This window comes from Pseudarcicella hirudinis (genome assembly GCF_900115665.1).
In the GTDB taxonomy this organism is placed as follows: Bacteria; Bacteroidota; Bacteroidia; order Cytophagales; family Spirosomataceae; genus Pseudarcicella; species Pseudarcicella hirudinis.
Genome location: NZ_FOXH01000006.1, coordinates 346,027 through 388,495, shown reverse-complemented (window position 1 = coordinate 388,495; position 42,469 = coordinate 346,027). Strand labels below are relative to the sequence as shown.

Annotated in this window: 28 protein-coding genes (1 of these 28 cut by a window edge); 18 read left to right on the top strand and 10 right to left on the bottom strand. The window is 39.0% G+C overall.

The genetic code is table 11. The features are described from left to right. The first annotated feature begins 861 nt into the window (after positions 1-861). Together BM179_RS13300 and BM179_RS13295 are read left to right on the top strand one after the other, a co-directional pair. A complete protein-coding gene (locus tag BM179_RS13300) occupies positions 862-4,176 on the top strand; it encodes a SusC/RagA family TonB-linked outer membrane protein (RefSeq protein ID WP_092017622.1) in 3,315 nt (1,104 codons plus the stop codon). Between the two features lie 105 nt (positions 4,177-4,281). Then, positions 4,282-5,865, top strand: coding sequence for a SusD/RagB family nutrient-binding outer membrane lipoprotein (locus BM179_RS13295; RefSeq protein ID WP_092017581.1), 1,584 nt, complete (start codon positions 4,282-4,284; stop codon positions 5,863-5,865). A gap of 106 nt (positions 5,866-5,971) precedes the next feature. On the opposite strand, the gene BM179_RS13290 is transcribed toward BM179_RS13295, so the two are convergent. Next, positions 5,972-6,700, bottom strand: a complete 729-nt coding sequence (locus tag BM179_RS13290) for a DJ-1/PfpI family protein (RefSeq protein ID WP_092017579.1) — start codon at positions 6,698-6,700, stop codon at positions 5,972-5,974. 26 nt (positions 6,701-6,726) lie between these two features. Continuing rightward, positions 6,727-8,223 (bottom strand): hypothetical protein, encoded by a 1,497-nt coding sequence (locus tag BM179_RS13285; RefSeq protein WP_092017577.1) that lies wholly within the window; start codon positions 8,221-8,223, stop codon positions 6,727-6,729. Between the two features lie 344 nt (positions 8,224-8,567). Between BM179_RS13285 and BM179_RS13280 the strand changes: the two genes are divergently transcribed. The 4 genes from BM179_RS13280 to BM179_RS13265 all read left to right on the top strand — a co-directional run bounded on the left by BM179_RS13280 (position 8,568) and on the right by BM179_RS13265 (position 13,720). Next, positions 8,568-10,793 carry an alpha-galactosidase gene (locus BM179_RS13280; protein WP_092017575.1) on the top strand — a complete coding sequence of 742 codons (2,226 nt, stop codon included), beginning with the start codon at positions 8,568-8,570 and terminating at the stop codon, positions 10,791-10,793. Positions 10,794-11,095: 302 nt separating this feature from the next. Next, on the top strand, positions 11,096-12,088 hold the full coding sequence (locus tag BM179_RS13275; RefSeq protein WP_092017573.1) for a sterol desaturase family protein: 993 nt from the start codon (positions 11,096-11,098) through the stop codon (positions 12,086-12,088). A gap of 153 nt (positions 12,089-12,241) precedes the next feature. Continuing rightward, on the top strand, positions 12,242-13,294 hold the full coding sequence (locus BM179_RS13270) for a c-type cytochrome (RefSeq protein WP_092017571.1): 1,053 nt from the start codon (positions 12,242-12,244) through the stop codon (positions 13,292-13,294). Positions 13,295-13,297: 3 nt separating this feature from the next. Next, positions 13,298-13,720 (top strand): DsrE family protein, encoded by a 423-nt coding sequence (locus BM179_RS13265; RefSeq protein WP_092017569.1) that lies wholly within the window; start codon positions 13,298-13,300, stop codon positions 13,718-13,720. A 48-nt stretch (positions 13,721-13,768) separates the two neighbouring features. On the opposite strand, the gene BM179_RS13260 is transcribed toward BM179_RS13265, so the two are convergent. Continuing rightward, positions 13,769-14,359, bottom strand: coding sequence for an RNA polymerase sigma factor (locus BM179_RS13260; RefSeq protein ID WP_092017567.1), 591 nt, complete (start codon positions 14,357-14,359; stop codon positions 13,769-13,771). A gap of 461 nt (positions 14,360-14,820) precedes the next feature. Between BM179_RS13260 and fsa the strand changes: the two genes are divergently transcribed. After that, a complete protein-coding gene (fsa, locus tag BM179_RS13255; RefSeq protein ID WP_092017565.1) occupies positions 14,821-15,474 on the top strand; it encodes a fructose-6-phosphate aldolase in 654 nt (217 codons plus the stop codon). A 72-nt stretch (positions 15,475-15,546) separates the two neighbouring features. Continuing rightward, positions 15,547-17,202, top strand: a complete 1,656-nt coding sequence (locus BM179_RS13250; protein ID WP_092017563.1) for a sodium/sugar symporter — start codon at positions 15,547-15,549, stop codon at positions 17,200-17,202. A 103-nt stretch (positions 17,203-17,305) separates the two neighbouring features. On the opposite strand, the gene BM179_RS13245 is transcribed toward BM179_RS13250, so the two are convergent. From BM179_RS13245 to BM179_RS13230, 3 genes are all read right to left on the bottom strand, one after another. Next, entirely contained in the window at positions 17,306-18,352 is a 1,047-nt protein-coding gene (locus BM179_RS13245) for an NAD(P)-dependent alcohol dehydrogenase (protein ID WP_092017561.1), read from the bottom strand. An 87-nt stretch (positions 18,353-18,439) separates the two neighbouring features. Further along, positions 18,440-19,333 carry an AraC family transcriptional regulator gene (locus BM179_RS13240; RefSeq protein WP_092017559.1) on the bottom strand — a complete coding sequence of 298 codons (894 nt, stop codon included), beginning with the start codon at positions 19,331-19,333 and terminating at the stop codon, positions 18,440-18,442. A 236-nt stretch (positions 19,334-19,569) separates the two neighbouring features. Beyond that, positions 19,570-20,847 carry an ROK family protein gene (locus BM179_RS13230; RefSeq protein WP_092017555.1) on the bottom strand — a complete coding sequence of 426 codons (1,278 nt, stop codon included), beginning with the start codon at positions 20,845-20,847 and terminating at the stop codon, positions 19,570-19,572. A gap of 644 nt (positions 20,848-21,491) precedes the next feature. On the opposite strand from BM179_RS13230, the gene BM179_RS13225 reads away from it, so the two are divergent. The 3 genes from BM179_RS13225 to BM179_RS13215 all read left to right on the top strand — a co-directional run bounded on the left by BM179_RS13225 (position 21,492) and on the right by BM179_RS13215 (position 28,407). Continuing rightward, positions 21,492-24,839, top strand: coding sequence for a SusC/RagA family TonB-linked outer membrane protein (locus BM179_RS13225; RefSeq protein WP_177219398.1), 3,348 nt, complete (start codon positions 21,492-21,494; stop codon positions 24,837-24,839). An 11-nt stretch (positions 24,840-24,850) separates the two neighbouring features. After that, positions 24,851-26,839: a SusD/RagB family nutrient-binding outer membrane lipoprotein gene (locus BM179_RS13220; protein ID WP_177219397.1), complete on the top strand. Its 1,989-nt coding sequence runs from the start codon at positions 24,851-24,853 to the stop codon at positions 26,837-26,839. Between the two features lie 239 nt (positions 26,840-27,078). Continuing rightward, positions 27,079-28,407 carry an alpha-L-fucosidase gene (locus BM179_RS13215; RefSeq protein WP_092017549.1) on the top strand — a complete coding sequence of 443 codons (1,329 nt, stop codon included), beginning with the start codon at positions 27,079-27,081 and terminating at the stop codon, positions 28,405-28,407. 130 nt (positions 28,408-28,537) lie between these two features. On the opposite strand, the gene BM179_RS13210 is transcribed toward BM179_RS13215, so the two are convergent. Then, complete coding sequence (locus tag BM179_RS13210; protein WP_092017547.1) at positions 28,538-29,995, bottom strand: alpha/beta fold hydrolase; 1,458 nt, start codon at positions 29,993-29,995, stop codon at positions 28,538-28,540. A 67-nt stretch (positions 29,996-30,062) separates the two neighbouring features. Beyond that, a complete protein-coding gene (locus tag BM179_RS13205) occupies positions 30,063-30,872 on the bottom strand; it encodes an AraC family transcriptional regulator (protein WP_092017545.1) in 810 nt (269 codons plus the stop codon). Between the two features lie 410 nt (positions 30,873-31,282). On the opposite strand from BM179_RS13205, the gene BM179_RS13200 reads away from it, so the two are divergent. The 7 genes from BM179_RS13200 to BM179_RS13170 all read left to right on the top strand — a co-directional run bounded on the left by BM179_RS13200 (position 31,283) and on the right by BM179_RS13170 (position 39,987). After that, positions 31,283-32,533: an efflux RND transporter periplasmic adaptor subunit gene (locus BM179_RS13200; protein ID WP_092017543.1), complete on the top strand. Its 1,251-nt coding sequence runs from the start codon at positions 31,283-31,285 to the stop codon at positions 32,531-32,533. 10 nt (positions 32,534-32,543) lie between these two features. After that, positions 32,544-34,001 (top strand): TolC family protein, encoded by a 1,458-nt coding sequence (locus BM179_RS13195; protein WP_092017541.1) that lies wholly within the window; start codon positions 32,544-32,546, stop codon positions 33,999-34,001. An 87-nt stretch (positions 34,002-34,088) separates the two neighbouring features. Next, positions 34,089-34,754, top strand: coding sequence for an ABC transporter ATP-binding protein (locus BM179_RS13190; RefSeq protein WP_092017539.1), 666 nt, complete (start codon positions 34,089-34,091; stop codon positions 34,752-34,754). A 12-nt stretch (positions 34,755-34,766) separates the two neighbouring features. Further along, entirely contained in the window at positions 34,767-36,023 is a 1,257-nt protein-coding gene (locus BM179_RS13185) for an ABC transporter permease (RefSeq protein WP_092017537.1), read from the top strand. 29 nt (positions 36,024-36,052) lie between these two features. Beyond that, positions 36,053-37,210, top strand: coding sequence for an ABC transporter permease (locus BM179_RS13180; protein ID WP_092017535.1), 1,158 nt, complete (start codon positions 36,053-36,055; stop codon positions 37,208-37,210). Positions 37,211-37,328: 118 nt separating this feature from the next. After that, positions 37,329-38,705: a sigma-54-dependent transcriptional regulator gene (locus tag BM179_RS13175; protein WP_092017533.1), complete on the top strand. Its 1,377-nt coding sequence runs from the start codon at positions 37,329-37,331 to the stop codon at positions 38,703-38,705. A 34-nt stretch (positions 38,706-38,739) separates the two neighbouring features. Further along, positions 38,740-39,987 carry a sensor histidine kinase gene (locus tag BM179_RS13170; RefSeq protein WP_229632949.1) on the top strand — a complete coding sequence of 416 codons (1,248 nt, stop codon included), beginning with the start codon at positions 38,740-38,742 and terminating at the stop codon, positions 39,985-39,987. Between the two features lie 46 nt (positions 39,988-40,033). On the opposite strand, the gene BM179_RS13165 is transcribed toward BM179_RS13170, so the two are convergent. Together BM179_RS13165 and BM179_RS13160 are read right to left on the bottom strand one after the other, a co-directional pair. After that, the gene (locus BM179_RS13165; protein ID WP_092017618.1) at positions 40,034-41,008 is read right to left on the bottom strand and encodes an arabinan endo-1,5-alpha-L-arabinosidase; all 975 of its coding nucleotides are present in this window, start codon (positions 41,006-41,008) and stop codon (positions 40,034-40,036) included. Positions 41,009-41,084: 76 nt separating this feature from the next. Further along, positions 41,085-42,469 carry the 3' portion of an alpha-L-arabinofuranosidase family protein gene (locus BM179_RS13160; RefSeq protein WP_092017532.1) on the bottom strand. 607 nt of this gene lie beyond the right edge of the window, so the window shows 1,385 of its 1,992 coding nt (coding positions 608-1,992); its start codon lies beyond the right edge, outside the window; its stop codon occupies positions 41,085-41,087.

The window sequence follows — 42,469 nt, the reverse complement described above, 5'->3', positions numbered from 1 at the left end:
ACCGTAACAGAAGGCACACTGGTATGGAGCTCACGGGTAAGTTGAGCGATGGTTCTGTTGCCTCTTACATACAAGTCCTGTAAAAGGCTTTTTTTCAATCTGCTTTTTTTAATATCAACGATTGATTCTTTATCTAAGACCTCTGCATCAGAGGTGTTTTTTGAAGTAAGAGACATAGGTTCTGGTAAATAATTTAGAGACAAACGCAGATTCAAATATTGGTGGAAAGTGTGCTTTCTTTTTACATATGTAACGATAGACCACTGAAAAATTATACAAATGAAAGTAAAATTTATATTCTCTACAACAGGGTTTATAGGCTTCCTGAAAATACCGCAGCGCAAGAAATTTTGTGAGATTTATATTATTAAAATATTTTAATAATTAGGGTTGTTATCATTTCTGAACCCTATTTGTGTAGGATTGACAAATTTTAAATTTTCATGTTCAAAATAGCATAAAATAGGCTATATGGTTAAAAATTATTGAAAAAAATGAAATATCGTCGCTTTTTAAAGGGCATTTATCTAGGCTTTTATACTCATTCTGCTAATGTTTTGTATTTTTATTATTTTAAATTATTTTAAAATTAAATATATTTATTTTAATTTGTTTTAAAATTATAAATATACGACATATCAAATAGTTAAATATTTCATAAAAACAGACAATCAGAACAAATAGATATCTTATAAAAATTATAAATATCTCCAATCAGGAATTAAGCAATAAAGTACCTGTATCAGTAAACCACCATAAAATTTAAACATGAAAAAAAGGAACCTCAATCCCCCTTGATTAAAAACAGATTGATCACTTCGTAACAATTAAGATTTTTCTCTCAACGTAATCCAAATGAAAATGAAAAGTAAATTTACTATGTTCATTATTTCGTTACTATTTCTTTCATGGCAGCAGGTTTATGCCCAGCAGCATGTCATCAAAGGAAAAGTAAGCGATAATAATCAATCAGGGCTGCCTGGTGTTAATATTCTGGTGAAGGGTACTACAAAAGGTACAACTTCAGATGCTGATGGAAATTACTCTATCAGTGCTTCGAAAGGTGCGGTTTTAGTGTTCAGTTCCGTGGGTTATTCAAACAAGGAAGTAGCTGTAAAAGATCAGTCAGTTATCAATATTACCTTAGATCCCAGCGATCAGGCTTTAGATGAGGTAGTTGTAACTGCCTTGGGGATTAAAAAAGAAACAAAAGCACTTGGTTATGCAGTAAGTACAGTGTCGGCAAAGGATATTACCGCTTCAGGAAATACCAACTTTGCTTCTGCCTTGTACGGAAAAGCAGCAGGGGTAAAAATTACCACTGCTCCGGGTGGTGCAACCAGTGGCGTAAACGTTCAGGTTCGAGGAATTAACTCTTTAAATTACAATACCCAGCCTCTTTATGTAGTTGACGGGATTGTAATCCGTGATTTTAACCAGGCAGGAGCAGGGGGATTAAATAACGGAGGATACTGGAGCGACCAGAAAATTCGCGGAAATGGTATTCTTGATATTAACCCGGCAGATATTTCAAGCCTTACTGTATTGAAAGGTGCCAGTGCTACTGCTCTTTACGGTTCTGAAGCAGCTAACGGGGTAATCGTAATCACCACAAAAACGGGGGTGAAAGGCAAAGGTTTAGGGGTAGAAGTTAACTATACTTACAACGAGGAAAGAGTTGCTTTTACGCCTCAGTATCAGAACGTATATGGTCCGGGATATGACAGAGCAACCAATTTACAGGTAGGTGCCAACGAAGATGGATTTATCATCGGAAGTGATGGTTCTAAAAGAGTAAACTATCGTGCTTACGGACAATTTGGTCCTAAGATGGATGGACAAATGTTGTCCTGGTGGGATGGAACCAAGCAGGCATACACTGCTAAACCTGATAACTATAACCAGTTTTATCAGACCGGATACAATTCTACTATGAATGCTGCTTTCTCAAATGCTACTGACAAAGCTTCATACCGTTTCTCATATACCGGAACTGACTATCAGGGTATTATGAGAGGAAGTTCGTTGAAACGTAATACTTTCAATTTAAACACTTCTCTTAAATTAAGTGATCGTGTGACTGCCGACATTATTGTTAGCTACGTGAACAGTACTGTTCATAACCGTCCTGAGCAGATTAACCGTGTTACTGCTAACTACGGAGGTTTCTTCAGCCGTGCAGAAGATATGAATAATTTCCTTAACAGATATCAGACTTCGAAAGGATACAAATACGTGATGCTTGCTGATAAGCAGAGAAATCCGGATGAGGCTTTCAAGTATAATATCAGAGGTGGAGATTTAATGGATCTTCTCTGGAACGGACTTAAGAACAGTGAAGATGAAGTACAGGATCGTCTCCTGAGCAGTGTTACCCTGAACTATAAAATCTCAAAGGAATTCTCTTTAAGAGGACGTATGGGTAATGACTTTACAAGTCTTGGTGTTGAAACCAAGAAATATAACGAATACCCTATTCTGTTCAACGGATCAAATAGTACAGGAGAGTACAGATTACAGAGCGGCCGTTATTCTATCGTATATGGTGATGCGATGTTGACTTATAACAAAAGCCTGAATAAAGATCTGGATTTAACGGCCAGTGGTGGTATGCAGGGGCGCCAGGAAAAATACTATGATCAGTCTATCGGAACAAACGGAGGTTTGGTTATCGAAAACTGGTTTAGTATGAACAACTCAACTAATCTTCTTTCAAGTAGTGCGAACAGAAAAGAGTTGTTAAAATATGCTTATATCGGAACAGCTAACCTTGCTTATAAAAACATGTTGTTTTTTGAAGGTACAGCCAGAAAAGAATTCTCTTCAACCTTGCCGGCAAAGAATAATAATTACTTCTATTATTCATTCAACTCTGGTTTTGTTTTCTCTGATGCCTTCCAGATGCCTTCTTTCCTGAATTATGGTAAAGTACGTGCTTCTTATGGTGTAGTAGGTAACGCACCTCCATTGTATGTAGCGAACACTACTTATTCTCAGACTATTTTACAAACCGGTAATGGTGCTGTGCCGGCTTTAAGTGCAAACAGCAGTTATGGTAATGATTATATCAGACCGGAACAAAAGTATGAATCTGAATTCGGTTTGGAAACGAAATTGTTTAACAACAAATTAGGTTTCGATCTTACGTATTATACCAGCCGTATTGAAGATCAGATTTTGCAGACTGACGTTCCGACGAGTATCGGTGCTGCTTCTGTGCTGACTAACGTTGGAGAGCTTGGCTCAAGAGGCTGGGAAGTTTCATTGTACTCAACTCCGGTAAGAACCAAGGATTTCAGCTGGAATACCCGTATCAATATTGCCAATAACAGAACAACTGTTCATAAACTGGCTGCCGGAATTAACCAGTTAGTAGCTTATAATGCAGATGGTGGTGCGTTGAAAATTGTATCAGATGAAGGAGATTTATTAGGTAATATTTATACTCATACCAGAGCAACTGACAAGAATGGTAACTTTATCATTACTGATGATGGTTTGTACAAAATGACAACTGATTACAAGAAAGTCGGAAATGTAATGCCAACAGTAGTAGGTGGATTCCTGAATACATTCAATTACAAAGGGTTCTCTCTTGATCTTACAGTTGATTATCGTTTGGGCGGACAGCTTGTTTCAAGTCCTTTGTTGTATGCTACAGGCGCAGGGATGTTTGAAAATACTATGCAGTACCGTGACGAAGCGAACGGAGGTTTGCCATATTATGTTGATAACGCCGGTAAAAAAGTATTGTTATCAAGTCACTCTGCTGCCGCTCCTAATGGCGCAAGAGTTTATCATGATGGTGTATTGCTTGATGGTGTTACTGAATCGGGAGATAAAAATACGAGAATTGTTGAAGCGGCTTACTACTATATGAACTCATTCGGCTGGTCAACCGGCTGGTATGAAAAAGGAGCTGTTTATGACAATAGTTTCGTAAAAATGCGTGAAGCAGTTTTATCTTATACCATTCCTAACAAAGTAGCACAGAAACTTCACCTTCAGAATATCAGAGTATCGCTTGTAGGCAGAAACTTGTTCTATATCTGGCGTACCCTGAAAAACCTGGATCCTGAAGCACCAATCGGTACAAGCTGGAACAGACAAGGTGTTGACGAAGGTTCTTCTGCAGCTACACGTAGCTTCGGGTTTTCTCTTCATGCAAGTTTCTAAGAGAAAAACTATTGATGTTAGACTTTAAAGTCTGTTTCTGCTGAAAACGAAAGGATTTCTTAGGGTTCAAATGATACAGATAAAAATAACTGAATACATAATCAGATGAAAAAAACACTTATAAAATTAAGTAGCATCATTGCTATCATCGGAGGGTTGACCGGATGCCAGGATAAGCTCAGCGAGCTTTATTTAAACCCGGAACAAACTACTACTCCTTCTATCGAGAAGTTTTTTACCCAGATATTAAACAACGACCGGGTATATCCGAAATATTGGGAAATGCGCACATTCGTAGTAATGCATCCCGGTATTTACACACAAGCTGTTTCTTTTCTGAATGATAACCTCAGATACCAGCAGCAGTTGAGTTATACTGAACAGAGATGGGGGGATTTTTATACAACCAACGGAAACGGCAGCGGACCGGTATCTCATTTCAGAGAGATTGAAAAAATGTACGCTACGCTTTCAGCGGCTGACAAAAAGAATGCAGACGTGTTTGTGAATGCAGCGAAAGTAGCATTTTTAGATCAATCGGCTCAAATGGTTGATTTATGGGGAGATATTCCTTTCAGCCAGGCAGGTGGAATCAACTTATCAGGTTCAATTATTTCACCTAAATTTGATGCTTCAAAGGATGTGTATAATGCGGTGATCACAGGATTAAAAGATGCGGCTGCTTATTTCGCTACCGCAAGCCTTGATGCTACAACAGCCGGTTCTTTCAAAAAACAGGATATTATCTTAAACGGAGATCTTGATAAGTGGAGAAGATTAGCCAATTCACTTCGTCTTCGTGCTTTAATGAGAATTTCTTTTGTGGATGAAGCAAGAGCAAAAACTGAAATCATGGAAATGCTTGGAAATCCTACGCAGTATCCTTTGGTAGAAGAAAGCACACAAAACGTGTATTTGAATCCGCTGACGAATTATACAAGTACTTTAAGGGATGCGTTTAACGATCTGAGCAGTAATCTGGCTACGCCATATTTACTTGATAATGTACTGAAGCCTGCAAAGGATCCTAGAATTGATGTTATTTATGACAAATTTGGTCATACTGAAGGAAGTAAATGGGTTGCCAATAGCGATTACAACTCAATGCCTCTTAATATCAGTTCTGCTGTACAGTCTGCAAACATTGCAAGCGGGAAATATGCTACCCTTGATTCGGCGACTTTCCTTTATAACAGCAAACTTCCGGGTGTGATTTTTACTGCTTCAGAAACTAATTTATTAAAAGCAGAAGCTTTTGAAAGATGGGGAAATACAACAGATGCCATGACTGCCTATAACAAAGGTGTTACACAATCTGTGAACTATTACTATTATCTGAATAGCATTAGCAGCAGTTCACCAAAAGTACCGGCTCCTTCTGCGGCTGATATTAACAATTTTGTTACCACTTCAACTATCAGATATTCTGGCTCTTCTGCACAGAAATTAGCACTTATCTGGACTCAGAAATGGGTACAGTTTGGCTTTATGCAGTCGGTTCAGAGCTGGTCAGAATTGCGCAGAACAAAATACCCGCAATTGTCTTTTGTAGCGGATAATTCTCCGGGTGTGGAATTACCGCCAAACAGATTGGTTTATCCTGCCAGAGAAAAGACTTTCAATCCTAACTACAGTGCGGTAGCAAGTCAGGATACAAGAGCAACCAAAATTTTCTGGGATGTTAAATAATTCTGAAGATTTATATAGATTTTCTTAAGATTAAGAGACTGCCGATATTTCAGGCAGTCTCTTTTTTTATAATTAAGGAATAGAATACAGATGGTTTTATAAATAATTATTCCTGAAGAAGTTTCTCTACAGCAGCCGTCATTATGGCCGTAAAATCTTTCCCTTCTTCAAGGAGTTCTTTTGTGATAGCCGGAGGAGCCACAGAAGGATCTCCTGAATTTACAGGAGGATTTGGTTCATATTGAATAAATAACTGAGTTTTTTCCGCAGTTTGTTTACCTTTTAAATCCAGTACAATTTTTAAAGCAAGGTCGATAGAAGAGGAAATCCCACCACCGGTAAAAATCTTACTTTCGGGAATATGAGCTTCTGAATCGGGCAGGTATCGCGGATATCCCTTCGGAATCAGCAAACGCATTTTTTCCGCCAGTAATTTCAGGGTCGGAATTTGTGACCAGTAAGTGGTTGCCTCGCAGTCGTGCAACAACCCTGCTGCGGCAAGAATGAACGCTCCTGTGCAAACTGAACCTGTTTTGATGGTTGTTTTGTTTGTTTTCCTGAGAAAATTCAGATAAGTCTCATCTTCCATCGTACTTGATACACCGGGCCCGTCTCCGCCAGGTACAAATAATATGTCGATATGTGGATGATAGTCAAAGGAATAATTAGGCAGAACATTCACATCTTCCGAAGTCTTAATGGAAGCTTCTGAAGCAAGCCAGATGGGCTTAAATCCATATGGTGCTCCGAAAACCTGCGTTGCTCCCGCAAAATCCATCAATGTGCATCCGTTGTAAAGCGGAATACCTACGATTAATTCTTTATCCTTACTCATATGTGATGACTTTTTAAATGTGATGTTTATTTCCCGGTTTTTTTCAGTTTTTCACCGATAGCAAAGGCTTTGATAAAGCTTTTAATTTTCGCAGTTTTACCCGCCAGACCAATGTCCGGTGTCTGAACAGGTTTCCCTACAGTATCCATGAGGAAAGAAAAGTCGCCTCCAAGGGTAGTCTGAGCTACTCCGTGACAACCCTGACAGCCACCCATGCTGATCAGATTTCCTTTGTACAAAGTATTCGGAAGTGCATTAAAAGGTTTTCCGATGCCGCTTCCGTGAAAATTAGCCAATGTGCTGTCAGATTCGATTACATAATTGGCAAGGAAGAAACTGTAAGCATTTGTATTGTTTGTCGGAACCGACTGAACGCCAACCAAACGATAATTCTGCCAGATTGAATTAGGGTTATATTTTTTTAATTTCTGATGAACATAGTTACTGGAAGCATCGGTAATGGCGGCGATCGGATGCAGCCTTTTGAAATCGGCAAACAAACGGTTTTTGTTTACAGGATCGTTGAGTTTTACATAACCCATGTTATCACTTTCTACATCCACATGTTCCCAGGTAGCAAATATAAAAGCCGGATAATTCTGGGTTTTATGAATAATGTGCAAACCGATCAGGGCATAGATTTTATTATCATAATAAATTTTACCGCTTGCATCAGTCCGGTAGTAAATCACTTTTCTGGTGAAGAATTTAGCCGGATCGTCTTTCGCTGTTAATTCTCTCCAGGCCGTTTTTACTTCCATCGCTCCGGTATAAGTATCTCTGCCTTTGCTCCTGGGTGCTCCCCCGCATGGCAGACATACTACGCCTGCGGTCTGGGGGCAGTTGCAGCTGCTTGTTGCCCCTTTATAATAGGCTTTATATTGTTTGATATTGTTAAATGTATTAGTGGTCGCTGTGAGCAGGGCGGCCTTTGTATTATAGTTTTTAAGTAAGTATTCATATTCATCACGGTTTGTTTTTGCCTGATATAAAACCTTGTACAAGGTGTCATAAGTCTGAACATGGGCAAATACTTCACAGGAACCGATTTCACTGTTTTCATCAAGATTCTGGAACAAATCGAAACTCGCATTTGAACCCGGGTAAGCGGTCAGAGGAGTTCCGAAGCTGTAATGAGGCGGTGCATCAAAAGGGAGCATTTTGTCATTATATGGTCTTAACTCCGTCCGGTGTGCATAGGTTTCCCAAACTGCCAGAGCGGGATATGGCGACTGATCCTGCTGATAATTCCAGGTAAGGTCCGGAGAATCCCTTTTCTGGTTTTGGAGGTATGAAGATTTCCAGTTTAATGCTAAAAATTCTTCCCAGGCAAACTGAACCAATTGTCTTGGTGTGGCATTGGTGTTAAGTTCTTTGGGAGGGTAAGGTGCGAATCTGATGATGAAATTGGTGTCAGCCAGAGCAGACAAGCGAAGGTCGTCGCCATAGTTCTGAGAATGTACACCCAGATAAAGCAAGGAAACGGATACACATAGTATTCCTGCAAATAACATTCTTTTCATAGTATTCCGAGTTAAAGAGAGATGGTTATTATTTTAAAAAAAGACAGTGAGTTTCAGGTATAAAGTTTAAGAATTATACGCTTATGGGATGGGTTATTAGAAAGTATAAGCCTGCTTCTGATAAAAGCACCTGAGATACAAAACGATGTGCAAATGTAGAAACTAAAGAATATGTAACATAAGCGTAGAAATACCTGTTTATTGCTGATTTTAACAGGTTTGATAAATGGGAAAGAATGCAGACGGTTTTTATCTTTCCTGAAAACCTGAAATTTTACAAAAGTTATTTGAAATAGTGCAAACGGCATCTAATTTTGAGTTTCTTTTATAAAACGCAATCCAAAATGACCCTCTCTTTTACCTTTAATATCTGTTTAACCAGAAAATCCGGAATTTTAATAGCATTGCTGAGTTTTTTCGTTTCGGGAGTTTTTGCCCAAAACCAAAAGAAAATAACCATTCCTGTAGAAACCCTGCATAATGCCCTGGTTCTGCAGAAAGACGATGGAGGAAGGCTCGGAATAATTTATTTCGGGACAAAATTGAACAGCCCTTCAGAATATGATTTTATCCCTTCAATGTATAAAAGAGGAGATGATTATTCAGGAATTCTTAATGCTGCCTATACGCCATCCGGCTCCAGAAATCTGGTTGAACCTGCTATTGAAGTTATTCATTCAGATGGAAATACTTCTCTGGATCTGCAATATGTAAGTCATAACTGGCAACAAACCGACGAGAATGTTTCTACATTGAGCATCTTGCTTCGTGATCCTAAATACGCTTTTGAAGTAACTCTTTTCTACAAAGTGTATTTTAAGGAAGATGTCATTGAGCAATGGTCTGTAATCAAAAATTTGGAAAAGGGGGTGGTTACGCTTCATAAATACGCTTCGGCAAATTTATACCTTTCTGCTGAAAATTATTACCTGAAACATTATCATGGCGATTGGGCCAAAGAAATGAGACCTGAGGAATCAAGATTAACAGCGGGTATAAAAGTCCTGGATTCCAAACTGGGTACCAGAGCTAATCTGTATCAGCCTCCGACTTTCATGGTATCACTTGATAAAGCAGCTACTGAAGATGAAGGGAAAGTCCTTTTAGGTTCACTGGAATGGTCAGGGAATTTTAAAATTGATCTGGAAGTGGATCCCCTGAATAATCTGAGAATTATTGCCGGAATTAATCCTTTCGCCTCTGAATATGCTTTACAACCTGCTCAGGAGTTTACCTCTCCGGCGTTTTTGTTTACTTTTTCAGACAAAGGAAAAGGGAATGCCAGCAGAAATTTACACCGCTGGGCCAGAAAATACAGAATCCTTGATGGAAATGGTTCCAGATTGACCTTGCTTAATAACTGGGAAGCAACATATTTTGATTTCAACGAAAATAAGCTGGCTGAACTTATCAGAGATACGAAGAAACTGGGAGTTGATATGTTTTTACTGGATGACGGCTGGTTTGGTAATAAATATCCGAGAAATGACGATCATGCCGGTTTGGGAGATTGGAAGGAAAATGTGAAGAAACTGCCAAGTGGCATTGGCTATCTGGTAAAAGAGGCACAAAAAAATGAGGTAAAATTTGGCATCTGGGTAGAACCCGAAATGGTAAATCCTCCCAGTGAATTGTATGAAAAACACCCGGATTGGGTGATTCGCCAGCCTGGTCGTCCGGAACATTTATACCGTAATCAGCACGTACTGGATCTGAGTAATCCGCAGGTTCAGGATTTTGTATTTGGTGTTCTTGATAATATTCTGGTTAAAAACCCTGATGTTGCTTTCTTTAAATGGGATTGCAATGCGGTGATTTACAATGCGTATTCAGCATATCTTCAAAAGCAGTCTCATCTGTATGTGGAGTATGTCCGCGGGCTTTATAAAGTGCTGGAAAAATTGCGTGCCAAATACCCGAAATTACCCATGATGCTTTGCTCAGGCGGTGGCGGCCGGGTGGACTATGCAGCATTGAAGTATTTCACGGAATTTTGGCTTAGCGATAATACCGATCCTTTGGAAAGAGTCTTTATTCAATGGGAATATTCTTATTTTTATCCTGCTATTGCACATTGTAATCACGTAACGGATTGGGGAAAACAGCCTGTTAAGTATAGAACTGACGTAGCAATGATGGGCAAACTTGGGTTTGACATTGTCGTTAGCAAATTAGATGAAAAAGATCTGAAATTCTGCCAGCAGGCAGTTTTGAATTATAAATCACTGAATGATGTCATCTGGCACGGAGATCTGTACAGGCTGGCTGATCCCCGGGAAAATGAATTTGCTTCGCTGATGTTCGTAAATGAAGGGCAGGATAAAGTTGTGATGTTTAATTACCTGGTCGGGAATCGTTATGCAGAAGGCAGCAAATCTCCTGTAAAATTAAAAGGACTTAATCCTGAGAAAAAATACAAGGTTCGTGAAGTTAATTTATATCCGGACACAAAATCTACCCTGGACGAGAATGCCGTTTATTCAGGGAATTACCTGATGACTGTAGGAATCAATCCGGATGTCAGGTCTTCAAGAACAAGTGTTGTGCTGGAATTAACCGCACTGCCATAAAAAACGGAAATTTAAAAGTGTCGGTTGTAATTGCTTTCAGGTAATTACGCCGGCATTTTTGTTGAAATGGAGTGAAAAATTATAAAAATTATCCGGAACAGGTAGATGGATAGAAAGGATACAGTCTCTCAGCCAGTTGTGAAAAATGCAGGAGCTGAATCTATGCTCGTATCAGCATATAAAGTAAGCAGATCCGGAAGAATTGTTCAGGAGAACACGGTAATGACAGAGAGAAATTTAATTTTTTTATCGTAACCTCAAAGATTAATTCTTTAACCAATATTAAAATCTGAAGGTAAGCCATGAGTATTTTTGAAACGCTATCCAATGAAGTAACGGGTTTTCTGGGGCTAGGTGCTGTTATTAAACTTTTTCAAACGGGAGATTATAGCTCACTTAAAACCATAGACGGTGTTTTTAGTGTGATGAGGCCTATTATTCCCTTGCTTTTAGTCATAGAAATTCTCAGGACATTATTTACCAGGAAATTTAAAAAGGGTCAGTATTTAATGCCGTTTTTAATTTACGTATTCAATGATGTAACAGGTAAATTTATTTCATTCGGAATGGTGGCCCTATGTATTGGCTGGTTTTCGAAATATGCCTTAATACATACATATTTTATCTGGTACTGGATTGTGTATGGTTATATTGTCTGGGAATTTGCCCATTTTATTTATCATTTTTTAGGACATAAGGTGAGGTTGTTCTGGTGCCTGCATTCTACGCATCATGCACCCGAACATATGAATTTATTCGTATCGCATGCCCATTTCTTTTTGGAGGCACCTTATGCAGATATCATCAGAACCTCTATCTGTATCCTGCTGGGAGTTGATCCTCCGGTTTTGTTCTTTATTATGTTTATTGATGGTTTCTGGGGAAGTTTTATCCATGTAGGAGAACATCTGATAAAAAATGCCCGTTTAGGTTTTTTAAATAACCTGATCCTGACGCCATCACACCACAGGGTTCATCATGCCAAAAATCCATTGTATATGGATACCAATTTTTGTAATTTACTTAATATCTGGGACAGGATTTTTAAAACCTATCAGCCGGAAGAAGAAGGCATTGAAATTGAATATGGGATTTCCAGAGAAATCAATAACGATAACTTTTTTGATGTTTATTTCGGCGAATTTTATGGCCTTTTCAGGGATATTGCCAAAGCTCCCGGAATTAAAAACAAGTTTCTTTATATTTTTATGCCACCCGGCTGGAGCCATACCGGAGAACATAAAACTGCTAAAGTAGTACGAAGTAAGTTTATAGAAGAGAACCTGAAGTATTAGGACGGAAACAGCATCATTCATCCCATCTGGCAATCTATTATCAGGAGATTCCCTGAAAAAATGGAAAAAGTCTGTTTTAATCACTAAATTTCAAAAGAATATTTTTCGGGATAATTTCCGGTAACCACACTAACAGGAAGAATCAGCATCGTCATGTCTAATCATGGAAGTCAGCAACTTTTTACCAGATTGACCGCATTGTTAAAAATGCTGGGACTTTTAATGATTTCTGTGCTTTTCCTGTTGATTTTGTTCGCTTTTCCGGGAATGTTCTCCGGAAAGACAAACCATGCAGAGAAAGAACAGGCTAAAGTTATGCCTGATACTGTTTTCAGCAGACCCTGGAAAGCTCCTGAGGACTGGAGGATGATGTATTTGTCTGACTCACAGAAAGAAAAGGTGCTTTACGGCAGGGAACTGATTGCTCATACAGCCGAGTATTTTGGACCGAAAGGGAAAGTAAGGGCTTCCAGTAATGGTATGAATTGTCAGAATTGCCATTTAAATGCCGGAACACAGCCCTGGGGAAATAACTACCTTGCTGTTCAGGCTAATTACCCTAAATTTCGTGACAGATCGGGAACCCTGGAGAATCAGGTGAAAAGAGTAAATGATTGTTTTCAGAGGAGCCTGAACGGACAGGCACTGGACTCTACCGATAAAGCCATGAAAGCAATTCTTGCTTATATTGCCTGGGTAGGTCAGGATGTTCCAAAGCATTACATACCCCGGGGATCCGGTATTTACAAACTGGCTTTACTTGACAGAGCGGCGGATACTTTGAAAGGGAGAAAAATCTTTATTGAAAAATGCCAGACCTGTCACCAGAAAAACGGTGAAGGACTTTTAAACGACAGCGGTACAGCGTACACTTACCCGCCACTCTGGGGCCCGGCCAGTTATAATAACGCAGCAGGTTTGTTCAGAATCTCCAACCTGGCAGGATACGTCAAATACAATATGCCATTTGGAGTAAGTTATCAGAATGCTCAGTTAAAAGATGAAGATGCCTGGGATGTAGCGTCGTTTATCAATGCAATGCCCAGACCATCAGGTGATAAAACGAAAGATTGGCCTGATATTGCAAAAAAGCCATTTGATCACCCTTTCGGGCCTTATGCCGATCCTTTTACTGAACAACAACATAAATTCGGGCCATTTAAACCGATCAAAAAATGGAAATCAACTCACAATAAAAAATCATAGATCATGAAAAAGATTCTCTTTTTAGGAATGCTTATGAGTATCGGCATTTGTATGCAAAGCTATTCGCAAAGTCCTAAGCGCCAGCATCAGATTGTATTCCATCTGGCTTCTCCTGATACACTGGTTTACAGGACTTTAACAAAACAACTGTCGAATGTACTGGAACACTGGCCGGAAGCTAAGATTGAAGTAGTTGTACATAGTAAGGGGCTTGGCTTTATGCGTAATGACCAGAGTAATGTTGGAAAAGAGATCGAATCTTTGTCAAAAAAAGGAATTGTTTTTGCCGTTTGTGAAAACTCTATGAAACAACAAAAACTGAAAAAGGAGCAGATTTATACACAGGCGGTTTATGTACCGGTCGGACTGGCGGAGCTTGTTCTGAAACAGGAAGAAGGCTGGAGTTATATTAAAGCCGGATTCTGATCATATAAAGGATTTGTTCAGTCATCCGGAAAGATGGCTGAGCAGATTTTAGCTGAAAAAGAATGGCAGAATAAGGAGAATCACGCAGTTTTCACAAACATTGAAAATGGCCGACAGAGAATCTAAAGCTCTGTAAATCAATGCCCGGGCCGACTTGGTTTTGGTCATGTTCATGATTTTTGCAATGTCTTCATAACCAATCCCCTCGTAATAATAAAGCAGAATAGCTTCCCGTTGTTTTACTGGTAATTTATTGAAAGCTTCATTCAGTAAGGTTTCTGTATTGTTCGGATCAAGCTCATTGATGATATCATTATCTGAAGCAAAATCGATCTGAAAATCTCCTCCGAAATCATCCAGACTTAAATACTTTTTTTCCTTCCTGACTTTTTTAACCAGTTTATTTCTCAGACTGGCAAAAAGATAAAATTTGATGGAATCTGTAGAGCCCAATCGCTCACGGCTTTGGATAAGATCGCAGAATAATTCCTGCACTGCATCTTTTACAATATCTGAGTCGGAAGTAAACTGCCTTCCGTAATTATACAATACATTCACATACTGACGGTATATGGTCTCCACCGCAAGATCGCTTGTCTTGAATGCTTGCCATAATTGGTCATCAGATACTTGTTTCATGTGTGAAATGTATTATTTTTGCAGGCAAATACTTTGCGTCAAACAGACACAATTAATTGCAAATGTAATGAATATTTAATTTAAACTTTAAATAGTACAAGAAAATATTATTTCGAGGGATGCGAAGGCCATTTTTTTGTAATATTTATTCCATTTATAGTATAATTATTATTCATGAACGCCATGTTTTTCAATGAATTATTCAATTATTTCTTCCATTAGGAGAAAAATATTGAAAATTCTTTATGGTCATTTGGTCAGATTCTGTCTTTATTAATTGCGGGTAGATTATAATTGGGTTTTAGAATGAAGGCTTAAGGGTATTATTTTTAATACCCTCTAACTTTGAGGAGCCTGACAAAGTTAATTGTGTCAAATCGACAAAAATAAATCCAGATATATAAATATTACCGAAGCATAGATTTTCAGGCATGATTATTTAATTTAAAACATACAAAACCATGAAATTTTTTATTGATACTGCCAACCTTGATGAGATTAAAGAAGCTTATGATCTGGGGATACTGGATGGTGTAACGACCAATCCTTCTCTCATGGCTAAAGAGAACATTAAAGGCCAGGAAAATATCATTAACCATTACAAAGCGATTTGTGAAATTGTAGATGGTCCTATTTCAGCTGAAGTAATTGCTACAGATTATGAAGGAATGATTCGCGAAGGGGAGATTCTTGCAGCACTTCATCCGAATATTGTTGTTAAAATTCCTTTGCTGAAAGATGGAATTAAAGCCATCAGATATTTCTCAGAAAAAGGAATAAAAACGAATTGTACCCTTATTTTTTCGGCCGGACAAGCTTTGCTTGCAGCAAAAGCCGGAGCTACTTATGTTTCTCCTTTTGTCGGACGTCTGGATGATATTTCGATGGATGGAATAGATCTGATTGAACAAATCAGGGTAATATTCGATAATTATGATCTGGGGACGGAGATTCTGGCAGCTTCCGTTCGTCACCCTGTTCATATTCTTCAATGTGCCGAAATCGGCTCAGATGTAGTTACCTGCCCGCTAAATGCTATTCTGGCTTTACTGAAACATCCTTTGACGGATATTGGTCTGGCTAAATTTCTGGCAGATTATCAGAAATCTTTATAACGAATGTTTCGGATCATTTTCAAATATCCGTCTTTAAATGTTTTCATAAACCAGACTTAACTATTGCAAAAAATGAAATTAGGATTAGAAACCCTTGACTATGTTATTTTCTTTATTTATTTCCTGATCGTGGCCACTTACGGGGTCTGGGTTTACAGGAATAAAGGTTCAAAAACCACTGATTCCAAAGACTTTTTCCTGGCAGAAGGGTCACTTACCTGGTGGGCCATCGGATCTTCAATTATCGCTTCTAATATTTCGGCCGAACAGTTCATCGGGATGAGCGGGCAGGCTTTTCAATTAGGTCTGGCGATTTCCGTTTATGAGCTGGTAGGAGGTTTTTCTCTGGTGATTATTGCGGTCTATTTTCTTCCGATGTACATAAAGAATAAAATTTATACCATGCCGCAATTTTTGCAGATGCGTTATGATAAGCGTCTGGCTACAATTATGGCTGTTTTCTGGTTGTTTTTGTACATTCTGGTGAACCTTACTTCAATTATTTATCTGGGGGCATTGAGTCTGGAAAAGATGACAGGATTTGGATTTATGCCATGTGCAATTTTTTTGACCACTTTTGCAGTAATCATTACGCTTGGGGGTATGAAAGTAATCGGATACACAGATGTTATTCAGGTTGTTTGTCTGGTGGTAGGAGGTTTGGCAACGACATACCTTGCCCTTGATTTATTATCGGTAAAAGTAGGTTCCGGAGCTGGTATTTTTGAAGGGTTAAGTTTGATTAAGGAAAAAGCCGATAGCCATATGCATATGGTTTTCAGCCCCGGACAATACCAGGTACATGATGGAAAAGGGGGAACCATAGATGCCTACAGACAACTTCCGGGTTTGCTGATGTTTATTGTAGGTGGACAATGGATCGTAAACTTTAATTATTTCGGATGTAATCAGTATATGACTCAGAGAGCTTTGGGGGCTGATTTGAATACGGCCAGAAACGGAGTGCTTTTTGCTGCTTTTCTAAAAATGATGATGCCGTTTATTGTGGTATTGCCGGGCCTTGCTGCTTATGTATTGTTCCAGGAAAATGCAGATGCTGCTATCGTAAACGGAATTACGGAAAATGGTATTGTCAAACCGGATAACGCTTACCCTGTGCTGCTTAATATCTTACCGGTTGGTTTGAAAGGACTCGCTTTTGCAGCTCTTACTGCTGCAATTGTAGCTTCATTGGCAGGAAAAGCCAATAGTATTTCAACCATCTATATGCTTGATATTCACAAGAAATTTATCAATCCTGATCTTGATGAAAAGAAGACTGTCTGGCTGGGTCGTATAGCAATTGTCGTTTCATTTATCATCGCTCTGGCAATCAGTCCGTTTCTTAAAAACCTCGGACAGGGTTTCGAATATATTCAGGAATATACAGGGTTTATTTCACCGGGTATTCTGGCCATTTTCCTTTTAGGATTTTTCTGGAAAAAAGCTGCTTCCCAGGGAGCGCTGGTGGCTGCGGTTCTCAGTATTCCGCTTTCAGCATTTTTCAAATATCAGTTTCCTGAAATGCCTTTCTTAAATCGTATGGGACTGGTATTCTGGATTTGTGCAACAGCCCACGTATTGATAAGTCTGGTAGTTTCCAGAGGGAAAGATAATCCGAATGCTTTTATCGTGGAGAAAAGTATGTTCAAAACACAGCCTGCATTTAAATTCGGAGCTATTGCAATATGCTCCATGCTTGTAGTTATTTATCTGATTTTCTGGTAAATATCGTTTTTAAATAAATCAAACCCGGAATAAATACCTGTCTGTTTCAGGAGATTTATTCCGGGTTTGGTTAATGAAGGTTTATGTTAATTCCTGACAGCTTTTATAAAGTTGCCATGTCAATGACAAATCTGTATTTCACATCACCTTTCAACATTCTGTCGTAAGCAGCGTGAATGTCCTTCATATCAATCAGTTCAATGTCTGAAACAATATTGTGTTCTGCGCAGTAATCAAGCATTTCCTGTGTTTCAGGCAAGCCGCCAATCAAAGATCCGGCAAGACTTCTTCTGTTTAAAATCAGGTTAAATCCCATAATTTCTGCCGGAGTCGGAGGAGCTCCAACGCAGATCTGAGTACCATTGGTTTTCAGCAGATTTAAGAAGGTATTGTAATCATGAGGTGCAGAAACGGTATCAATGATAAAATCGAAATAGTTTCTCACTTCATTCAGCTGATTTGCATCTGAAGTCAATACGAATTTATGTGCACCAAGTCTTTTGGCATCTGCTTCTTTGGATGGAGATGTACTCAGCATGGTAACTTCTGCTCCGAATGAAACGGCAAATTTTACAGCCATATGACCCAGACCTCCCAGACCTAATACAGCTACCTTATGTCCTTTTCCTACTTTCCAGTGACGTAATGGAGAATAAGTAGTAATACCGGCACAAAGTAATGGTGCAACACCGGCTAATGGTAATTTCTCAGAAACTCTTAATACAAAATCTTCATGAACTACAATCAGGTTAGAATAACCGCCATAAGTAGGGGTTTTCTTATCCTGCTCAAGTCCGTTGTAAGTTTGAGAGTGTCCGTTTGTACAGAATTGTTCAAGTCCTTCGCTGCAATTTTCACAGGTACGGCAAGAGTCAACCAGACAGCCAACACCCACTAAATCACCTGCTTTATATTTTTTCACATGACTTCCGACAGCACTTACTTTACCTACAATTTCATGTCCCGGAACCATCGGGAAAATTCCCGGGCCCCATTCATCTTTAATCTGATGCAGATCTGAGTGACATACCCCGCAATACAAAATATCCAGTTGTACATCGTGATTTCCAAGATCACGTCTTTCAAAATTCCAGCTTGCTAAGGCTGATTGGTTGTCCTGGGCAGCATAACCTTTTGTTGCAATAGCCATGATGTTTTTGTTTGAATTTTAGTTGATTTTTAAAGGATTTCCGATCGGAAAGATTTTATTTATAAAATGGTTAATTGTAATCCTGATTTAAGCGCTTAATGCTTTCGCTGAATCTGTAGTTTGTTTGGTAATCTGAGAAGGAGAAAAGCCAAAGAATTCCTTAAAAATCTTTGCAAAGTGCGCCGTATTTTCAAATCCTGTAGAATAACATACATCTGTTACCGACATAGAAGTATTAAGTAATAACTCTTTCGCTTTTGTCAGCCTTTTTTCTTTAATCCATAAAGCAGGAGAGGTGTTATAAATGGCAAAGAAATCCCTTTTAAAGCTGGCAAGACTTCTGCCGGACAAATAAGCAAAGTCGGCTAATACCAGAGGATTCATGAAATTGTCTTCCATTACTCTCGCCAGGTCGCTGTATGCCTGTTTTTTGAGCTGAAGTATTTGCTGAAGCAGGTTTTTATCTGTTCCGGAAATATCGTATAAAAGCTGAAGCATTTTGAGCTTAATCAGCTCATCATCAATTTTTTCGGTTTCAGTAAAATACGGGAACAAGGAATCAAAAAAACGTAAAAGCCTTTCTTTTACAGGTTTTACGACAGGAATCATTTTTTCATTACACCTTTTAACCTGTGTATTACTCATTTTCATGAAATCTACAATGAATTCATCTTTCAGGAAAAACATCAGGCTTTCGAAGATATTATCTTCATTCCCTTTTTTATGATAGTCAATCAGAATAGATTTGTTGAGCAGAATCATTTCATTTTCCCTCACGGTATAATTAAGCTTTCCGTGCTGGATATGATAAGTACCTCTTTTCATAAAGAGTAGTAAATGTTCTTCCAAAAACATCGATCCTTTATGTTCTTTCGTAAAAATACAGGACTGAATGGCAGATAAACCATTGAGCTGCATGCCGGCATATACAAGAGGTGGTACAGAAAGTGAAGAAGGTAACTTCACATATCGATCAGCCATTTTCCGTCGGGGGTGATTTTTACAAGTAAATAAAGATTTTGACAAAAGTAAGCCTCATTCCAGGAATGAGGTATTCAATTCGGCTCAAAAATATATATTATTTAGCTCAGAATGTGAAAAATCTTTCAGCAGTATCAAAGTGCGGCAGAAATCCTTTTTGGGGAATAATTTTAAAGACAGAATTTTGGAAAGGAATGGGTCAGGAAAGTGTATGTTCAGAATTTTATGCTGCAGAATTATGCAATTTTTTCTAAAAACTGATCAACCAGATAAGCCTGCATGCCCAACAGTCTGGCATTTTCCCCTAATGCTGAAATTTCAATACTCAGGTTATGTTTAAAATCAATCAGACAATATTTATGGATAGCCTGTTCGATCGGATTACTGATAAATTTTCCGGCTTTAGCCAGCAGTCCGTTGATAATAATTGCTTCCGGATTGAAAAGATGAACGGCAATGGAAAGTCCTTTCCCCATTTCTTTTCCGATGTCATGCAGTAAGTCGATGGCTAAAGCATCACCTTTGTTGGCAAAATCAATAATCATCTCAATATCAATCTTTTCAGCATTTTTTAAAGCAAGGTTCGAGATTTGTCCTTTCCGTAATCGTTCCTTGATTCTTCTGATGAGTGACGAAGCAGAGGTAAGTGTATCCAGACAGCCAACTTTTCCGCAATGACAAAGTTCGCCGTCAGCCTTTACCTGAATATGTCCTAATTCGCCGGCAAAACCTGAAGCTCCCTGAAATACTTTTCCATTCAGAACAATCCCGAGGCCAATGCCGCTCCAGGCCATATTTACAGAAAGCACATTTTTCATGCTTTTAGCCTGACCAAATTTGTGTTCACCCAGAATGGTTGCCTGTGTATCATTAATCAGGTAAACAGGAAGTTGCAGGGCTGTTTCTAGCTGTTTTCCTAAAGAATCTTTATCAGGATTCAGTTTCTTATAGGTATAGTTAAAGCCATTTTTCGGATTAATCAGGCCCGGCATGGAGATTCCCACTGCAATTATATCGGAAGCTGATATACCGGATTCCCGTGTAATCTGATGAAAACTTTCTATCAGTTTAGAGGGTAGATTCGTATTATCTTCCAGAATTAGAGGAAGATCTTTTTTGTAAACAACCTGATTCTGCAAATTAAAAAAGAGTGTTCTTGACCCGTAAGTTGTAATATCCAGTAACATGGTGTACTTTCCTTTAGGGTGCAGGTTATAAAGAATAGGTTTTCTTCCGAAAGGAGAATCCGCCGGGCCGAGTTCGATAATCCAGCGTTTTTGGATGAGTTCCTCAAGAAGAGTAGTTACAGAAGGAACACTGGCATTAAGCTCACGTGTAAGCTGAGCAATTGTCCTGTTCCCTCTTACATATAAACTCTGTAAAAGGCCTCTCTTTAACCTGCTTTTCTTAATGTCAACAATTGATTCTCTATTCAGAACATCGGCGGATGTAAGTGGAAGTGCATTATTTCCTGTCGCCTTTTGTGTAATCAAATTAAAATTTTCTAATTCCATATACTGTAATTATTGCGAGGCTTTACATAATTAAACCCGGGTGTTTAAGAACACTATTTCCCTGATTTCTTCTATTTATTACTAGAGTACATCCTCAGTTTCTTCAATTATATTAAATAGCTCTTGGTTATTAAAAACTCATCCTTCTCAAAATTTCTACAAATACATTTTTGTTTCAATATAGTAAAATATTTTAATATATTGAAACTGTGCTCAGATCGCTTCTTTTAGAGTTTTTTACTTCATTTTGATATGACTATACGTATATTTTTTAAATATTTTAATAAAAAATAAAAATATATCATCAATTATTAGAGTATTTTCTCAAATAGATATACTCATTATACATATTAAATAAATATCAATATTTTAATATATTTTATAAATAATCCAGATGTAGACTAAATGTTTTAAAAATAGCAAAATTATTATATACGTAAAAACCAATATGGTAGATTTTTTTAATCGTTTATCGAAGTAATTGTAAAAAAACATAAATATTATTTGAAACAGAAATAGTGAAAATGTACCGATAATTTAAAATAAACCAACGATGAAAACATTCACCCCTCCCTGATTCGGAAGGTACTCCGAAACACTTCGTGAAATTGAATTTCTATTTTCCCACTGTAATCTAAATGAAAATGAAAAGTAAATTTACCTTGTTTATTACTGTACTGCTATTCCTTTCCTGGCAGCAGATTTATGCCCAGCAAAATGTCATAAAAGGAAAGGTGACAGACGACAGCCAATCCCCGCTTCCAGGTGTCAATATTCTCTTAAAAGGTACCATGAAAGGAACTACTTCAGACGCGAATGGAAACTATGCGATCAGTGTTCCCGTTAAAGGTGCGGTTTTAGTATTCCGCTCTCTCGGTTTTACCACAAAAGAAGTTAATGTAAACGGTCGCTCTGTAATTGACCTGGCTTTAGAAGCCAGTACCCAAAACCTGGATGAAGTGGTTGTAACGGCATTGGGAATTAAAAAGGATGCTAAAGCATTAGGATATGCAGTATCAAAAATTGATGCAGACAGGATTCTGGCCAGCGGCACACCTGTCAATGCTTTACAATCGCTCTATGGAACGGCTCCCGGAGTACAGGTTGCTGCAACGGCAGCAGGTCAAACGGGGGGAATGAAAATTAATATTAGAAATGCTGTTTCGTTTGACAAAAGTTCTTCAACACGCCCACTTCTTGTTGTTGATGGGATTCCCATTCACGACCAAAACACACAGATGGGAGCTGATGCAACAGCTCGTGACAATGGAACGGGAATCAATGATATAAACCCTGATGATATTGCGTCATTCGAAATACTGAGAGGAGCCAAAGCCTCGGTATTATATGGTAGTGAAGGCGCTAATGGTGTTATACTGATTACGACGAAAAGCGGTGCAAAAGGCAAAGGCTTAGGTGTGTCTGCTTCTTTTACAACTACCTGGGATAGAGCTGCTTTTCAACCTGATCTGCAAAATGAATATGGATCGGGATCCAGCCCTAGCAATCCTAAAAATGATGCTCAGGGTTTTTTTATTAATGGAAATGGAAAGAGAGCCCTTCCTTCTGTTGCAGGTGATGGCGGAACAGGTGCTTTCGGACCAAAATTTGACCCTAACGTAAAAGTTTTATGGTGGGATGGAGTAGAAAGACCATGGGTGGCTCAAACAAAAAACATTTACGATGATCTTTATACCACAGGACATCAGAACACAACAAACGTGGCATTAAGCGGGGGGAATGAGCAGGGACAAATTCGTTTTTCTTATACTAATTTAAGTTTAACTCCAATAACGCCTGGGGCGAGTTATAGTAAAAATACATTTAGTCTTAATGCTTCTCATAAGCTAAATAATTACATTAATCTTAAATATACCGGCAACTTTTATTTTTCCAATAACTTGAATGCCCCCAATCTAAATACAATGAATGGGCAGGCGCAGCAGGCAAGCCTCGGAGCCTATAGTGCTGACCTAAATGTCGGATTATTAAGGGACAAAATGGTTACACCGGACGGGTATAATTATTTTGCCAACCCAAGTCGTAGAAATATACTTTCAGGCGGGGCTCTGGGTGTCGTTGGACTTTTTTGGGATCAATTGCAAAATAAGTCTGAGTTTTCAAGATTGCACAATATTCAATCGCTTACTGCTGACATAACCTTATCAAAAACATTCGGTGCTTCGTTAGTGGGTGGAATAGACTACAGTACGGATAGGAATGAATATAAGGGCAGGTTATTAGACCCTAATTTATTAGGCCCTCTGAGTGGTTTTAGGTATAGTGATATTACGAATATTTACAAAACCGCTTATGGACAGGCGTTATTAAATTTCAATACCAAATTAAGTTCTGATATCAATCTATCTGGTTTTGTCGGTGGAATTATCAGACAAAACACTTTAGAAACCAAGGGGGCAAATGTCAATGGTTATGGCGGTGGCGGACTTGTTATCCCTAACTACTTTTCGTTTAATAATTTACCATTAGGTGTACAGCCACTGTATCAGTTTGCCAATGGGGAGGATATGTTGTATAGCACATTGGGGTCTGTTCAGTTGGTATGGAAAGACCAGGTTTTTGTAGAGGCGCAGGCAAGAAATGACCGGTCGTCTATTTTACCGCCAAATCAAAATAGCTATTTCTATCCGGGGGTAAGTGCTACATGGATATTTTCTCAAGGCCTGAAACTTCCGGATTACGTTAAGTTTGCCAAACTTAGAGCATCATGGGCAGACGTTGGTCGTCCCGGCCCTCGTTATTTCAGTAATGTGAATTATTCAACATCTCAGTCCGGTGGTGGCTATATCCTTACTCCCCCGACAGACCTTCCTCCAATAGATGCCAATGGTAGTCCTAACCTAAAACCGGAGCACAAGCGTGAATTTGAACTTGGCTTTGAAACCTATCTGTTTGAAAACAGAAGAATTGGAGTTGATTTCTCTTACTACAATTCAAATATATATGATCAGATTATGGCAGTAGCTGCGCCTCCGGGTACAGGTGCCAATAATATCCGTATGAATGCAGGGAGTGTTCAAACGATAGGCTGGGAACTGGGAATAAAAACAGTACCAATATTAAAAGGGGATTTCAGATGGGATTTAAATCTAACATTCGCCAGCGGAAAAACCTACGTTAATCAGTTAGACGGCAAACTACAATCACTTGCATTGTGGAATGCGTTTGGCTCTATAAATGCAGTTGCTAATGTTGGTCAGGAGTATGGTCAGCTTTACCTGACAAAATCAAACTATACTTATAAAGATCCAAACAATGAGAATAATCCAAGCAATGGGCAAAAGGTTGTCAACGCTGCAGGTACGGCTTATGATTACACAAGTACCGCTAAATTGGTTGGTAAATTAATCCCGGATGTAACAGGAGGATTATCTACTTCCTTTACCTATAAGCGCTTCCGTCTTTTTGCCAATATAAACTACCAGTTTGGCGGTACCATCCTGTCAGGAACAGAAACTTATATGATGGCAGCAGGCGTATTGAAAGAGTCGTTGAAATATAGAGATGAAGCACACGGAGGTATTGCTTATTACTTAGATGCAAATTCGAATAAAGTTGCAGGAAATAATCCTGGTAGTGGACCGACTTTTCACGACGGAGTGCTCTTGAGTGGTGTGGATGTTAACGGAAATAAAAACACAAAAGTAGTTTCTGCTCAGGATTACTATTACAACTCCTATTTTTCAAATGGATTTTTCCCTGAAGATAGAATTTTCAAAAGTGATTATATAGCGTTGAGAAACATCTCTCTTGACTATACGCTGAATACTAAACTCCTTCAAAGGATGCACCTTAATCTTAGCAGGTTAACGCTTTCGGTTTTTGCTAATAATGTGCTTTATCTCTATAAAGTAGCTCCTAATACAATACCGGAGTCTACTAACGGAACAGGATGGGATACTGGTGGCTTTGGAACTACAGCATTGCCTGCGCAGCGCTCGATGGGGGTATCTATTAAAGTTAACTTTTAAAAATGATTAACATGAAATACATAAAATTCAAATCGTTTTTGTTGATATTACTGATGCTATCCTTTGTAGCATGTAAGGACAAATTGGCTGATTTATATCAAAATCCGGATGGCTATTCAAAAGAGCTGGCAGATAAATCAGGAGTGAGTGTTATTGCCGGATTTTTTACTTCAGAGTTGACGCAAGGCTTTCTGCTTAGTGGTGATTATGGTTCTTGTTACCATCAGATAAGAAGTGGTGACAGAATTATGGCAAATGCCGTTCAGATTTATCAGGTAGTTCCGGAAGGTGGTTCAGCTTTCTCTTTAGCGGATGTTGAACACGATTGGGGTACGGGCGGGTTCAACGAGTCTGTATTTAATTATGTAAATACCAGTTGGATGACTCCTATACTTTGGGCTCAGCGCGAATACAACAAATCGCCTAAAGAAACGCGAACGACTTTAGATACGTTATACATAACCTTATTGCATGCTATAAAAGGATATGCTTATCAAAGAGCAACAGATATGTATGATAAAGTTCCTTACATAGAAACAGGTTCTGCCGGGGGGCTTGACGGAGCTAAGATTACTTACTTAGGACAATCTGAAATATATCCGAAAATACTCAGAGAATTTAAGTCTTGTGATTCTTTGCTTGCTAAGATTAACCTTACTTCTACTCAACAGGCATTATTTGCCAAACAAGACATTCTCCTGGGGGGAAGTATTTTAAATTGGCGGAAGTTTATTAATTCATTAAGATTGCGCTGTGCAATGAATGTGAGTGAAGTAATGCCAGGTCTAACCAGCCAGGTGATTTCAGATTTAAGCGGAGCTCCTTTATTATCTGCAAATACTGATATTGTTGGCATAGCTGATATTGCAGTTATAGCGCCTAATAGAATTGGGGATGAATTAGGGATTACACGTGCTTTCAGAGAAAGAGCGGATGACTGCCGTGCCAATAAAAAATTCCTGCAAGACGTGATGAATTGTCAGCCGACAATAAGCACCAGAGTCGTAAATGGGCAAACACTAAGTTATTTTAGTGGTGATAATTCTGGAATGGGCTTACAAAATGGTACTGTTGACCCACGTGTTTCCTATATTTTCTCGCCTGATTTTAGCGGTAGATATATCGGAGTTGATACAAAATGGGATAATGGCTCCGATATAAATAGCTATTTTAACAAAATAATGCGGGGCTATTACATTAACGATCCTATTATGACTGATATATCAAAAACAACATTTTACTATGGTAAAAATAAGAGTAAATCAATTGTTTTAGATGCGGTATCAAAAGCAGACTTAACTAAACGGGATGCCTTTCTATTAGCTGCTCTTCGTAATGAATGTGCCAATTATAATGATACAGATTATTCAGTAGGTAAAGAAAATAATCTCGTTTCTGAGTATAACATTCGTCCGCAGTTTAACTATGCAGCAAAATATCCTGTTATCCATGCCGTTGAAACGGAGCTCTCATTAGCCGAAGCAGCCGTAAGAGGTTTTGGTTCACCGAATGGCTCAGCCCGGGATCATTACAAAAATGCAATTGCATTATCATGTGATTACTGGTATAATCTCAATATTTCAAATCAATATTCAAAGCAAACATCTCCGGCTCTTTCATCCACAATGGATGATTCCAGAATTAATACATTGCCTGCTATGCAATATAACGCAAGTACATATGCTGAATTTGCCGCTCAAAAATTTGATACAATGACAAATCAGCAAAAAGTTCAGGCAATTTTTAATCAGCTTCAGTTGCATTACAATATGTTTAATTTTGAAGTGCCGTACACAGCAGCCCGCAGGTTAATTAAATATTTAGGAACGAATCCTGCATCACAATACGACAGATTCAAATGGAAGGAAAGAATGACTTATCCAAGTAGCATACAGGCTTCTGATCCTGCAAGCTGGACAATCATTAGCCCATTCAACAATCCTGATTTGCCACTATGGTTTACAGGTCGTGCTACAAAATGGAAAAACGCTTTAGAATAGGCCTTTCAGTACAAAAACCTGGTTGGAGAAATAGGATTTCAGCCAGTAAGTAATGTTACCCCTTTGTCAGTCATTACTCCTTTGACAAAGGGGTTCTTTCTTAAAATAAGAGGAAACACTGTCTGACATATTTTGGTAATACCCCATAAATGCGGTCTGCACAAAGGTTCCGGTTATTTATCTTTGACGCTGCACTTCATATTTGCGACACTTTTTATCCATTAAAGAACAATTTTAAAATGAGATTTAAATATTTATTGATCTTACCGTTTATTGCTGTAATGCTTTCAGCAAATGCTCAATCGAAGACAAATGCAGACAGTATTGCGACCAAAATGCAATGGTTTGCAGATGCTAAACTGGGTATTTTTATACACTGGGGCATTTATTCAGTAAATGGTGTTGATGAATCCTGGAGCTTTTACAATAAGAAACTCCCTTATAAAGATTACATGAGTCAACTGAAGGGTTTTACGGCAAAAAATTATAAGCCGGAAGAATGGGCGGCCTTAATTAAGGAAAGCGGTGCCAGATATTCGGTGATTACAACCAAACATCATGATGGGGTGGCCTTGTGGAAAACGGCTCAAAGTAAATTAAATGTGGTGGAATCAACTCCTGCAAAGCGGGATCTGTTAAAACCTTTTTATGAGGCTCTGAGAAAAGAAAATATTAAATGCGGGGCCTATTTTTCTATTCTGGATTGGTCACATCAGGATTATACCGGGTTTCTGAAAGACAGTTCCCGTTATAAAATAGCCAGTCAGCCGGAACGCTGGAAAAAATTCCAGTCTTTTTACATGGGACAACTCAAAGAAGTAATGGGGAATTATAAACCTGATCTGATATGGTTTGATGGAGATTGGGGACATAGCAATGAAGAATGGAATGCGCCTGCTGTAAGATCTTTGTTGCTGGGCTATAATCCAAATGTAATTATCAACGGACGCCTGCAAGGATATGGTGATTATGAAACACCGGAGCAAAATTTCCCGATAACACGCCCGAAGTTCCACTGGTGGGAGCTGTGTATGACAACCAATGATAACTGGGGTTATCATCCGGATGATACAAATTACAAAACGCCTTCTGAAGTAATTTCAATTTTTGTAGATGCAGTTTCTAACGGCGGAAATTTATTGCTGGACATTGGTCCTGCCGAAGATGGTACAATTCCTGCTCCTCAGGTAAATATTCTGAAAGAATTAGGAAAATGGAATAAAAAATACGGAGAAGCTATCTTTGAAACGTTGGGAGGTTTGCCGCAAGGTCATTTTGCCGGCCCCACAACTATATCAAAAGATTCTTCAACAATCTATTTATTTGTTCCGGGTCATTTGAGCGGAGATGTAACGATAAAAGGACTGGATACAAAGATTAAAAAGATCACTGCATTGAATAACGGAGAAAATGTAAAATGGAAGATTGTCGGCAAAATTTCATGGAGCGCAGTACCAGGCCTTGTTTTTGTCCATGTGCCTCCGACAGTTAAAGATGAATATATGTCAGTTTTAAAAGTAGAATTAGAAAAACCACTTAAACTCTATCGCGGGAGCGGGGGACTGTAAAAGGATTATAGCTGATTTTATTGAAAATATAGCTTATTTTAAGGCAGTTAGATGGTTTTTCATCTGACTGCCTTTTACTTTCCCTGAGGTTTATAATACCTGAATCTGTTATTGCAGGTTGTAATACCAATTAATACGCAATAATATCTGCTTGTGCCGAAACAACTTTCCGGTAAGGATTCTCCAGAAAATCACCAATAAAAATATCCCCGTCTTGGCGGATCAGCGGCCCGTGAGAGCGGTTTAAAAAGAGCAGCCGTTGACTATTTGGCATATAGTGATGAATCAGATCATTATATAGCGGCCTGCAAGCCGGATCCGTATCACCAGCTCCGAGAAGTACGGGAACTTCAGAATAAAAAGCGGTTTTTGTATCAGCAGCAACCGGAGGAACTTTCCAGCAATCACACATTTTCCTGTAAACATCATTGAGGTAATAACCTGCTCCCATCATGTAAGGATAAAGCTGATATTGCTGCTGTATCATTTTATCTTTGGCGTAAGCCATTTTATCTGAACAATAAACCGATAAGCGCATCCCGGAAGGACCGGAACTATGAAAAATATCATCCAGAAATTTCCTGATGTAAACCTCATGATTTCCCTGAATCATATCCGTAATAATGTCGGGGATATCTTTGATTTTTGAAAAGTCATACAATGTGTTTTCCAGGAATCCGATCAGCTCACTCCGGGAATAACTGATTGATAAGGGTTCAGCCTTTTCTTTTTCCGCATAAGATACAGAGAAAGTCTTACCTTCCAGACTATTGAAATATCGGGTAAATTTTTCTTTCAGATTCCCGTATTTCATTCTGCTTAATGAATCGTTTTCGCACTTCCTGAATATCGTATTCAGTGCTTCATTAAAATTACCAATTTCTTCTTCGTCTATATTGATAAATTCAGGAAGGGGAGAATCTAAAATGAGCGATCTTATTCCGGCAGGAAAATTATGTAAAACTGTCATCATCAGACCACCACTGTAAGAAATACCAAAAAGATTCAGAGAATCGATTTTCAGAGCCTGTCTTAAGTCCTCTATATCAGCAGCACTTTCAACGGTATTATAGGCGGAGAGGTCTATCCCTTGCGCTATCAGTTTTGCCCTCAGACGTTTCGTCCCTTCCAGAATCATGCTATCTTTCGGATAGTTGTTTTTGAATGCCGTTTTAAGAGCTTCCCCGATTTCATTTCCCCCCAAGCTTGGCAGAGCGTATTGTGTTCCCCGTTGTTCAAAGGCAATAAAATCTCTGTTTTGAATAATAGAGCGACGATGTACTGAGCGTACAATGCCAAGAGAACCTGCCCCGGGACCACCACCTGTAAAAAGAACAGGATCCTTCTTTTTCTGAGGATTGTTACTTTCCACGACAATAAATGGCAGTTTAATGGTTTTCCCTTCAGGCTTATTTCTGTTTTCGGGTACAATCAGATAGGCACATCTGGTCTTTAAAGAGCTATCGGCTTTAAATGCACATGGACATGATTCGATTTTGGGAGTATATAACTTTTTCTTCTGAGCAAAAGTAAACTGAACGAAAGAAATGAGCAGGATAAATATTAATATCGAAGATTTTTTCATCATTTTATGAATAGATTTTCGACAAAACTAGAGAGTTTACAATTGAAAATTTAGTAAAAAACGGACATAATCATCGAAAGTTTTCTATCAACTTCTTTCCGGTAAATTTGACAACCTCCTTGTAGAAATGACTCATATCATAATAACCATAGTCATAAGGACTGAATAATTCTTTATTTTCCACATAACTTAACAATGCCTTTCTTGCCCGCAAAACTGAAAAGTAATTTTTAGGAGTTGTACCGATTACATTGGTAAAATATCTGTAAATGGTTTTGTTGGTAGCAAACATTTCTTTGGCAATTTCTCCGTTATTCAGTTCCATGTTGCTTCCGCTGTAGGTTTCGATAGCCTTTTGAACGATCCTGAAATAATATTCCCTGTTATTTTTCTTATTGAACAGACTCAGAAAGAAATCTTGTAACATGGTCATTCTCTCCTCAAAAGTATTTGCCTTTTTAACTTCCTGAATAAGCTGGCCGGGAAGAATGGCAGATAAGCTAACCACCTTATCGGTAAGTCTGGGCTGATTAATATCAAAAATGGCCTCAAGTCCTCCCGGAAAAAATTTTACTGTAAAAATATGGTCGGTTGGCAGGTTATGTCTTTCAGCGATAGTGTTTCTTAAAATCAGGACATCTTCCTGTGATTGAATAAAATACTGCTTTTCTCCCAGAAATAGCTGATAGGGAGACCCGAGATTTATCCAGAAAGTCGGCGTCCAGCTTGGGAAAAGTTTTACAGAAAAACATTTATTGGCAATATGCCGGCTCGTGGCCTCAAAAGAAGATTCAGAGAAAAATTCAATATAATCCTTCAGCTCTTCACAGGGAGCCTTATACTGGTATATCTTATGAATATTATCAAAAATCTCAACCATTTTTTATTGTTTATGCCCAGCCCCAACGTGTTAAAGAAAAAAGAGTACTTTCTTCTGAGTAATTGGGCTAATCCCGGAGTAAGATTATAATCATGATTAAAGATAATATATTTTTGGATTTCATGATTGATCAAACCTCCTGCTTAAATTTGAGATAGCAGACAACTTGAAATTGAAGATGTTTTTAGTTGTTAAATAAGCCCTTCTATTGATGCAGATCCTGTTTTGCTTAAAGTCTGATGATTTTGAGTTACAGCCCGGAATCCCCCTTCCAAAATCCTTCCCGGTTTCGAACAAACCGTCCCAATATCGGACATTTTTTAACAATACATTTTTGTATATACTATTGATTTTCAATGATTTGTGCATTGGCACATGAATTGAAAAAGGTATAGCAAAAGATATTAAAAATGGATAAGGAAATATCAGTAACTGAACTTCGTAAAAAGAGAAATAAAAACCGGATAATTATTGCCGGAATCATCCTGGCTCTTCTTGCCTTGCTTTGGTGGACAAAGGCATCGTTGTTTTCTTCAGTCAGCAGATCGGAGATCAGCATCGCTACCGCCGGAACCGGAACTGTTGAAAATACGCTGAATGCTTCCGGGGAAGTACAGCCTGAGTTTGAGCAAGTGATTACAAGCCCTATTAACGCTACCATTCAACAGGTTTTTCTGGATGCAGGGAGTATTGTAAAAGAAGGACAAAATATCCTTGAATTAGATAAAGAGGCTACACAACTGAATTTCGACAAACAAAATGATCAGCTTGAATTGAAACGAAATAATATTGTTAAGCTGAAACTCGAACTGGATAAAAGTTTCTACGACCTGAAAATCAGTGACTCGATAAAGGCTTTGAAAATTTCCAGTCTGAAAGCAGATATTGAAAATGCCAGGCGTCTTCAAAAAGCAGGTGGCGGTACCAGAGAAGCAGTCGAAACAGCTGAGATGAGTCTGCGGATTGCCGAACTGGAAAAACGGCAGCTGGAAAATGACATCAAAATCAAACAGCAAACAATGCGGACAGAATTGAAAGATTCAGAAATTTCTGCCCAGATTCAGGAAAAAGACCTGATGGAATTTAAAAATAAGCTCAAAAAAGCTGGAATCATCACCACCAGAAAAGGAGTACTTACTTATGTAAACAAAAACCTGGGTTCAAAAGTGGCTGAAGGAGAGGTTCTTGCCCGGCTAGCGGATTTGGGAAGTTTTAAAATTATAGGTACCGTTTCTGACACTTATGCTGACCAATTGAAAACAGGGATGGGAGTAATTGTGAGGATTAATGAAAACCTGCTCAGAGGGAATCTCACATCCATACAACCATCTGTTCAAAATAACGTATTGAGCTTTGATGTGGCTTTGGATACTAAAGCCAGCCATTTACTCCGGCCTAAACTGAAAGTGGAAGTCTTCCTGGTAACCGCTGCACATACCAATGTAGTACGTGTAGCCAACGGCCAGGCGTTCAGCGGAGCTTCTGTACAAGACCTGTTTGTATTGAACAAATCAGGAAAAGCAGAAAGAAGAACCGTGAAAATCGGTCTGTCTAATTTCGATTTTGTGGAAATAACCGAAGGTATAAAAGCCGGAGAAAATGTCATTATTTCTGACATGAGTAATTATAAAAACATCACAGAACTGGAGATAAAACCCTAGCCGTGAATTTATGAAACATATTCTTTACATAATCATTTTTCTGGCCGGGCTTCTGAATAGCAGAAGATTATACCCTCAGGGAACGGTCAGGCTGAGGTTACCGGAAGTAGTTGAGATGGCAAAGGATCAGTCGATCTCAGCGAGACAGGCCTCTACCACGAAAGAAACAAAGTATTGGGAATGGCTGACTTTCCTTTCAAATTACAAACCACAGTTAATTCTGAACGGAAACCTGCCGGCATTTACCAGCTCATTTACTCAGGTTGTGCAGCCGGACGGTACCGTACAGTTCCAACCGGTAAGGTATAATAATTCCTCTTTAACACTTTCTCTGAGCCAGTCGGTGATGCAAACCGGAGGACAGATTTATGCCACTACACAATTGCAGCGTTTTGATGATTTTGACCGGAAAAACACGCTTTACAACAGCACACCGATTGCTATCGGATATCAGCAGCCATTGTTTAAATTTAATGCTCTGAAATGGGACAGGAAAATAGAACCTTTGAAGTATGATGAAAGTCGTCAGACTTTTCTGGAATCCAGAGAGCAGATTGCGCAGAAATCAAATGAGTTCTTTTTTGCAATGCTTTTAGCACAGGTTAATTTGCAGATTGCTGAAACGAACTTAAATAATACGGAGACGATTCTGAAAATTGCGGAAGAAAAATTCTCTCTCGGAAAAAATACCAGAAATGAGATCCTGCAATTGCAGCTGGAATTGCTGAAATCACAAAAGTCTATTATGAAAGCCAAAAGAGATCTGGAAATTTCTACCCTGAATCTGAAGGCATATATTGGCTGGAAAAACGCTGATAAAATTGAGCTGATTGTTCCTGAGAGGATTTCTAAGCTGACGGTTTTACCCAAAAAAGCATTGGAAGAAGCCCTTGAAAACCGTTCTGATGCCATTGCTTTCCGCCGACAGCTGCTGGAAGCAGAAAGAGCTGTTGCCAAAGCAATCGGAGACAACGGACTGAATGCAACTTTAACAGCAACACTGGGTTTTTCAAATCGCGGAGCAACAATTCCTGAATTGTATAACCAGCCAAAGAGCCAGGAAACTGTTCAGTTAGAATTTGATATTCCGATTATAGACTGGGGGCGTTCTAAATCCAGAACAAAAACGGCAGAAGTTCAGAAAAAATTAACAGAATATTCTGTGGAACAAGCCAGACAGAATTTTAATCAGGAAATTTATACCCAGGTAACCTTATTTGAAATGCTTGGAGAACAGCTGAATCTAACAGCCCAGGCCGACAGTATTGCTTCCGAAAAATACCAGATTGCCAGGGAGCGTTATGTGCTGGGCAATCTCAGTATCACAGATCTGAGTATCTCTTTTCAGGAGAAGGACCAGGCCAAACGTGATAATATTAATGCTTTGCAGGATTACTGGGGGACTTATTACAAACTCAGGACGCTGACTTTGTACGATTTTGAAAACCAGAGAAAAATAGAACCATGATTAAAAATCCCTGATTTTTCCCGGGAGTAATAATTGATAAGTTATTCATCGTAAATACTTTACAGACTTTATTAAAAACACGTTTTTATGATACGTTTAAAGAATATTGAAAAAGTTTACCGCACCAGTACAATCGAAACACTGGCATTGAACAGTATTAGCCTGGAAGTGGCCAAAGGAGAGTTTCTGTCAATCATGGGACCTTCCGGCTGTGGGAAAAGTACTCTGCTGAATATCATGGGTTTACTGGATGAACCTTCCAAAGGTGATATCTCAGTGGGAGGGGAGTCTATCAGGGATTTTTCCGACAAGAAAATAGCCCGTTTCAGAAACCAAAAGCTTGGATTCATCTTTCAGAGTTATCATCTGATCAATGATTTGCCGGTGCTGGATAATGTTGAGTTGCCTTTACTGTATCGTAATGTCTCCGGGGACGAACGTACAAGACTGGCCACCGAAGCCCTGCAAAAAGTGGGATTGGGAAACAGAATGAAGCATTATCCTTCCCAGTTGTCCGGCGGACAAAAACAAAGGGTTGCAATTGCCCGTGCTATCGTCGGAAACCCCGAAATTATTCTGGCAGATGAGCCTACCGGAAATCTTGATAGCGCCATGGGAAACGAAATTATGGAGATTCTCATTAATCTGAACAAGCAGGAAGGCACTACCATTGTGATGGTTACGCATGATGAGAATATGGCAAAAAAGACAAGCAGATTAGTGCGTTTATTTGATGGTTCACAGGTACTCTAATCCTTTTACGAGATGTTTAAAAATTATCTGAAAATAACTTTCGCTGTTTTGAAAAGGAGGAAATTCTTCACTTTCATCAGCTTATTCGGAATCAGCTTTACCCTGATGATTTTAGTGGTACTGACAGCCTTTGTAAACCACCTCGTTTCTCCGGGTTATCCTGAAACAAAAAGGGACCGTTGTCTGTATATCGATAAATTTGAACAGATTGATACCCTTAAAAACAGCAGGAGATCGGGTCCGGTGAGTTTCCACTATATCAAAAATTATGTATCCCGTCTTACTTCTCCTGAAAGAATAGGCTTTTCATCATTTACCAATTCGGTGAATGCTTATGTAAAACAGACAAAAGTCAATTTGTTTTATAAATACACAGATGCAAATTTCTGGAAAATAGCAGATTTTGAATTTCTGGAAGGCAAACCATTTACTGAGCAGAACATTGCCAATAATGATTTTGTGATAGTAATCAATGATTTCACCCGGGATAAATATTTCGGAAAAGGGGTCAGTGTGGTTGGCAAAAACATTGAAATTGACAATGTAAATTATCGCATCATCGGTGTAGTACGGGGTTGCCCGATTACCAGAACGTATGTATCGTCCGATGTCTATATGCCGTATAACACCAGCAAAAAAGATTACATGAGAAAGGAACTGGCAGGTGAATATATTGTCTTATTATTAGCAAAAGATGCCGGAGATTTACCGGAAATAAAGGCTGAATATCAATCTCTTATTGCAAAATTACCTTTCCGGAATTATAGTGACAAATGGTTTAAGCCGAATAAAATTCACTCTACGGCTGATACTTTTATCGGTTCATTTCTCAGCCAGCTTACACACTCGGATGGCGACGCCAAAAAGCACTATGTTTACCTGATTCTGATCGGTTTTGCATTACTTTTCATGTCTTTGCCTGCCATCAATCTGATCAATGTAAACATCAGCCGGATTATGGAACGGGCTTCAGAAATCGGTATCCGCAAAGCCTTTGGCGCATCTTCCAGAACGCTGACATACCAGTTTGTAATCGAAAATGTAATTCTTACTCTGATTGGTGGAGTAATTGCCCTGCTGCTTTCTTTTGGCGTAATTTATTATATCAACAACAGCGGGATGATTCCTTATGCAGACCTGACAATCAATTGGAAAGTTTTTCTGACAGCGGTAATAATCAGTCTTTTATTTGGCTTGTTGTCAGGGGTTTATCCGGCCTGGAGAATGTCGAAACTACAGGTTGTCCAGGCTTTAAAGGGAGGGGAATAAAAAATTAGAAATATTTAAAGATTAATATCATGCTGAAACATCTTTTCAAACTTATCTGGAAGAAAAAGAAAAGCAATTTTTTAATGATGCTTGAAATCTTCGTCTCCTTTCTGATTCTTTTTGCAGTCTGGAGCCTGAGTGTTTACAACTACCGCAATTATGCTCAGCCTTCCGGGCTCGATTCTGAAAATGTATGGGCGGTATTCCTGAATTTTAATACTGATAAAGACAGTTTAAAAATCATTTACAAAGACCTGGTCAGACAAAAACTGAAATCTCATCCGGAGGTGGAAGCTTTTTCTTTCTCTTCTTCGAATCTGCCTTACAGTTTTAGTTCTATGAATAACGGTTTTACTTATAAAAAGAAGGATATTTCATCTCAGGTGATGGAAGTTGATCCCGATTATACCAAAGTACTAAAGCTTTCTCTAGCGGAAGGGCGATGGTTTACAGAGGCAGATAAAGCGGCCAAAATTAAACCTCTTATCATCACCAGACACTTAAAAGAGGCGTTATTTGGTAATGAAAATGCCCTGGGAAAAATCACAGGAGAGAAGGACGATCGAAAGCAAGTCATAGGAATTGTTGAGTGTTTTAAATACGGTAATGATTTTCAGAAACCTGAAAACTGTGCTTTTACCCCGTCAGGAGACTGGCAAACGGATTTATTAATCAGGGTAAAACCAGGAACTTCTATTGATTCTGAAGCGAAAATAGCCAAAGAAATCTCTCAGTTAGGGAAAGACTGGTCTTTGGAAATTCAGCATCTGGACAAAATGAAAGCCACTAAAAACCGTATCGTATGGGTTCCTATTCTTATTCTTTTAATTGTTTGTGGTTTCCTCATTTTTAATGTGGCTTTAGGACTTTTCGGAGTATTGTTTCAAACCATCAGTCATCGTAAACAGGAAATTGGCGTACGAAGAGCTATTGGCGCCACAAAAAGTCATATCTTGTGGCAATTTATTGGTGAAACACTGGTAATTGCTACTTTCGGGCTGACTTTGGGGATCTTTTTTGCCATGCAGTTTCCTTTACTGAATGTCTTTGATGTAGATAAATCAACCTATCTTCTCGGGATTTTATTCGCAGTTATCACAGTTTATCTGCTCGTTATTACCTGCGCTTTATTTCCAAGCAGACAAGCTTCCCAGATCTATCCGGCGGTAGCCTTGCATGAGGAATAACAGGTTTTGTAATTCAAAGTATTCAAGCGATTCACCAGGCTGTAAGATATATAATGAACTATAGCTTTGTGTTGTCTTTATTACTGTGAGATTACTTATTTAAATACAATTGTGAAAAATGGTTTTAATTATTGATGATGATATTGCTGTCAGGACTTCCTTATCTCTGCTTATGAAGAAAGAGGGATTTGATTCCGCTTCTGTTGGTACGAAAGAGGAAGCCCTGGCTTTTATACATCAGACTTTGCCTTCCCTGATTCTGTTGGATATGAATTTTTCCAACGAAACTTCAGGGCAGGATGGCTTACTGTTATTGGAGAAAATCAAAGGATTTAATGCCGGGATTCCGGTTATTTTAATTACGGGTTGGGCAACCATTGATCTGGCCGTAAGAGGTATGAAAATGGGGGCGAGTGATTTTATCAATAAACCCTGGCAGAATAGTCACCTTATTCAATCGGTGCGCACGATTCTGAATCTTTCTGAGAAAAAGAATCAATTGCTGACCCGAAAAAAGTTAGACAATAAATACGATTTCAGCCAGCTGATCGGAGAAGACATTGAATTTCTGAAAATTCTGGAAACAATCGGGCAGGTGGCACAAACCGATGCTTCTGTTCTGATTATGGGAGAAAGCGGTACAGGAAAAGAACTGATTGCAGAAGCTATTCACCAGAATAGTTTTAGAAACCGGAAACCTTTTGTGAAAGTTAACCTGGGCGGAATCTCAACCAGTTTATTTGAATCTGAAATGTTCGGGCACATACGCGGTGCGTTTACAGACGCCCGGTTTGACCGGACCGGCAGGTTTGAACTGGCTAATAAAGGAACCATTTTTCTGGATGAAATCGGAGACCTTGATTCAAGCAGTCAGGTGAAATTACTTAGGGTTCTGCAAGACAGAACTTACGAAGTGCTGGGAAGCAGTAAAACAAAATCGGTAGATGTCAGGGTTGTTTGTGCTACAAACCGGAACCTCGAAGAGATGGTACAACGCGGTACTTTCAGGGAAGATCTGCTTTATCGTATCAATCTGATTACCATATACCTACCTCCCTTACGGAAGCGTCCGGACGATATTCCTTTACTGGTTAATTTCTTTGTGAGTAATCTTCGTGAAATATACAACCGTCCTGCCTTACAGGTAAGCAAGGAAGCTATGAAATGGGTAAAACAATTACCTTTACCCGGGAATATCCGTCAGCTGAAAAACCTGGTTGAAAGAACGGTATTGGTCAGCCGGAATGACATACTCGAAGCAGACGATTTCAGGGCTCACTGGCAATCAGCCAGTCAGAAATCGGCCCCGAAAACTTCTTTACCAGATGTTGGTGCCATGACTTTAGAGGAACTGGAAGTGCAAATGATTAAAAAAGCCATGGATTTTCATAAAGGCAAGGTGGTAATTGTTGCCAAAGCACTTGGTCTGACCCGCAGTGCACTCTATCGAAGGTTAGAAAAATACAATATTCCGCATGATCAGGATCAGGACTAAATTTATACTGTTTGTCATAATTGTTCATTCCATCGTGATTGGGCTATCTTTTTATATTTTCAAGGATAATAAGCTGATTTTCATCTGCTCCGAAGTTTTTATCGTTCTTTCTCTGGTTATTTCCGCTCAGCTGTATAAAGAGGTTATTGCACCACTCAGGCTTCTTATTACCGGAGTAGATGCGATTCGTGAAAAGGATTTTAATGTAAAATTTTTAAATACCGGAACTTACGAAATGGATCAGCTTATAGAAGTGTATAACCAGATGATAGATCAGCTGCGGCTCGAAAGAACCAGGCAGGAACAACAGCATCATTTTCTGGAAAAACTGGTACAGACTTCTCCGACAGGGATTCTTATTCTGGATTTTGATGAGAATATCGCCAAACTTAACCCTAAAGTACTTGAAATGCTGAAAGCTCCTGAGGGAGATTTTATCGGAAAATCCATCCATACGCTGGATCATCCTGCTTTTCAGATTATTTCCTCTTTGAAAACCGGAGAATCCAGAACTTTTCTGCTTCATGGAAATCAAACCTATAAATGCCAGAAATCTCATTTTGTAGATCGTGGTTTTCCGCACTATTTTGTAATGATTGAGGAACTTACTGTAGAAATTCTCTCTGCCGAGAAAAAAGCTTACAGCAAAGTAATCAGAATGATGGCACACGAAGTAAATAATTCTATCGGGGCGGTCAATTCCATTCTGGATACTACAGTTGAGTTGCAGGAACATCGTGAAGATATCAGAGAGGCCCTTAAAATTGCCATTCAGCGTAATGACCATCTGAATCATTTTATGCGGAATTTTGCAGATGTTGTCAGGCTGCCGGAAGTTCGTCGGGAAAAAATTGAAATAAATGAGTTGTTAGGTAATGTCGTAAAGCTTATGCAATTCAAAGCCAGCAGGCAGGACATCCAATTTCGGTTTGATTTATCAGAAATGCCTGTTTTTATATTAGCCGATCCTAATCAGATAGAACAGGTTCTGATCAATATTATTAAGAATGCCATAGAATCTCTTGAATTAAATCCGGTCTCAGAAGAAAAAATTATCTTATTCAGTACTTCCGCCAGGCTAAAGCAAATCTGTATTGAGGATAATGGCCCTGGAATCCCTGCTGAAATAGAAGAACAGCTTTTTTCACCCTTTTTTACCTCCAAAAAGAATGGACAGGGAATCGGCCTTACCCTGATCAGGGAAATTCTCATCAAACATGGCTTTACTTATTCCCTGAAAACTATTGCTGAGAAAAGAACTGTTTTCCGGATTAATTTCTAAAAAGGATTATACATCCTGGCAAACAGAGAGGAGAGGAAGTTCTTTGCTACCGCTTCAGATAAGGCCAGTTATTTTTGAAACCTATTTTAATAAATTCAAATTTAGATTTCCCTTCATCTTCTGCATCATAAAAATGAATACTTACAATTTTTCGGTTCTTTTCACGAAGCAGTCCTACATGGCCGGGACCAATATATTTGCCTTCTGTTCTCAGCAAAACTGTTCCGCCACCGGCATTGAGGTCTTTTCCGCTTTTGTCGAGAAACGGTCCTGTCGGGTTTTCTGAGCGGCCAGCCACGATGTAATAAGTACTGTTTACGCCTTTGCAGCAAAGACCATTATTCACAAACAGGTAATAGTATCTGCCTTCCTGAATCATGCAGGAAGCCTCCCAGTCCGATTCACGTCCACCTGCTACCTTTTGAATTACCTGCCGGCTTTTTATTTTGCCGGAAACTGAATCCAGTTCAACAGCTCCGATTCCTCCGAAAAATGAGCCATATGTCAGGTAGATTTTTCCCTGAGTATCTTTTAAAAGCCCCGGATCAATAGCATTCATATCTTTCCGTTCTCCGGAAGAAACGACCATTCCCTCATCAGTCCATTTATAATCAGGGCTTTCCGGATTCAGAGAAGGATTTGTGGCCAGACCGATTACTGATTGGGAAGAACCAAAAGTGGAACAGGAATAATAGAGGTAATATTTTTTATTCATGAAAATACAATCCGGAGCCCAGAAATGTCCTTTAAATCCCGGAACATATTCTTTAATCCACGAAGGGAAAGAATCTTTAGCGAAAACGGTCTGTTTTGCGGTCTTCCAGACATTTAAGTCGGAAGAAACGTCGATTTTGATGCCTTGTCCTGTAGAAAAAATCCAATAATTTTTGCCATCATGCTGAATGGTGGAAGGATCATGGGCATAAGTATCACCCTGTTGTGCAAATAATGGTTTTTCCTGACAAAAAAAGAAAAGAAGAATCCCGGAAATCAGCCATAATCTTTGCAGTTGCGTTTTCATAGAAAATAAGAGCATTAACCCTTCCGAAGTTTTAACATTCGGAAGGGAAATCAGAAACATTAAATGTGAGGAAGTTTTATAAGGTCTTAATTCTCAAAACTGTAAATGAGCCCGGCGCTACAGTCAGAGCAAATTTGTTTTTACCTGATAAAGCAATGGCCGATTCCTTCGGGCTAAGCTGAACAGGATTGTTAAGAGAGTTTACAACCTCAGGATCATTGCTTTGCATCGTCCAGACTTTTCCGGTCTTTTCAGTCTTTTTGACACCTTCCAGATTGATTTCACGGGAAATATCCTGTTTTGAGGTATTGACAAATTTAAGAATTACCTCATTCGTATTTTTATCTAAGCTTGCAGAAGCAAACAAACCATCCTGTCCGGTCAGGGCCTGATTATTCTGTGTCATCGACAACACATGCGTTCCTTTATTGAGGGAGTAAAGTTTCTGCACATAATAATTTGGTGTACCATAAATTCTAAGGTTATCAACCCAAATCATATCCGGAGTCCATTGCCATCCATCCACATGTGCGAATAACGGTGCATAGGAAGCCATATTCACGACCTGGGCATTTCTTTCCAGACCAGTCATGAAAGCTGCTTCGGCGATTGCACATTTCCAGTTGTTTTTATTGTCAACACTTACGGTTTTATCACTCTGAGCGGCATATTCTCCGGCAAAAACCTTAGAACCATTTCTGTCATAGCTGTCATATCGGGCAGCATTTTGCAGGAACCAATCAGCCTGACGATAATAATGCTCATCAATAATATCAGCTTTCATGCTTCTGAGTTCATTGTTCAGATAATCAAATCTTTCTCCGTTCGGGTCTGTTCCGGAGCTGTTTACCAATTTGATTTCAGGATATTTAGCTTTGATGGCTTTTGTAAAGATTTTAACTCTTTCCAGATACTGAGGTCCCCAGTTTTCATTGCCAACGCCAAGGAATTTTAACCTGAACGGAGCTGGATGCCCCATTCCGGCCCGCACTTTGCCCCAGGTTGTTGAAACATCTCCATTGGCAAATTCAATTAAATCAAGCGCATCCTGTACATATGGCTCAAGCTGATCTAAAGGAGCAATCTCGGCCGAATTGAACTGACAGGCCATTCCACAGTTCAGAATAGGAAGAGCTTCAGCCCCAATATCTTCAGCCAATTGAAAGTACTCAAAGAAGCCTAATCCGAAAGACTGAAAATAATCCGGAGCAGGTCTGTGTGAGAACTCAAAGTTCCAGCGGTTGATAATCAGCTGGCGGTCTTCCAGAGCGCCAAGTGTCTTTTTCCACTGGTATCTTTGAGAAAGGTCAAAGCCTTCTACAATACAGCCGCCCGGAAAACGGATAAAGCCCGGTTTCATATCGGCCAGCATCTGAACCATGTCTGCACGCATTCCACCCGGTCTTTTTTTCCAGGTATCTTCAGGAAAAAGAGAAATAATGTCGAGATCAATCTCTCCGT

Excerpts from the sequence above, each read along its gene's own strand:
- BM179_RS13300 (WP_092017622.1), top strand. The coding sequence starts at position 862 with ATGAAAAGTAAATTTACTATGTTCATTATTTCGTTACTATTTCTTTCA.
- BM179_RS13295 (WP_092017581.1), top strand. The coding sequence starts at position 4,282 with ATGAAAAAAACACTTATAAAATTAAGTAGCATCATTGCTATCATCGGA.
- BM179_RS13290 (WP_092017579.1), bottom strand. The coding sequence starts at position 6,700 with ATGAGTAAGGATAAAGAATTAATCGTAGGTATTCCGCTTTACAACGGA.
- BM179_RS13285 (WP_092017577.1), bottom strand. The coding sequence starts at position 8,223 with ATGAAAAGAATGTTATTTGCAGGAATACTATGTGTATCCGTTTCCTTG.
- BM179_RS13280 (WP_092017575.1), top strand. The coding sequence starts at position 8,568 with ATGACCCTCTCTTTTACCTTTAATATCTGTTTAACCAGAAAATCCGGA.
- BM179_RS13275 (WP_092017573.1), top strand. The coding sequence starts at position 11,096 with ATGAGTATTTTTGAAACGCTATCCAATGAAGTAACGGGTTTTCTGGGG.
- BM179_RS13270 (WP_092017571.1), top strand. The coding sequence starts at position 12,242 with ATGTCTAATCATGGAAGTCAGCAACTTTTTACCAGATTGACCGCATTG.
- BM179_RS13265 (WP_092017569.1), top strand. The coding sequence starts at position 13,298 with ATGAAAAAGATTCTCTTTTTAGGAATGCTTATGAGTATCGGCATTTGT.
- BM179_RS13260 (WP_092017567.1), bottom strand. The coding sequence starts at position 14,359 with ATGAAACAAGTATCTGATGACCAATTATGGCAAGCATTCAAGACAAGC.
- fsa (WP_092017565.1), top strand. The coding sequence starts at position 14,821 with ATGAAATTTTTTATTGATACTGCCAACCTTGATGAGATTAAAGAAGCT.
- BM179_RS13250 (WP_092017563.1), top strand. The coding sequence starts at position 15,547 with ATGAAATTAGGATTAGAAACCCTTGACTATGTTATTTTCTTTATTTAT.
- BM179_RS13245 (WP_092017561.1), bottom strand. The coding sequence starts at position 18,352 with ATGGCTATTGCAACAAAAGGTTATGCTGCCCAGGACAACCAATCAGCC.
- BM179_RS13240 (WP_092017559.1), bottom strand. The coding sequence starts at position 19,333 with ATGGCTGATCGATATGTGAAGTTACCTTCTTCACTTTCTGTACCACCT.
- BM179_RS13230 (WP_092017555.1), bottom strand. The coding sequence starts at position 20,847 with ATGGAATTAGAAAATTTTAATTTGATTACACAAAAGGCGACAGGAAAT.
- BM179_RS13225 (WP_177219398.1), top strand. The coding sequence starts at position 21,492 with ATGAAAAGTAAATTTACCTTGTTTATTACTGTACTGCTATTCCTTTCC.
- BM179_RS13220 (WP_177219397.1), top strand. The coding sequence starts at position 24,851 with ATGAAATACATAAAATTCAAATCGTTTTTGTTGATATTACTGATGCTA.
- BM179_RS13215 (WP_092017549.1), top strand. The coding sequence starts at position 27,079 with ATGAGATTTAAATATTTATTGATCTTACCGTTTATTGCTGTAATGCTT.
- BM179_RS13210 (WP_092017547.1), bottom strand. The coding sequence starts at position 29,995 with ATGATGAAAAAATCTTCGATATTAATATTTATCCTGCTCATTTCTTTC.
- BM179_RS13205 (WP_092017545.1), bottom strand. The coding sequence starts at position 30,872 with ATGGTTGAGATTTTTGATAATATTCATAAGATATACCAGTATAAGGCT.
- BM179_RS13200 (WP_092017543.1), top strand. The coding sequence starts at position 31,283 with ATGGATAAGGAAATATCAGTAACTGAACTTCGTAAAAAGAGAAATAAA.
- BM179_RS13195 (WP_092017541.1), top strand. The coding sequence starts at position 32,544 with ATGAAACATATTCTTTACATAATCATTTTTCTGGCCGGGCTTCTGAAT.
- BM179_RS13190 (WP_092017539.1), top strand. The coding sequence starts at position 34,089 with ATGATACGTTTAAAGAATATTGAAAAAGTTTACCGCACCAGTACAATC.
- BM179_RS13185 (WP_092017537.1), top strand. The coding sequence starts at position 34,767 with ATGTTTAAAAATTATCTGAAAATAACTTTCGCTGTTTTGAAAAGGAGG.
- BM179_RS13180 (WP_092017535.1), top strand. The coding sequence starts at position 36,053 with ATGCTGAAACATCTTTTCAAACTTATCTGGAAGAAAAAGAAAAGCAAT.
- BM179_RS13175 (WP_092017533.1), top strand. The coding sequence starts at position 37,329 with ATGGTTTTAATTATTGATGATGATATTGCTGTCAGGACTTCCTTATCT.
- BM179_RS13165 (WP_092017618.1), bottom strand. The coding sequence starts at position 41,008 with ATGAAAACGCAACTGCAAAGATTATGGCTGATTTCCGGGATTCTTCTT.